The organism is Neorhizobium sp. DAR64872/K0K18 (assembly GCF_050500175.1).
GTDB lineage: Bacteria > Pseudomonadota > Alphaproteobacteria > Rhizobiales > Rhizobiaceae > Neorhizobium > Neorhizobium soli.
Genome location: NZ_CP191446.1, coordinates 508,437 through 564,709 on the forward strand (window position 1 = coordinate 508,437; position 56,273 = coordinate 564,709).

Consider the following 56,273-nt stretch of genomic DNA (forward strand, 5'->3'; position numbering starts at 1 on the left):
CGGTCGCCGGCTTCTCCACGGACGCACTCGCCGGTCTCGACAGCACCCACATGGCTGCATTGTCGTCATCGCAGCTTCAGGCACTGAACACTGCACAGGTTGAGGCCGTTATTGCAGCGTACAAAACCTACTGATTGCGACTAACGGGGAGACCACAGACTCTCTGGTCTTCCCGGCACTCTCTAAACGAAGTTGGGGCGCGGTTTATAACCGCGCCCCAACTGTTAGACACATGGTTGTCTCTGACGATCTCTCTACGGATTAACGAAAAACGCTCCGAGCGCGCCTTTCCCCTGCAGGGCGTTGATATAGGCGTCCCCCGTGTCCAGGGCCTCGCGGATCGTCACGTCCATGTCGAGGTAACGATAGGTGCCGAGCCTGCCGACGAATGTCACGTTCTGCTGCGTCCGGGCCAGCTCGACATAGCGCTCGAGCAGGGCCTTTTCGTCGGCCATGCGGATCGGATAGTAGGGGATGTCGCTTGGTCCGCAGGCGCGCGAATATTCCCGGTAGCAGATGCTCTTCTCATGAGTTTCCCAAGGCGAGAAATGCTTGTGCTCTGTAATCCGGGTATAGGGAATGTCGAGATCGCCGTAGTTCATCACGGCGCAGCCCTGGTAGTCGCCGTTGTAGCTGAAGCGATCGAAATCCAGCGTCCGATAGCCTAGCCGACCCAGTTCGAAGTCGAAGTAACCGTCAAGCGGTCCCGAATAGAAGACATGGTCGAATGAAGCGGCATCTGGCCGGGTGAAACGGGTCCCGAGCCTGACCTCGATGCGCTCGTGATTGAGGATGCGTTCGACCATTTCCGTATAGCCGTTCTCAGGCATGCCCTGAAAACGATGGAAAAAGTAGTTGTCGTCATAGTTGAAACGGACGGGCAGACGCTTCAAAATGCTGGCCGGCAGCTGGCTCGGCTCGCAGCCCCATTGCTTGACTGTGTAGCCCTTCAGGAACGCTTCGTAGAGATCACGGCCGACGAATTTCAAAGCCTGTTCCTCGAACGTCTTCGGCTCACCGATGGACGTATCGGCCAGCGACGCGATGAACTCTCTTGCCTCGTCGGGTCGCAGCGTCTTGCCGAAGAACTGGTTGATCGTGTGCAGGTTGATCGGCAGCAGGAACACGCGCCCGCCACTGGTCGTCTTCACGCGGTTGACATAGGGCATGAAGGTCTGGAACCGGTTGACATAATCCCAGACCGGCTCATCGTCGGTATGAAAGATGTGCGGTCCGTAGACATGCACCATCACGCCCGTATCGCTGTCACGCTCGGTAAAACAGTTGCCGGCGATGTGGGCGCGCTCGTCGAGAACGACAGCGGAATGACCGGCCTCCGCAAGTTTCCTGGCGATGACGGCGCCCGACAATCCGGCTCCGACCAGCAATATGCGCTTATTCGACATCGATCTCTCCCAGTGGCATTCAGCATGTCGGCCCACGAAAGCGCGACATCTCCCCATACTCGTCCAGCTCGGCGAGCGCGAAAGCCTTAACCGATTCGCGGCGCTGCGAGCATAGTTTCCATCGTGTCCCGGCTATGCTTGACCGCATCCGAGATGGCGAAGGATAACAAAATGCCCGCACGAGGCGGGCATTTCGGTGTTGGATGCGTCCGGCAGCGGAGGCAATCAGGCCGCTTCGCTTGCCGGTGCTTCTTTTTCCTTGAGTTCGATCTGGCCGGAATTGGCAAGCCGGATCGCTTCCTGCGAGATCGCGCGGCGGGCAAGCGCCACTTCGCGCGGGTTGATCGTACCGCCGGCGGCAAGATCCGATTCGACCATGCGGCGCTGGCGTGGGCTGAGGCAGACGAGCACGGATTCGCGCATCGGTGCCGACGAACCTTTCAGCGCCATCGTCAGGATGTCGCCCGCGATATCGTTGAGCAGGATGACACGGCTGCGCTGCGGCATGACCATGAGATCTTCGAACAGGAAGATCTTCGGCCGAACCTTCTGGGCTGCTTCCTGGCTGACCTGTTCCAGTGATTCGAGCAGGGAATCGACCTGCGGCTTTTCGAGCTGGTTCATCAGGTCTGCGACCTTGACCGGGCCGGTCGAGTTCCGCTCGGCATCGATTTCGTTGACGAGATCGGCGATCCGCTTTTCGATGATCTGCACCGCCTGCGGATTGACGTTCTTCAGGTTCACCGCACGCTTCATGATGTCGGCACGCAGGCTTTCCGGCAGTTCGACCAGGATCTTCGCACCAAAGGCGGAAGGCAGCATCGAAAGGATGTAGGCGATCGTCTGCGGATGTTCGCGGCCGAGATACTTGCAGATGAAAACCGGATCGGCGTCCTGAAGACGGTCCCAGAGACTGTCCTCGTAGGTCTGGAACGCGGTGCGTCTTCCCAGCAGTCCGTCGACCTCTTCCGGCGTTAGGCCTTCGTCGAGAATCTTTTCCATCGCCATGGCGTTGTCCATCAAACCTGTTCCCTCGGTGAACAGGTCTTCGAACTCGTTGACGAGAGTGGTCAGTTCGTCTGGCGGAATGGCGCGCAGGCTCTGCGCGGAGGCAATGATTGTCTGCAGTTCGGCTTGGGTAAAATACTTCAGCAGCTTACCTGCAACGCCCGTTCCCATTGCGAGCAGAACCGCAGCCGCTTTCTCTGCCTGAGAAAGCGGCTGGCCGGGCAGGTTGTCACTAAAGGTATCGAAGTCCATCATGGGCTTGTCCTAAAACGCTAAATTCATTTTAGCTCTTGGGAGCTCCTGACAATTCAGTGAGCTTTACGCCGAAGCGTGTATCGTCGTCTTCGAGAAGCGTGATTTCGCCGCGGGCGATCAGGCGACCGTTCACGGTGATATCGACCGGCTCGCCGATTTTCTTGTCGAGCGTGATCGTCGTGCCTTCCTTGAGGCTCATCAGACCCTTGACCGGCATGCGGCTTGAACCGAGCACGATCTGGACATCGATCGGAATGTCCAAGATGAGGTCATGATTGGCCTCGAGGCTTTCACCATGCGTGTCGGATCCGAAGCTCGGCATCGCACTTGCGCCACCACCAAAGCTGCTGGCTCCGAAGTCGGACTTGCCAAGGTCGCCACCACCAAAATCGCTGCCGCCGAAATCGGTCGAGCCAAAGTCACTCGTTCCGAAATCCGTCGAACCGAAGCTGTCGCTGCCGAAATCTGAAGCCGGTGACGCGAACGGATCAGCCGACAGCAGCGTGCCGTCCTCGTCCGCCTTCAATGCGCCACGTAGGTCGTCGATCGCGTGTTCCAGATCCAGGCTGCTCGAAGCGATCGGATCTTCAGTCAGTTCGTTTTTGACGGTCGTTTTTCTAGCCATGATCTATTATCCACATCGAAACTTGTCTGAAGCTGCCGGGCGCGGAAGCGCCGCGTCAATTATCGAGAATTTTTTTGAGTATATTGCCGTCTGGAGAGACGTTGGATTTTATCTTTACGGAATAGCTGTCGCCGGACCGGCCGAACTCGCAGCGGTAGATCAGTTTCCCGTTCGCATCCATATCGACCCCAATGTCGCCGATGTCTTCGAACGGTATGGTATCACCAGGCTTCAATCTGGCAATTGAGCCAAGCTTGAGCGGCGTGAGCTTGATGCGCGCGCAAAGATCGATCTGCGAGCGCAGCACGTGATCGGCAACGGCGTCGGCCGGCGCCGGAAGACTGTTTGCCAGTTGTCCGGAAGGACGGGTGATCGTCGTCTTCAGCAACACGCTTTGCGGAATGACGATCACGACCTCCCCCGTCAGCGATCCAAGCTTGACCTGAAGCCGGACCGCGGCTGCGAAACAGTCGGGGATCTCCAGCGATTGCCGGGCGTAGTCGGTGATCGGATAGCATGGCGACAGCACCGGCTCGAACTCCCCCTTGGGGCCGAGGCCGAGGCGAAGCACGCCCGCGATCCGCGAAACGAGCAGCGATGCGATATCGCCCTCGATAGACGTCAACGTGCGCGTGTCGTCAGAAGGCTGGTCGGTATCGCCGAGCAGCTGCGCGATCATGGCGATCGGCAGGCTGTTCCGGGTGGCGATCACGAAATGGGTACACCAGTTGCGCTGACTGGCGCTGACAAGCGTGTAACCCGAGCCAAGCCCCGCGATGACCTGAGAGCGCAGACCGGAGACGTGGCCGGCATATTCGACGCCGATGTCGAGCTGCATTTCCTCTTGGACGACATCGCCGAGAAGCTGGCATTGCAGGGCCGCAACATCGCTGCAGCAATGGGCAATCGTCTTCACGTCACCCAGGCTGCCTGTCAGCCGCGCAAGGACGATCTGGTCAATCGGCTTAGTGACTTCGCTCGACGGATTGTTCATCGTTAGGCCGCCTTGCTCTCACCACCGGGGTTCATCATCTCCTGCTCGACGGCGTCGATCGAAGGACGATCGCCGTTGCCGATGGTCTTGCGACCGTATTCGAGAGCGACCTGCGGTACGGAGCCGTTCATGTAGGCGATGAGCGTCTGCTTGACGATCGTGTAGAGGCGATGCTGCTTTGTGCGGACGACCTTGATCTGCGAGGTCAGCGGATTGCAAACGCAGTAGGAGAGAATGATACCGAGCATGGTGCCGACCAGTGCGGCGCCGATCAGTCCGCCGAGGACCTCAGGCGACTCGTTGATCTTGCCCATGGCCTTGATGACACCGAGAACGGCGGCGACGATACCGATGGCCGGGAAGGAGTCTCCCATTGCGGTAATCGCATGATAGGGCTTGAGCTTGTCCGACAGCATCGTCTCCAGCTCTTCGTCCATCAGCGCCTCGATCTCGTGGCTGCGGGCGTTGCCGATGATGATCAGGCGAACATAGTCGCAGATGAACACGGTCAGCTGCTTGTTTTTCAGAACCGTCGGAGCCGTCTGGAAGATCGACGATTCCTGCGGATTGTCGATATGCGCTTCGATCTCGTTGCGCGGCTTGGTTCTGAGGTCGCGCATCAGTGCGTAGAGAACGCCGAGGATGTCGAGATATTCGCGCTCCTTGGGAACCGCGAACTTGAAGGCTTCACCCAGTGCCTTGCCGCTGTCTTTCACGACCTTGATCGGGTTGGCCATGATAAAGCCGCCCAGGCCTGCGCCGCCGATGATCACCAGCTCGAAAGGCTGGAACAGAACATTGAGATGGCCGCCCATGGCCATGAAGCCACCAAGCACGCAGCCAATAGTGATTATGAAACCCACAATGATCATCATTTTGATGTGTATCCGCCGTCATTAATGCAGCGGAACATCTAGGCGGGTAGCCTTGCGTGAAGCTGGCTATCGCGGCCTCGCCGCCGTTTCGCATTTTCGATCAGCTTCACACAAGCAACCCCTGTTTGAATGCGCACGAAGGCCGGTTCAGGCCGCTCGGCGATTCCTCGATGGTAGGAGCCGCTTCATCTCAGGAGATCCATCGATGCAATCTGGTATTTATGTTGGCCTGTCGGCCCAAATGGCGCTTGAGCGGCGGTTGACGACCGTCGCGGACAACATGGCCAACATGAACACCGTCGGCTTCCGGGCGACCGAAGTAAAGTTCGACCAGATGCTCGCCAAAATCGACAACAACATCTCCGCGTCGGTCTCCTTCGTGTCGCAGGGCAACGACTACCTCTCCACGAGATCGGGAGAACTGCAGCAGACCGGCAACCCTCTCGACTTTGCGGTCAAGGGTGACGCATGGATGGCGATCGATACGCCGGCGGGCCAGGTCCTGACCCGTGACGGACGCTTCACCATGGCAGACACGGGCGAACTCCAGTCAATCCGGGGCTATCCGGTTCTCGATGCCGGCGGTGGCGCCATCCAGCTCGACCGCAACGGCGGCCCGCCCTCGGTCGGCACCGATGGCCGCATCATGCAGGACGGCAGGATTGTCGCTTCGCTGGGTCTCTTCCAGGCCGATCTTTCCAAGGGCTATCTGCGCTATGAAAACAGCGGCGTCCTGCCGTCGTCACCGGCACAGCCGGTCGTCGACAACAGCGACGTCGGCGTCATGCAGGGCTTTATCGAGCAGTCGAACGTCAACGGCATCGGCCAGATGACCGAGCTGATCTCGATCAGCCGCAATTTTGAAAGCATTTCCTCGCTTCTCAGCTCCACAGACAGCAGCTTCACCGAGGCCATCAAGACCTTGGGCGGTAGCCAGTAAGCCGGAAAACGATCCCCCATGACCGCAAGTCAGACAGTTCACGGCCCGGCAAACAAGCTCGATCTCTTGGCAGCCCTTGTTGGGCGCCACACCGGGCCGGCCTTTGCGTTTGCACCGGGCGGCGTGGTCACCGCAATTTCCGCGACCTATTACACCGTCAGCGGCCTTTCGAAACATGTCAGGCTGGGCGACTTCGTCGAGCATTGCAGCAGTGTTGGTACGCATCTCGGCCAGGTGATCAAGGTCGAGTCCGACCAGGTTCTCATCTGCCCGATCGAACCGGGCGAGCCGATCGGCATCCGTGACAGTGTTCTGCGCATCGGTGAGTTCAAGGTATCCCCGCATGACAGCTGGTGTGGTCGCGCCATCGATGCGCTGTGCCGGCCGATCGACGACCGCGGCCCGCTCGTGCAGGGCGACGTGGCGCGGTCGATCATGAGTACCGCGCCGCCATCCATGTCCCGCCGCCGTGTCGAGGAAGGTTTCCGTACCGGCGTCAAGGCGATCGATATCTTCACGCCGCTCTGCTTCGGCCAGCGTCTCGGCATTTTCGCAGGCTCGGGCGTCGGCAAGTCGACGCTCCTGTCGATGATGGCCGGCGCCGATGCGTTCGACCGCGTCGTGATTGCGCTGGTCGGTGAACGCGGCCGCGAGGTGCGCGAATTCATCGAAGACACGATGGGCGAGAACATGAAGAAATCCATCGCCGTGGTGGCCACCAGCGATGAAAGCCCGATGCTGCGCAAGATGGCGCCGCTGATCGCCATGACCATTGCCGAGCACTTTCGCGACAAGGGCGAAAACGTGCTGTTCATCGCAGACAGCGTGACGCGCTTTGCGCATGCGGTGCGTGAAGTCGCGATCGCCGGCGGCGAGTTGCCGATTTCGCGCGGCTATCCGGCTTCGGTGTTTACCGAACTGCCCAAACTGCTGGAACGGGCAGGGCCGGGCCTCGAAGACAGCGGCACGATCACCGCCATCATTTCCGTCCTCGTCGACGGCGATAACCACAACGATCCGGTCTCCGACTCCGCCCGCGGCATTCTCGACGGCCACATCGTGCTGGAGCGCGGTCTCGCCGACGAAGGTCGCTACCCGCCGATCAATCCCCTGTCGTCGATCTCGCGTCTCGCCCGAAAAGCCTGGACGCCCGACCAGGAGAAACTGGTCATGCGGTTGAAAACACTGATGCATCGCTTCGAGGAAACCCGCGATCTGCGCCTGATCGGTGGCTACCGGCAAGGGACCGATGCCGATCTCGACATGGCGGTGAGGCAGGTGCCCGCGATCTATGAAGTGCTGAAGCAGACGCCCGGCGACAAGCGCGTTGCCGACGCCTACGCGGAGCTGGCCATCGCGCTGCGCAATGTCGCGGCCCAAGGCCAGATGCCGGCTCTCAAGAGGGGTTGATGAGGATTGGGGATGAAATTCACGCAACGGCAGAAACTGGCAAAACGCTTCAAGAAGAAGTCGGACGAAAAGACCACGGCGGCAGACATCACGCTGAAGGGCGGCACGTTGTTGCTCGCCGTCGCCGCCGCCATGTTCCCGTGGTACGTCTTCCTCAACGAAGATAAGTTCGGCGTCAACGTTTCGGGTTGGGAGCAACTGCGCGACCTGCGCAGCTTCCGTCAGCGCGACGTGGTCGAAGTACCGCCGATGTCGGTGGCCCGCAGACCGCCCGAGGACCCGACCGACCTGCTTGTAACGGCAACAGTTCCCAAGGCGGGCTCGGCCGATGCGAAGGGCGAGGACACGGGCACTCAGCAGCCGTTCCCTGGACGCTCCAGCTTCCGTCTTCTTCACGTCGCCAACGGACGCGCGATGATCGAGGACGATCGGGGAATGTACATTGTTCAGACCGGTTCGGTCCTGCCGGACAACAGCCGCCTGGCCGCGCTTACCCAGAAGAACGGCAAATGGGTGATCGTCACCTCCACCGGAGAAATGTACGAAAGCGCCCAGTAAGAAACTGGCAGCACAACAAAAAGCTTCGGCACGTCCGTACGCTGCCCATCAAAGCTGTATCCAGCTTTGATGGGGTCAGTTCACCGGCGTCCGAGGCTTTTTATTGCGATAATTTCAGAGCCGTGGCGCTGAAGAGGGCCGCCCTACCTAAAGAGGGTCGCGAGGCTCTGCAGATGGGTATTGGCCATGCCGAGGATTTGGGACGAAAGCTCCTGCTGGGCCTGATAGGCGCTGACCTTGGTCGACTCCGCCTCCATGTCCGCATCGATGAGGTGCGAGATGCTCTTGTCAAACACGTCCGCCAGGCTCGAAACGAAGCTCGACTGGGTATCGATCCGGTTCGACATCGTCCCAAGCGTTGAACCGAGCGTCGTCAGCTTCTGCTGAATGTAGTTCATGACGTTGATCATGTCGTCGATGTCTTCGGACGTCGTCTCGTCGGTCAGTTCGATCGGGGAACCATCCGTGGCGATCTCCGACCCTGCGTCCAGCAGATAATACTGTTTGCCCGAGCCGGTTCCGTTCGAGGCAAGAGTACTCGGATCGATCGAGCTCGTAAGAAGCCCGCGGTTTGCATCGCCGGTATCGATCAGCGTGGAATTTGTTGCATCGAATGTCGCGTAGGACAGCGATACTGAACCCGACACACTGCGCTGGAAATAGGCCGGAACGGTCTTCGCGCCAGCGTCGGCCTCCGACGAGTTGTAAAGCCAGTTGTCACTCCCGAACGATGCGGATTTGATCAGTGACGAGAGGCTGGCCTTGAGATCGCTGATTGTGGCGTTGACGGCGCTCTGGTCGACACCGTCTTCCTTGGCGGTGGTCAGGTTGGCCACGATCTGGTCGGCAATATCGATCGACGATTCGACAGCGGAATAGGCGGCATCGACCTTTGCGGCGCCAAGACCGAGCGCATCGTTCACGCTGCTCAGAATTTTCGTGTCCGACGTCATCGAATTTGCGACCGACCAGTAGCTCGCATTATCCGCCGGGGAATTGATCTTGTAGCCGCTGGAGGTACGCTTCTGTGCCTCTTCCAGCGAATCACTGGTGAACAGCAGAGTCTGCAACGCACTCTGGATATAGCTGACGGAGATAGCGTCGGACATCAGGCATGATCCTTGAAAACTAAGGGATTTTGCCAAAACATCTGGCTGCGATCGAATGGCTTCATGCCCGCCTGGTCGAAGACGCAGGCCCATCGCTTTTGCAGCAATTTGTAAGCTTATGTTTAACAGAAAGTTAATTAGGCCTCAACGGTCGACCGGCAAAACCTCGTGCAACGGGTCCGCACCCACGCAGGATTCATCTTGGATGCCGTGCTCGCCGCGGGTCTGCGGGCATCAGCACAAGTCCCACGCAAGTTTCTAATCTTACTCCTTTGTCGAGAAGACGGAGAAGACGTGATGCAACAGATCCAATTGTTTGAGCTTGCCTCCAGGCAGGCGGAGTGGCTGTCGATCCGGCAACAAGTCGTCAGCACCAACATCGCCAACGCGAATACACCGCAATACCGGGCACAGGACGTGACGCCGTTCCAATCGGTACTCGACGCCTCGAACATCCCGATGGCGCGCACCAATTCGGCCCATTTCGCCAGCGTCGGCCTCGGCTCGGACAATGTCGACGTCAGGGACGAAGATCTCAACAACGAGATCGGCAATCAGGAGTCGGGCAACACGGTTGCTGTTGCCAGCGAACTCTCCAAGAGCGGGGAGATCAAGCGCCAGTACGAGCTGAATACGCAGCTGGTGAAGGCGTTCCACAACATGATGTTGACCGCAGTCGGCAAGTGAGCCCAATGGATCCTTTATCAGCAGCCCTCAAGATTTCTGGCAGCGGCATGGAAGCGGAAGCGACCAGGCTCCGCATCGTGTCGGAAAACATCGCCAACGCCCGCACCACCGGCGATACGCCGGGTGCCGATCCCTATCGCCGCAAGACGGTGACGTTCGGCGCCGAACTCGACCGGGCAACAGGGGTCAGGACCGTCGGCGTCCAGAAGATCGGTGTCGACAAGGGTGACTTCGTTGAAGAACTCGACCCCAGCAATCCGGCAGCGGACGCAAACGGCGTCGTCAAGATGCCGAACGTCAACATGCTGATCGAAATGGCAGACCTGCGTGAAGCAAACCGCAGCTACGAGGCAAATCTCCAGAGCATTCGCCAGTCCCGCGATCTGATCTCGGCGACCATCGATCTCTTGAAAGGTTAAAGATGATCAATCCTATTGAGGGCCTCGGCCTGTTCACAAAGCAGACCGACGGCGTCTCCGGCGACAATACGGCAGCAAATGTTCTCGGCACCGCGGTCAACGCGGCAACGACGGCCGTTGCAGGACCGGGCTTCGGTGATGTCCTGGGCAGCATGGCAACAGACGCGATCAACGCCGTCAAGGGCGGTGAAACTGCATCGTTTGCCGGCATCCAGGGCAAGGCGAACACGCGTGAAGTGGTCGATGCCGTTCTCCAGGCCGAACAGGCGCTGAAGACTGCGACGGCGTTCCGCGACAAGATCGTGTCCGCCTACCTCGACATCACCAAGATGCAGATCTAGAGACTGGAGCAGAGACCATGAGAGCACTAGCAATTGCCGCCACCGGCATGGATGCGCAGCAGACCAATCTCGAAGTCATCGCAAACAACATCGCCAACATCAACACGACCGGCTTCAAGCGGTCGCGTGCCGAGTTTACCGACCTTCTCTATCAGACCGAGCGCGCTTCGGGCGTCGCCAACCGCGCCGATCAGTCCGCTGTGCCGGAAGGTGCCAATATCGGTCTCGGTGTTCAGACGCAGTCCGTCCGCAAGCTCCACATCCAGGGCGAAATCACCCAGACGAGCAACGATCTCGACATGGCGATCGTCGGGCGTGGTTGGTTCATGGTCGAAGGCACCAACGGTGAGACCCTCTACACCCGCGCCGGGTCCTTCAACAAGGATGCCAACGGAAGACTGGTGACTGCCGACGGTTACGGTGTCATCCCGCAAATCACCATTCCGACTGACGCGACGTCGGTCAGCGTCAGCGAAGACGGGATCGTCAATGCGACGATCGGGACATCGACGACCCCGACGGAACTCGGCCAGATCACTCTGACCAACTTCGTCAACGATGCTGGTCTGAAGCCTTTGGGCGACAACCTGTTTTCTGAAACGGCGGCATCCGGGCAGCCGGTCGTCGCCAACCCGCAGGAGACTGGCTTCGGCTACCTCAAGCAGGGCTATCTCGAGAACTCCAACGTCGATTCAGTCAAGGAGATCACCGATCTGATCTCCGCTCAGCGTGCGTATGAAATGAACTCGAAGGTGATCACCACCGCCGACGAGATGGCGCAGATCGTCAGCCAGAACCTCAAGTAGCGGAAGATAGAAGGCGGACCGAGCATGATGCTTTGGCAAGAGAACGTCCGGAAAACCGGTCGGGCAAGCAGCTGGAAAACCGGAATGAAGACCTGGCTGGCCGGGGCGCTTTTGAGCGCGCTCATCCTGCCGGGGGCGGCATTCGCGGAGCCGCGCAATGCCGTCGTGCCCAGCACCACGATCTATCCGGGCGATACGATCGGCGAGGCGTTCGTCAGCGAGGTGGCCGTCACCAATCCGAATATCGCGCCGGGCTATGCCAGTTCGCTGGATCAGGTGGTCGGCAAGGTCACGCGCAAGACGCTGCTTGCCGGCCGCACCATTCCTTTGAACGTTCTCCGCGATCCTTTCACGGTCAAGCGCGGCACAAGTGTCAGGCTTACCTTCTCGTCGCAGCGCATGGTCATCGCTGCCCGCGGCGCGCCCATGGACGATGCGATGACAGGCGAGGTCATCAAGGTCAGGAACCTCGATACGGGCGTCATGGTCAACGGCACGGTGATGGCGGACGGCAGCGTCGAGGTGGTTCAGAAATGAGTATGGTCCGGAAACTGATGATTGCGGCGATCGCGGTCATCACGATGCTGCCCGTCACCGATGCCACGGCCACGTCGTCCCGCATCAAGGATATCGCTTCGCTGCAGTCCGGTCGCGAGAACCAGTTGATCGGCTATGGCCTGGTCGTGGGTCTGCAGGGAACCGGCGACAGCCTGCGTTCGTCTCCGTTCACCGATCAGTCGCTGCGCGCCATGCTGCAGAACCTCGGCATCTCGACGCAGGGCGGTCAGTCCAGCGCCAAGAACATTGCTGCGGTCATGGTCACCGCCAATCTTCCCTCGTTTGCAAGCCCCGGCAGCCGCATCGACGTCAATGTCAGCTCGCTCGGCGACGCCACCTCGTTGCGGGGCGGCACGCTGATCATGACATCGCTCACCGGTGCCGACGGACAGATCTATGCCGTCGCGCAAGGATCGGTGATCGTCTCCGGCTTCAACGCACAGGGTGCTGCTGCGACACTGACCGAAGGCGTCACCACAGCCGGTCGTGTGCCGTCGGGAGCGATCATCGAGCGCGAGCTTCCGTCCAAGTTCAAGGATTCGGTCAATCTGGTGCTGCAGCTTCGCAACCCGGATTTCTCGACATCGGTTCGGATCGCCGATGTCGTCAACGCCTATGCCCGCCGCACCTTCGGCGATCCGATCGCCGAAGCGCGCGACAGCCAGGAAGTGGTTGTCCAGAAACCGCGCTCAGCCGACCTGACCCGCCTGATGGGCGACATCGAAAATCTCGTGGTCCAGACCGACGCCCCCGCACGCGTGGTGATCAACGAGCGCACCGGTACGATCGTCATCGGCGCCGATGTCCGGGTCGCCCGAGTTGCGGTCAGCTACGGAACGTTGACTGTTCAGGTCACCGAGACGCCGCAGGTCATCCAGCCCGAACCGTTCTCAAGGGGCGAAACGGCGGTGCAGCCGCAGACCGATATCATGGCCGAAAAGACCGGCGGACCGATTGCCGTCATCGACGGACCTGATCTGAAGACGCTGGTCGCCGGCCTGAACAATATCGGCGTCAAGCCGGACGGCATCATCTCGATCCTCCAGGCGATAAAGTCTGCCGGAGCCCTGCAAGCGGAGCTCGTTCTGCAATGACCAACACAGTTTCAAGCAGGTTCCCGGTTCTCGCCACTCGCAGCTCGGTCTATCTGATCGCCGCCGCTCTCTCGCTCTGCCTCCTACCGGGCGCCCGCGCGCAGCAGCAGCCGCAGCTTCTCGGCGCCGCACAGGAAGCCGGTGGCAGCCAGCAGGAAGTCCAGCAGTTCTGCGGCAACATCGTCGATTCGGCCCGCGACCAGCGTTATCTCCTGCAGAAGCAGGAACTGGAAAAGCTGCAGGGCGACATCAACACGCGCATCACCGAGCTCGAAAATCGGCGCGCCGAATATCAGGACTGGCTGAAGAAACGCAACGCGTTCCTGGCCAGCGCCAAGGCCAGTCTGGTCGAAATCTACAAGACGGCAAAGGCTGACGAAGTCGCGCCGCAGTTCGACCAGATGAACATCAACATTGCGGCCGCCATCATCATGCAGCTGCCACCGCGGCAATCGGGCCTGATCCTTGCCGAAATGGACGCCCAGAAGGCTGCCATGGTCGCAATGATCATGGCGAGCGCCGCAGACCCCAATACTTCCAAGGACCCGTCATGAAAAAGCAACTCACGGCTCTTCTTGCGATGACATCGCTGATCGCCGGATGTCAGAACGGGCAGATGACGACCATCAAGGAAATCGGCAATGCGCCGGCCATGAGCCCGATCGGCAGCGGCCTGCAATATGGCCAGACGCAGCAGATGTCGATGTATCCGAAGCAGCCGCGCCACATGGCGAGCGGCTTCTCGCTGTGGAGCGACAGCCAGGGCGCCCTGTTCAAGGATGCCCGTGCGCTGAACGTTGGCGACATCCTGACGGTCAATATCTCGATGAACGACAAGGCGAGCTTTGACAACGAGACGGATCGCAGCCGCAAGAATTCCAAGACCACCAACTGGCAGGCCGCCGCGGAAATTCTTGGCTGGAAGCCGGAGGCAGATTCGACGGCGGGCTTTGATTCCGATAGCCAGTCGAACGGCAAGGGCTCCATCAGCCGCGCCGAGAAGCTCACACTTCTCGTGGCCGCGGTCGTCACCGGCGTTCTCGAAAACGGAAATCTCATCATCAGCGGCTCGCAGGAAGTGCGCGTCAACCATGAGATCCGCATCCTCAACGTTGCCGGCATCGTGCGCCCTCAGGACGTGAATGCCGAGAACACGATATCCTATGAGAAGATTGCCGAAGCACGCATCTCCTACGGCGGCCGCGGTCGCCTGATGGAAGTCCAGCAGCCGCCGGTCGGCCAGCAGATCAGCGACATCTTCTCGCCGATCTGACCGGGCGCGATTCGATGTCCCTCACTACTAGCGGAGTTTAGCCACCATGACCGACGCCAGCCTCACGGCGGATCAACCAGCGAAGAAAAAGTCTTCCCTGGTGATGACTGCGGCGGCCGTACTGGGACTGACGGTCGTCGGCGTGGGCGGAGGCTGGGTTGTCGGCAAGATGATCGTCCCGTCGCCGGTCGTGGAGGAGGCACCTGCCGCCGGTCATGGCGCAGCCGCGGCCCCTGCCGGGGGAGGGGAACACGGCGCCGCTGCCGGTGCGAGCCACGTCCGGCCGCTGGAACCGATCATTGCCAACCTCGCCTATCCTTCGGACAGCATGGTCCGCCTCGAGGTTTCGTTAATATTCGGTGAAAACATCGATGAAGCGGTGGCGGCTTCCATTCAGGAAGATATACTCGCCTATATGCGGACCTTGTCGCTGCAGCAAATTCAGGGGCCACGCGGCTTCGGTTATCTCCGAGATGACCTGAAGGAACGCGCCAAGCTGAGGTCTCAGGGCAAGGTTGCTGATCTGGTGTTCAGGACTTTCATCATCGAATGATTCGTTTTTTAGCCGTTCTTGCTCTCTTCGCTGCGTTACCCGACGCGGCGAATGCGCAACAGTCTGCCCTGGACATGCTGAACCTGCCGGTCGACGGCTCGGTTTCCGCCTGGATCATCCGCACCTTCGGCCTGCTGACGGTTCTATCCATCGCGCCCGGCATCCTGATCATGGTGACGAGCTTCCCGCGCTTCATTATCGCGTTCTCGATCCTGCGGTCCGGCATGGGCCTTTCGACCACACCGTCCAACATGATCCTCACCAGCATGGCGTTGTTCATGACCTTCTACGTCATGGCGCCGACAATGGACCGTGCATGGCAGGATGGCGCACAGCCGCTTTTGCAGAACCAGATCAACGAGGCCGAAGCGATACAGCGCATCGCGCAGCCGTTCCGCGAATTCATGATTGCCAACGTCCGCGACAAGGATGTGGCGCTGTTCGTCGACATCGCCCGGGAACGCGGCCAGACGGTCACGCTCGGCGCGCAGACGGACTACCGCGTGCTGATCCCGGCATTCATGCTGTCGGAAATCCGCCGCGGCTTCGAAATCGGCTTTCTCATCGTCCTGCCGTTCCTTGTCATCGACATGATCGTTGCCAGCATCACCATGGCGATGGGCATGATGATGCTGCCGCCAACCTCGATCTCGCTGCCGTTCAAGATCCTTTTCTTCGTCCTTATCGACGGCTGGAACCTTCTCGTCGGCTCGCTGGTGAGATCGTTCTCGTAAGGCACGGCGCCTTCTCCAAGGCGAAGTTTTATTCCCGGACAACGTGACGAAAGAAAGGCCGCGCATTGAGCGCGGCCTTTCTTTCGTATGTTGGACCAAACGCGTCTTACTGGAAGAGCGTGAGGATGTTTTCCGAGCTGGAATTCGCGATCGACAGCGACTGGACAGCGAGCTGCTGCTGCGTCTGCAGGGCAGACAGCTTGGCAGACTCTTCTTCCATGTCAGCGTCTACGAGACGGCTGATGCCCTCATCGATGGCGTCCGAAAGCTGGTTGGAATAGTCCGTCTGGAGATCGATACGGGTAGTCAGTGCACCGAGAGCGGCGCCGCCGATGGTCATGCTCGCAAGAGCAGTTTCCACAGTGTCGAGCATCGCTGCGATGTCGGTTTCGTCAGTGATCGTGGCGAGATCGATGTCCATGGTGTCGTTGAGGACGCCGCCGGTGCCGACGCCGCCGGACACGTCATCGAACAGAGCATAGGTCGGGATGTCGTAGGAGGCGGACGTGACCTTGACTGTACCGTCATCGCTGCGGATGAAGCCGTCTACGACCGTACCGCCGTCTGTCTGGTCGCCAGTGACCATCCAGTTCTCGCCGCTGAAGGAAGCGCCCTGCGCGATCGACGAGAGCTGTTCCTGAAGCTTGTCGATTTCGAGCTGGATCTGTTCCTTGTCGGTCGAGGTTTCCGTTGCCGTAACCAGCTTGGCCTTGATCTCGTTAACGACGTCGATGGCGCTTTCCATCGCGGCATAGGCCGTGTCGACCTTCGCAGCGCCAACGCCAAGCGCGTCGGTAGCGGAGTTGAGGGCCTTCTGGTCGGAATTCATTGTGGTGGAGATCGACCAGTAAGCAACGTTGTCCGATGCTTTGCTGACCTTGTAGCCGGAAGAAACGCGGTCCTGAGTGTCTTCCAGGCCCTTGTTGATGTTGCTGAGCGTCTGAAGTGCAGAATTCGCTGCAGTGTTGGTAAGGATACTCGTCATGTTACTAAACCCCTAGGCAAAACAAAAAGGAGGGGACATTCCGGAAGCACCGGAAAGCGGCCTGAGTGCATCATGCCAGTCGGAAAATACTCACTCATTCCGGCCCGCCGCTTAGATGAGCTTAGATAACAGCATTAACGTTAATGAAGTCCGAAGGCTGACGATCTTTGACGAGAAAAAATATCTTTCTTTACCATGATCCGATCGAAGGTACGGAAAAAGCCCCGGGGATGACCCGGGGCTTTCCTTGAACAAACCAGAAGGTAACGGCTGGTCTTCTTACTGGAACAGCGAGAGCACGTTCTGCGAAGAGGAGTTCGCAATCGACAGCGACTGGATGGCGAGCTGCTGCTGGGTCTGCAGGGCAGACAGCTTGGCAGATTCTTCTTCCATGTCGGCGTCGACCAAGCGGCTTACGCCTTCTTCGATCGCGTCAGACAGCTGGCCGGAATAGTCCGACTGCAGGTCGATACGGGTGGTCAGAGCACCAAGTGCGCCGCCAGCGATCGTCATGCTGGAAAGAGCCGTTTCAACAGTTGAGAGGTAGGTTGCGATGTCCGTGTCGCTCGTCGAGTCCGTGAGATCGGCAGTCGCCATCAGATCGCCGAGGATACCGCCGCTGCCGACGCCGGCTGTGACCGAGTCAAACAGTGCGTTGGTTTCGATGTCGTAGGTTGCCGTCGTGACCTTGACAGCGCCGTCTGCGTCGCGAACGAAGCCGTCGACAACGCTGGCAGAGTCCTGGTCGCCCTTGACGATCCAGTTTTCACCGCTGAACGAAGCGCCTTCGGCGATCGAGGACAGCTGTTCTTTCAGCTTGCCGACTTCGAGCTGGATCTGAGCCTTGTCGGTCGAGCTTTCCGAAGCGGTAACAAGCTTCGCCTTGATTTCGTTGACGACGTCGATGGCGCTTTCCATGGCGGCATAGGCGGTATCAACCTTGGCAGCGCCAACGCCCAGAGCGTCGGAAGCAGCGTTGAGGGCGCCCTTGTCGGAATTCATCGTGGTCGAGATCGACCAGTAGGCAACGTTGTCCGAAGCCTTGCTCACCTTGTAGCCGGTCGAAACGCTGTTCTGCGTCTGCTCCAGGCTCTTGTTGATGGTGCTCAGTGTCTGAAGAGCGGACGAAGCAGAAGAATTGAAGTTGATGCTAGTCATGGATTGTCCCCTTGGACTCTATACAAAAAAGGAGGACATACCGGGTTCGGTAGTGTCACCGGCAAATGACGGTCCGGCTTCATGCCTCTTGTTCCTTACCGGATCCAAGCCCGTCATCTAGGCTGCAATTTCGCAGCCATTCCTTGCCAAGGTCTTAAATCTGGCGGCATTGCTAAAACAGCTTCCAGCGTGGTTAATGACTTCAAAACAACAGCAAAATCACGCCGTTGCAGGTATGTTCGCCAGGCTGTCCGAAGGTGGAACGCGCAGCGGCGTTGGAGCCGCGATTCAGCTCCGGTGAAACGATGGGATCCTTTCCAACTCTATCCTGCGAACAGACCGTGGAGGCATTCGTTCACGCTCCCGCAAAACCTACCGCCCATTAATCTTCGTTCGCGAAAGCTGAAAATGTTCCAGCACGCGTTAACTTTTGTTCCCGCTTTAACCCTCCATTAACCATAAGATGATTTTCTGTATCCATCGCAACGGCGAGCCGAATGCAAGGGCGCGGCAGGCATGAAGCTGATCGTCGTTACCGGAACACCCGGGATGCCCTCCCATCCAATGCCATAAGGGGCAGTTTTAATGACCAGCATCTTGACCAACAACGCCGCAAACTCTGCACTTCAGACGTTGAGGGGTATCAACGATAGCCTGGAGCAGGCGCAGAGCCGTGTATCCTCGGGCTATCGCGTATCCGAGGCCTCCGACAACGTTGCCTACTGGTCGATCTCGACCACGATGGGTTCCGACAAGGACGCTTTGGTGGCTGCGACCGACGCTCTGGGAGTTGGTGCTGCAAAGGTCGATACGGCCTACGCCGCCATGGAAAGCGCTATCGACGTCGTCAACGAAATCAAGTCGAAGATCGTCACCGCGAACGAAAACTCGACCGACAAGGCACAGATCCAGCTTGAAATCACCAAGCTGCAGGAACAGCTGTCCTCGATCGCCCAGGGCGCTTCGTTCAGCGGTGAAAACTGGATGGTCGCCGCTACCGGCGCCGACCCGGAATCGGTCGTCGACGGCTTCATCCGCAACGACGACGGTACAGTCGAAGTCACGACGGCATCCTATGACGTTGCAACCAACGCCATGTTCGGCTCCATCGATGCCGACGGCGTCGGTTCGGGCGGTCTTCTTGGCGATGTCATGGACATCACCCTGACGGCCGCCACCACGGACACAGAACTCGCAGAATATCTCGACAATGTCGAACTGGCTCTCTCCAGCCTTACGGATGCAGGTGCTGCCCTCGGCGCGCTGACCACCCGTATCGACCTTCAGACCAGCTATGCCGGAACTCTGACGGATGCGATCGAGGAAGGCATCAGCCGCCTCGTCGACGCCGACATGGAAGAAGAGTCTGCCAGACTGTCTGCTCTGCAGACGCAGCAGCAGCTGGCCGTCCAGTCGCTGTCGATTGCAAACTCCAGCTCCGAGAACATTCTTACGCTCTTCCAGCAGTAAGATTGAACATACCAGCGAAATTATGCCGGCCGCGCTTTCGAGCGCGGCCGATTGCATTTGCGGTACGGCTCTTGCGGCGTAGGTGTCAGGTATCTGGTGTCGTCGCACCTTGTCGTTCAGGTTCACGAGGACTGCATCATCCTCGCACAAGTTTAACTTCCTAATTTCTGATCTATTCCCATGGCGAACTCCGCCGCCCCGGCGATCGGGCGCGGGCCGGAGGCCGGTGTGGAGCATCACAGAACGGGCGATGCGTGAGACGTTGCGGCCTTATTCCGCAAACGACGTTGATGGAGTGCGTTGATGAATTCCCCACTTGCGCGGTATCTCAGAGATTTCGGCGCCGAGGCTGCGCTGCTTGCGGCCCCGATAGAAACGCCCTCTCACTTTGCGTCGCCCGCCGAGATGCCGGCGCTGGAAAGCTTTGCGCAGACGGTAGAAGTCGATCTCGAGGCCGAGCGTCGCGAAGCCTATGATGAAGGTCATCTTGCGGCGACCCAATCCTTGACGGCGCAGCATGCCGAAGAGCTCGAGGCGCTGAAGGAACAGCATGCGCAGGAGATCGAACAGCAGCGCCTCCAGTTCGAGGACGGGTTGGCCGATTATCTCTCGAAGGCTCTTCCGGATCTCGCGTCACGGGTCTCTGCCGAACTGTCCGAGGCGACGGCCCGCGTTCTGTCTCCCTTGCTCAAAGAACAGGTGATGCGCGGCGCTATCAACGAGCTTGTCGAGGAGCTGAAACCGACGCTCGCCAAGGAAATTCTGGAGCAGATTACGGTCTTCGGACCGGTGCATCTCTGCGATCTTCTCAAAGCCCAGCTAGAGGAGAAAGGCGATGCGGTGTCTTTCGTCCACACAGACGACACCGACATCCGCGTCGAGATCGGTGATTCGCTTCTCGTGACGCGCCTTTCTGCCTTTGCCGCCGACCTTGAGAGGGTGCTGGCATGAGCGAAGCTGAGAACCATCATCACGGCAAAAACGAAATCATCATCATCAAGCGTCACCGCGGCGATCACGACAGCCATCACGGCGGTGCGTGGAAGATTGCGTTCGCCGACTTCATGACCGCCATGATGGCCTTCTTTCTCGTCATGTGGCTGGTCAACGCCGCCAATGAGGAAACGAAGGCATCGCTCGCGAGCTATTTCAATCCCGTGCCGCTGTCTGACGACACGCCCGCATCCAAGGGCATTAAGAAGCCGTCGGATCAGGCCAAGGGCGAAGATTCCGACAAGAAGTCCACCGTTGAGAACGACAAGACGGGCGGCGGCAAGGCGGGCATGGATGGCGAGTCCATTTCCGCCTCTGGCGACGACATGACCTTTTCCGAAGCAGCTCTGTTCCAGAATCCCTATTCCGTGCTTGCCAGCATCGCTCAGGAAGTAGGCCAACAGGCCAATGTCAGCACGAAGGGCGAGGGTGGCGCGAGCGATTCCGGTCCGTCCACCGGTGCGGATGGCGGAGAAGCCTATCGCGATCCTTTCGATCCGGATTTCTGGAGCAAGCAGCTCGACACACCGGCGCAAGCCAAGCTTGCTTCGGACACGAGTCTGCCGGGCGAGCAGGCGAGCGCCTTTTCCCAGCCGCCCGCGGTGGAAACTGTCCCAGTATCGGTAAAGCCGGATGCCGTCTCAGCGCCCGATGCTTCCGATGCATCGGACAAGAAGGCAAAAGCTGAACTCGACGCCGCCGGGCAGGACAAGGCCGAAGAGCTTCAGAAGGAAATTCAGGCGCAGGTCGCCGGGATTGCCGGCAAGCTGGCCGAGGGCATCGTGGTGCAGCCGGCCGAAGGCGGCACGCTGATCACGATCTCGGACGAAGCAAATACCGCGATGTTCAATGTCGGATCCGCATTGCCCGGCAAGGAGCTCGTGCTCGCCATGGAAAAGATCGGCAAACTCCTGGCCGCGCGTCCAGGGTCGGTGATCATTCGTGGCCACACGGACGGACGGCCTTTCAAGGGACGCACCGGAGACAATTGGAGCCTGTCTATGTCCCGCGCGCATGCGGCCTATTACATGCTCGTGCGGGGCGGCTTGAACGAGGAGAGGGTAAAGCAGGTCTCTGGATTTGCCGACCGGCGACTTCAAAACGTCGAAGATCCGATGAGCGGCGCCAACCGCCGTATCGAAATCCTGCTGGGCAACGGATAAATCGAGATGATGCGTTCGCGCGATTGCCATAGCTTGCTGCGCTCACTGGTCGCCGGGGTTTTTCTCGCCGCTGCGGGCAACGCCGTGGCCAGTGAGGATCTTGAGCCATACAAGATGATCCGCTCCCTGCAATATCTGCAGGACGCGATCGTCGCGGGCGATCATTCCGCCAACGAAATGCAGCGCTTCCTTCTCAAGACACTCGACCAGCGGCTACGCACGGCATCACCTGATGTGTTCAAGGATCCCCGCAACGTCGATGCGGTTTTCGTATTCGCCATGAGTGGCGGCAATCCGCAGACGCTGGATTTTCTTGCCGCACGGGATGTCGACGGTGAATTCGATGGCCGGTTGGCGCGCGTTCTCCGTCGCTATTTCCAGGGGCAGGGCCTGACGGCGGTCGCTGCATTCGAGGGGTTGGTCAAGGAGTATGGCACAAGCCCGGTTGGCCCCTATCTGGCGCTCGTCGCCGGCAACATCACGGCGAATGCCGACCCCGCCAAGGCGATCGGCTATTTCGATCAGGTTCGGCTGCTCGCACCCGGGACCAATCTGGAAGAGGCAGCGCTCAGACGGTCGCTCGCCGTGATCCTACCGACGGACCCGGGCAGGGGCTTCGATCTGGCGGCGAAATACGTCCGTCGTTTTCTCTATTCTCCCTATGCCAGCCAGTTTATCGACATGTTCGTGCAACTTGCCACTGACGATGACGGCAAGGGTGACCGGAGCCGCTGGACCGACGTCGTCTCAATGATGGACGATCCGCGCGCGCACGAATTCTACCTCCGGGTATCCAGGCGCGCCTTGCTCGCGGGCAACAAGGATCTGGCTCGCTTTGCGGCATTGAACGCGGAACGTCTCTCCCCCAGTCCCGGTTCGGAGAACAATGCGATCGGGCAGCTGTATGGCGATCTTGCCAGCATTTCGTCCAGTAACGTTGTGGAAGCGGCAAAGAGTCTGTCGCAGATCCCCGATGGCGCGCTTTCCGAACGCGACAGGAACCTGCGTGCAGCGGCGCAAAAGGTCGTCGAACAGATCCTGATGGCACCCGAAACCTCGAGCGTATCGGCAGAGCCGGTGGTGATGCCCGCGGGCGAAGCGGGTCAGGCTGCGACGGCGTCCGCCACCATTCCTTCGGCGCCGGCACCGACCACCTCTGTGGCCAAGCCCGCAGCAAAGACCGAGAATCCGGAAATGGAGGCAAGCCTCCAGACCTATGTAGAGCAGAACAGAATGAAGCTGAAGCAGATCGACGACCTGCTCAGCGATGAGGCATATGAATGACGAACGTAGCAGGCGCTTCGGTTAAGGCAGTATCAGACGGGCAGGTCGGGACTCTTTTCGGAAAGGCATCGCCGCAGAACGGCGAAGCCGGCGAATTTGCCCAGGTGCTGACAGACGCGGACGCCGATGCCGGGAAATCGACAGAGAACGGCACGGCGGTTGCCGAGGACGGATCCGGGACGGGAAAGATTTCGCTCGGCAGTTCCCGCTTCAAGACGCTTACCGACCTGACGTCGCTTGCCGCAAACTTCAAGCCGACGGAACCTGCGGATACCGCTGCTCCATCCGCTGCAACGCTTGTCCAGGCTGCAGCCGAGCTTCCGGTCGCAGCCCCGCAGGTGGACGTGCCGCACCCGGTCGCCCAGCCGGTTCCGGCGCCGTCTGTAGACGAGGCGGTCAAAGAAGAGCTCGTCGGACAAGCCTTGCCGGAAGAGATTCCGGGTCAGGACCAGAGTGACAGCCTCAACCAAACAGGCAACATCAAACAGACCGGTAGCCCGGACAAGGCCGGCGGCCAGATCGACGTTACCCAGATGGTTGCTACTGCAACCAAGCGCGTCACGACTGTTGCTGGCGACGATGGAAAGGCGAAGATCGCCGATGTGCTTTCGAAGGACGTGCCGGACGATGAAAGCCAAGGAGCGGCCCTCGCGACCGCTGTGCCAGATTCAACGGCTGCACTCTCAACAGCGGCACTGCTCAATCTGACGGCCAGCGTCGAGACCGGTAACCCGGCCCAGTCCGCGGATATAGCCGCACTGTCGGCCATGATCTCCGTGACCGAGACGCGGATGTCGAACGATAAGACGGACGCCAGCATGCCGTCCGACGACACGGATGCTGCCACGTCGTTCGATTTCCTCGATACGGGCGAGGCAGAACCCCAGACAGACGTTAAATCCTACCGCTTCCAGAAAGCCGGAGATGCGATTGCGGCTGTCAGCCTGTCGATCGTCACAGGCGCGGACGGCGGATCCGACCTGCAGGACAGCCTTCCAGGCACAGCCAACACCGAAACCGTCACGGTTCTCGACTCGCGGCGCTATCTCGGCTTTGGCGTCGGCGAAAATGCCAGCAATCTTTTGAGTGCCGCCTCCAGCAACAGGGAATGGACCGCGGCCATGCAGCCGTCTTCCGCGCTGACCGATCCGACCCGCACATCCGGCACCGGCAGCGTGGTCAATACGCTCAAGCTCCAGCTGACGCCCGACAATCTCGGTACCGTGACCGCGCATATGCGGCTGGTGGGAGATCAGCTGAGCATCCATCTTACCGTCCACAGCAGCATGGCCTATCGCGAGCTCAGCGACGACAGCAAGCCGATGCTCGATGCCTTGCGGGCCCAGGGCTTCAACGTCGACCAGGTGACCGTCAGCATGGCGCCGTCGACCGACAGCTCGAACTCGTCTGCAGACCAGCAGCAGGGCGGCAGCGGCGCCCAGACACAGCAGCAGCTCGCCCGTGACGGCGAGGCGGCCCGCCAGCAGGGACAGGCTCAGGGTGGCCGCTCCAACGACAGCAATCGCAACGACATGGAGAAGCGCAATGAGACTGTCGTTGAAACTGACATCGGCAGCACTGGCACTGGCGACATTTACCTGTAGCGCGCTCGAAACCCGCGCCTGGCAGCTCTACGCCACCCAGCAGCCTCTTCAGCAGGCAGACGTGCCCAACGCCGCGCAGCCGGGGACGCAGAAGCGCGCCGGCGCGCCGCAGCGGCGCGATCAGGCCCGAACCGCCCAGCCAGGGACTGGCCAGGCTGGAAACGGCAAGATCACCTCGGAACAGGTCAGCATCTGCGAGGCCCAGATCCAGGCCGCAGCGCGCAAATACGGCGTCCCTGAAGGCATCCTCTACTCGGTGGGACTGACAGAGACCGGACGCAAGGGATCGCTCAGTCCCTATGCGCTGAATATCGAAGGCAAGGCCTATTTCGCGTCGTCTGTGCAGGAGGCGATGCAGCTCTTTACCCAGGCGAAGAGCACGGGCGCCAAGCTGATCGATCTCGGCTGCATGCAGATCAATCACCACTTCCATGGCGAGGAGTTTGCCTCGGTTCCGGACATGCTCGACCCGAGAAAGAACGTCGAATATGCGGCGCTATTTCTGAAACGGCTGCACGACAAGCACGAGACATGGACGATGGCAGTCGCCAGATATCATGCCGGTCCCAACAACAATCCGGCGCAGCAGCGCTATGTGTGCCGGGTGATCGCCAATCTTGTTGCCACCGACTTCGGAAAATGGACGCGGAACGCGACGAATTTTTGCGGTCCGAGCGCAACCTGAAATAGCAATTAGTGAAATCTAATATCTGTTTACGGCTGCCGGTGAGAGAATGCGTTCAAACTGCGTTTTCAAGTGAGCATTTTCTCAAAAATTAATTTTCCACCGCGCATTATGCGGAGGCCACCCTTTTTCCACTAGATCTAGTACCAAATCGGCGCAACATGGTTAATCAATTATTAGCAAGCCCCTGTTACTTCCTCTAGTTGCCCAGATTCCTGACGATTCGTATCACTCTCTCACTGAGATGCGATATTGATTCGGAGGCGGACGAATGATCGTAGTGGTTGATGAACGAGAAATAGTGAAAGACGGTTACACGTCTTTGTTTGGGCGCGAAGGCGTTCCTTCTACCGGGTTTGATCCGGAAGAATTTACAGATTGGGTGAATTCGGCAGCGGAAGCCGATATTGCTGCAATCGAGGCGTTTTTGATTGGTCAGGGCGACCTGATCCATGATTTGCCACGGGCAATCCGTGGACGCAGCAGTGCACCGGTAATCGCTGTCAGCGATCAGCCATCACTCGAATCCACGCTTGCGCTTTTCGACTGCGGTGTCGATGACGTTGTGCGCAAGCCGGTTCATCCAAGGGAAATTCTGGCACGGGCAGCGGCTATCCGCCGCCGCCTGAACGCGGTTGCCAATCACACCGACATCGGCGCGATCCGGGTTTTCTCCGATGGCCGCGATCCCGAAGTCGAAGGCGAAGCGTTTGCACTTCCACGGCGCGAACGCCGCATCCTGGAATACTTGATTGCCAATCGCGGCCGTCGGGTTTCCAAGTCGCAGATCTTCAACGCCATCTACGGCGTGTTCGACGAGGACGTCGAAGAGAACGTGGTCGAAAGCCACATCAGCAAGCTTCGCAAGAAGCTTCGCAAGAAACTGGGCTTCGATCCCATCGATTCGAAGCGGTTCCTAGGATACTGCATCGACTGGAAATAACACTGAAAATGGCACCCAAATATGAGGTGCCATTTTTTTTGCGTGCTCGATTTGTCATTTTTGTCAGACAGATAGGGCCCTCGACTTCGACGCAGATCAGCGCTCGATGCAAGCACGCAGACAGCTTCACGCAAGGCCCATCCCCTAAAGTCATAAGCCTAAGTGCAACGAGGATTGCTATGAGCCTTTTCGGAACTATGAAAACCGCCGTATCGGGCATGAATGCGCAGGCAAACCGCTTGGGCACCGTTGGCGATAACATTGCTAACTCGTCAACGACTGCCTACAAAAAGTCGTCCACGCAGTTTTCGTCGCTAGTGCTGCCATCGACGGCCGGCTCATACAATTCCGGTGGTGTCGAAACCAGCGTGAAGTATTCGATTTCTGAGCAGGGTGCTCTCGAATACACCACGTCAGGATCCGACCTTGCCATCCAGGGCGACGGATTTTTCGTCGTACAGAATTCAGCGGGCGAGACCTTTCTGACCCGTTCCGGCGATTTTACGCCGAACGAGCAGGGCAACCTGGTCAACTCTGCCGGCTATACGCTCCTCGGTTACTCCTACGATTCCGGAACCCCGACGACCGTCGTCAACAGCTATGACGGCCTGGTCCCGATCAATGTCGGCGGCTCGGAACTGAGTGCGGTCGCGTCGACCTCCGGGTCGCTCTCCGGCAACCTCAACAGTGCATCCGATGTCGTCGCCGCCGACCTGCCGTCCGACAACACCGAAGATGTCGACGTCGACATGGACAGCACGTTGAAGACGTCGCTGACCAGCTACGACAGCCTCGGCAACCCGATTGTCTACGACTTCTATTTCTCGAAGACGGCTGCAGGCGAATGGCAGCTCAGCGTCTATAACGCAGCTGACGCAAGCACGACCGGCACCGGCAGCTTCCCTTATGGCGGTGATGGCGAACTCGCCAACCTGTCGCTCGCGTTTAATTCGTCCGGCAAGCTTGAAACGGTTGACGGTGCCGAGGAGCTTTCTGTCACGGTCAACGGGATCAAGTTCGATCTCGCCGGCATGACGCAGCTGTCGGCCAAGTCGAACATCTCGAGCGGCAGCGTCAACGGCAGCGCGCCGAGCTCCATCTCCAGCGTCAAGATCGAATCAGACGGCACGATCAACGCGGTCTATGCGGACGGTTCGTCGAAGTCGCTGTACCAGATCGCCATGGCGACGGTCGAAAGCCCCGACAACCTCGAAGTCTCCTCCGGCAACGTCTACCGCACGACGAGCAGCTCCGGCGTGGTCACCCTCGGCTTTGCCGGCTCCAGCGGATTTGGCGAGATCGTTTCGGGCGCGCTCGAAACCTCCAACGTCGATCTGGCCAACGAACTGACCGAGATGATCGAAGCGCAGCGCAGCTATAGCGCCAATTCCAAAGTGTTCCAGACCGGTTCCGATCTGATGGACGTACTGATTAATCTGGTCCGGTAGTTTCAGGAGTTAAGCGATGTCACTCGCATCGGCACTGAGTACGACAAAGAATATCTTGAACAACACCGCCACGCAGACGGGGGTGTTGTCGACAAACGTTCAAAACGTCGGGAACAGCGATTACAACCGCCGTTCCGCAGCGACTGTCACGAACGCCTATACCGGTGCCACGACCGTTCAGACAGCGCGGACGGAAGACGCCGCGCTGCTGAAGCAGACACTCTCGTCTACGGCCGACGATGCGGGACAGCAGACATTGCTGGCCGGACTGGAATCCGTCTACACAATCATGGGCGGGGACGGGTATTCGCTTGCTCCGTCCACGGCACTGTCCGAACTGCGGGACGCGCTGCAGACCTACGCGGCGACCCCCGGAGACGTGACGCTCGCTTCGGCTGCGGTCAACTCGGCGGTCGATGTTGCGACGGCTCTCAATACCAGCACCACCGAAGTGCAGCAGCTTCGGGCTGGCACCGACGCCCAGATTTCCGGCCAGGTTGACAAGCTCAATAAGCTGCTTGCGCAGTTCGAGCAGGCCAACAAGGCGGTTGTGACGGCGGCTGCGGCCGGCACCGACGGCAACAATGCTCTCGATACCCGCGAAAGCCTGCTCAAGCAGATTTCCGGCATCGTCGGCATCAGCACCGCGACGCGCGACAACAACGACATGTCGATCTATACGAATGGCGGCATCACGCTGTTCGAAAGCACGGCACGGCCTGTAACGTTCGATTCGACTGCCGGTTACGATGCAACGACGGTCGGCGGCGCAGTCTATATCGACGGCGTGGAGCTGAAAGCCGGCCAGAGCAGCGACACGACGGCGCAAGGGTCGCTTCAGGCACTCGTCCAGCTGCGTGACGAGGTCTATCCAACGTACCAGGACCAGCTCGACGAAATTGCCCGCGGCCTGATTTCCCTGTTTTCTGAAACAGATGGCGCAAGCCAGATCGCCGGTCTTTTCACGACGACCACAGGCGACGAAGTCGATTTTGAAACGGCTGAGATCATCACCGGCCTGGCTGGGATCATCACGGTCAATGCCGAGGCGGTCGCCGACCCCACCAAGCTCAGGGACGGCTCGATTTCGGGTGCCAGTGTCAACACCGAAAGCGCGAGCGGCTTTTCCACGTTGCTCAGCGAATATGTCTCGGGCTTCGAGACTTCCATGGAATTTGATCCTGCCGCCAAGATCGGCGACAAGGCCACATTGCTGGATTACTCAACGGATTCAGTCGGCTGGGTCGAGGAATACCGGAGCGGAGCCACAAATGCTGCGGAAACCACGACGGCCATGCTGTCGCGTTCAACCGAGGCCTATTCCAACGCAACGGGCGTCAATCTCGATGAGGAACTGATCCTCCTCCTCGATGTCGAACAATCCTACAAGGCGGCCTCAAAGCTCTTGTCGACCATTGACGAGATGCTGGCGGCGCTGATGGAGGCTGCGAACTAAGTCATGAAGACGACATCCATCTCAACCCTTTCCGTCAGCCAGACAATGCAGCTGACCGTACAGAACTCGCAGACCGAGATCGCCAAACTGCAGAAGGAATCGGTCAACGGTACCTATGCGGATACGGGTCTGGAACTCGGTACGCGGACGTCTGCAAGCCTCGATTACGGCCGCGAGTCATCACGGCTGCAGGCAATCATCGATTCCAATTCGCTGACCAATCAGCGAATGGATTCCTCGCAGCTTGCGATGGAGCAGATGTCCGACTCCGGCCAGACGCTGCTGGATTCGCTGGTCGCGCTCTCCGGCAGCAGCGACAAGACGAGCTTGCAGGTTTCTGCCGATACGGCGACGTCCGTGCTCGAGAATTTCGTCAGCTACGCAAACGTCTCGGTCAATGGCGAGTATCTGTTTTCCGGCATCAACACCGATGCCGCCCCTCTGGACGACAGCTTCATCACCGACCTGACGGACGACTTCAACACGCAGTTTTCGAGCTTCATGTCGGCCAACGGTATCTCCAGCGCATCGGATATATCGTCCAGCCAGATGGCGACCTTCCTAGACGACTATACGTCGTCCTTCGACTGGTCCGGCTGGACAAACGCGTCCGACACCAAGATGACCGGTCGTGTCAGCACGTCTGAGACCGTCACCACTTCGACGAGCTTGAATGCCGATGGCTTCAAGAACCTCGTTCTCGGCAGCCTGATCACGTCCCAGTTGGCGACGGCCGGCCTGTCCGCCGATGCACTGAACAAGGTCAACGCGACCGTTACCAATCTTGCCGGCCTATCGGTGTCCGGCATCGATGCTGAGCGCTCTTCCATGGGTCTTTCCCAGGAGCGCGTCGAAAAGGCCAATACCGCCATGTCGGCGCAAATGGATATCATCAACACCCAACTGACAGATCTCGTCGGCGTGGATACTTATGATGCTTCGGTGCGTCTCAACACGTTGTTGACGCAAGTAGAGACCTCATACACCATCACCTCCAAGATCCAGGGACTGAGCCTCGTCAACTATCTATAATGGGTAGTTGCCCCGCGGCATTTGGTTTGCAACATGAAGGAAGCAAGCATGTTCCAGTTTGCGTATGCCGAGGTAATCAAGGATGACCTCGCAAGCGCTAGAGAGAGAGAACGCCAGGTTCTGGCCCGCTCCATTGAGCTCCTCTCTGCAGTCCCGAACAAATCGCATTATGGACGCGAGGCCGTCGAGGCCATCCATTATACGCGCAGGGTCTGGACCCGGTTTATCGAAGACCTCAACCAGCCCGACAACGAGCTCGGCATCGAGCTGCGCGCAAAGCTGATCTCCATCGCCCTTTGGATACTGAAGGAATGCGAACGCATTCGTAAAAAGCAGTCCGACAATTACCAGGGCATTATCGACGTGACTACCATCATCAGGGATGGCCTAAGATGAAAAGCACACTGCGTATCTCGCTGAAGTCCGGCGAAAAGATCTTCATCAACGGCGCAGTCCTGCGTGTTGATCGCAAGGTTTCTCTCGAATTCCTCAACAACGTTACGTTTCTGCTGGAAAATCATGTTCTCCAGCCCGAGGATACGACGACCCCGCTTCGTCAGCTGTACTTCATCGCACAGATGATGCTGATCAATCCGGAAGGCAAGGACCAGGCCGTGACCATGTTCCGCCGGTCGGTCATGATGCTGCTCGCATGCTTCCGCAATCCGGAAATCATCGACGAGCTCAAGCAGATCGATGCGCTTGTTGCCTCCGATCGCGCTTTTGAAGCACTGAAGGCAATCCGCGCGCTCTATCCTGTCGAAGAGCGCATCCTGAACAGCAAGGAAGTCGCGCCGGCTGCTATCGCCGGTCTGCGCAAGGAGATGGGGCTATGGCAGTAGATACGGTATCGTCCGCAACCTCGACGACTGCAACCAGTTCGTCGAAGGCTTCATCCGCTGCGGCAAGCGCTTCACTCGATTACGACGCTTTCCTGCAGCTTCTGATCGCCCAGATGCAGAACCAGGATCCGACCGATCCGCTGGATGCCAGCGAACAGATCTCGCAGCTGGCAACCTTCTCGCAGGTCGAACAGTCGATCCAGACGAACACCAACCTGGAAAGCCTGATCGCACAGTCGTCGCTATCGAACGCCTCGTCCTATATCGGCAAGACGATCACCAGCAGTGATGGCAAGACCAGCGGTGTGGTCGAGTCGATCGAAGTCACGTCCGACGGTCTGGTTGCAACGACCGAGGCTGGCAAGGAGATCACGATCGGCGACGGCATCACGATATCTGCGACGAAGTCCTCGGAGTCCTGATCCGACTGAATTCCTGAAATTGCAGGCGAGCCTGCGGTTTTGCCGGGGGCAGTACCGGTCGCTCAATTGCATTGGCGGTCGGTGGCTGTCATCATCCGCATGCGATTCGCGCCAGATGATGATGGCCACGACACCAATGCCCCGGATGATCCTGCAATGAATGAAGCCGATGCTCTCGACATGATGCACTCGGCGATATGGACGATTCTCATCGCCTCAAGCCCGGCAGTGCTGACCGCGATGATTGTCGGCATGGTCGTGGCGCTCATTCAGGCGCTGACTCAGATCCAGGAAATGACACTGACATTCGTGCCCAAGATCGTCGCCGTCATGCTGGCGCTCGGGATTGCCGCTCCCTTCATCGGCGGCCAGATCTCGCTTTTCACCGATCTCGTCTTTTCGCGCGTCCAGTCCGGTTTCTAGCGCACGGCTGCCAAGGCTGCGAGGCTTGCTCGCACGCTTCGCCTGCGATGATGGCGGACACCCTCACACAAGCTTCGCTGCCTAGAAGGGATCTGTCGCAACAGGTCCGGGCATTATCATGTCTTGCTTTTTGCGCGATCCATGGGCGCAGCATGCGCCTTTCTAATCTCATGAAGAGATACCGCATATGGCAATGACGAAGACGTCCATTACCCCCGTGAAGGCCGCGCCGAATGGCCGCGATATCGGCTTTGCCGTCGGTATCATGGCCATCCTGTGCATCCTGTTCCTGCCGGTGCCGGTCTTCATGATCGATATCGGGTTGGCGTTTTCGATCGCCTTTTCCGTCCTGATCCTGATGGTGGCGCTGTGGATTCAGCGGCCGCTGGACTTCTCGTCCTTCCCGACGATCCTGCTGATCGCGACGATGATCCGGCTGGCGCTCAATATTGCCACCACCCGCGTCATTCTTTCGCACGGCCACGAGGGCCATACCGCCGCCGGCGGCGTGATCGCCGGTTTTGCGAACCTCGTCATGTCCGGCGATTTCGTGATCGGTCTGATCGTCTTTCTGATCCTGATCGTCGTCAACTTCATCGTCATCACCAAGGGCGCGACGCGTATCGCCGAAGTCGGCGCGCGCTTCACCCTCGACGCGATCCCCGGCAAGCAGATGTCGATCGATGCCGATCTGTCAGCCGGCATCATCGACGAGAAGGAGGCGCAGCTGCGCCGCCGCGAGCTGGAAGAGGAAAGCTCGTTCTTCGGCGCCATGGACGGTGCCTCCAAATTCGTTCGCGGTGACGCGGTCGCCGGCCTGCTGATCACCACGATCAACGTGTTCGGCGGCATCATCATCGGTTACTTCCGTCACGGCATGGAAATCGGCGAAGCCGCCGACGTCTTCGTCAAGCTGTCGGTCGGCGATGGTATCGTGTCACAGGTTCCGGCGCTGATCGTTTCGCTCGCAGCCGGCCTGATCGTCACCCGCGGCGGTACCCAGGGTTCCACCGACGTAGCTGTTATCGGCCAGCTGAGCGGCTATCCTCGCGCGCTGTGGGTCGCAGCCGGCATGATGGCGACCTTGGCACTGGTGCCCGGCCTGCCGTTCATGCCGTTCATGACGCTTGCATTCCTTCTCGCCGGTGCCGGCTGGATCATTCCGAGGCAGATCGAAGCCGAGAACCAGAGGGTGCGCGAAAGCGAGGAAAAGAAGGTCGTCGAGAACCGCGAATCGGAAAAGGATTCGGTCAAGAACGTCCTCAAGACGGCAGAAATCGAACTGGCGCTCGGCAAGCAGGTCTCGCCGCGTCTTCTCGGCGCACACCAGGAACTCGGGTTCCGCGTCGGCAAGATGCGCAAGCGGTTTGCCACGCAATACGGGTTCGTCGTGCCGGAAATCAAGGTCGTCGACGATATCCAGATCCCGGAAAAGTCCTACCAGATCCGCATCCACGGAACGACGGTCGCCAGCAGCACGCTGCGACTGGGCGAAGTCCTCGTCATCGTCGGCAAGGATCGCAAGCCGTCGGTTCCCGGCGACGAGGTTCGCGAACCCACGTTCGGCATGCCGGCCGTCTCGGTGCTGGAGCATTTCGTCGAGGATCTAAAGCGCGAGGGTTTCCACCCGATCGACAACGTCTCGGTGCTTCTGACCCATGTCAGCGAAGTCATCCGCAACAACCTGCCGCAGCTTCTGTCCTACAAGGACGTCAAGATCCTCATCGAACGTCTCGATCCGGAGTACAAGAAGCTCGCGGACGAGATGTGCTCGTCGCACATGTCCTATTCCGGCCTTCAGGCGGTTCTCAAGCTTCTGCTTGCCGAACGCGTCTCGATCCGGAACCTGCACCTCATTCTCGAAGCCCTGGCCGAACTCGCGCCGCATGTCCGCAAGACCGAGCAGCTCGTCGAGCACGTGCGCGTCCGCATGGCCCAGCAGATCTGCGGCGATCTTGCCGACAACGGCATCCTGCGCGTCCTGCGTCTCGGCTCGAAATGGGATCTGCTGTTTCACCAGGCAATCAAGCGCGATCCGAAGGGCGACATCATCGATTTCGACATCGATCCGCGCTCGCTCGAGGAATTCAGCGAACAGGCGGGCAAAGTCATCCGTGAATACATGGACAAGGGCATGCCCTTCGTACTTGTCACGTCGCCGGAGACACGCTCTTATGTGCGCATGATCATCGAGCGGCTGTTCGCAACCCTTCCCGTCCTGTCGCATGTCGAGCTGGCAAAGGGCACCGAGATCAAGGTACTTGGATCGATCTCATGATAACGGACCCGCAGGGCACGGTCATCGCTCTCTTTCTTGCATTCTGTCGAATCGGCGGCTGCATCATGATCATGCCCGGGTTCTCGTCTGCCAGATTGCCCATGGAAGTCCGGCTGTTTCTATCGGTGGCGCTGTCCATGGCGGTGCTGCCGATGGTCTGGGATACGATCTACCCCAGGGTGTCCGGTGACGCTGCGGGTCTCGGCCTGCTGATTGCGTCTGAAACTCTCGTCGGGGCCGTGTTCGGCCTGATCGCTCGCCTTTATGCCTCGGGCCTGCAGTTTGCAGGCGCCGCCATCGCCATGTCGATCTCGTTCAGTGGTCCGCCCGGATCCGACGTGCTGGAAGATTCGTCGGAAAGCCAGCTGACCAGCCTTCTGACCCTATCGGGCCTGCTCGTCCTGTTCATGCTGAACTTCCATCACATCGTCATCAGATCACTGGTCGATTCCTACACGACCATTCCGCTCGCCGAAGGTCTCAATCCGCGGCGCATCCTGATCACCCTGACGGATACGTTGTCGGCGACGTTCATGATCGTCTTGAGGCTGATGAGCCCTTTCCTCGTCTACGGCATCATGTTCAACGTCGCTGTCGGAATGATCAACAAGATGGCGCCGCAGATCCCGGTCTACTTCATCTCGACGCCGTATGCGCTGATGGGCGGTATCTTCCTGCTCTATCTCGGCATCGCCTCCATGATCGAGGAATTCGTGCGCGGGTTTCCGCTTGTTTTCACCGGGCTGTAGGCAAGGCTTCCAAGGAGGACGCGCGTGGCAGGCAACAAGAAATCCGACAAGTTGCGGCGTCTGGTCGATGTCCAGCGCCAGCTTGAAAAGCTCGCCGAGTTCGAGCTCAGCACCACGGTGCAGCGCAAGGCGGAAATCGATCAGTCGATCGACACGACTGTTGATGCGCTGTCCTCGACCGATCCCGTACACCAGCAGTTCTCCAAGAATTACGCCGACCGGCTGACGCGCCTGTTTTCGCGAAGCCAGCAGATCGTTGCCCAGCAGAAGGCGCAGGAACAGCGGGTCCTGCGCGAAAAGACCAAGGGCGACCGGCTGGAGGAGCGCATGGGCGACGCAAAGGAGCTGGAAGGCCGGCTTGCCGAGGACGAGCGCATGTACGATCTCGTCGATCTCGGCCTGATGGTCTCCACACCAGCTTCCAGCAAGCTTGATAAGGGATGATCCAGTTCGCTAAATAATGAGGAACTGGAATTGGCTATTTCCCCCCCGAGCGATCTTGTCCTGGATGTTGTCCAGGCCGCAGATCCGGGCCTGCTTCAGGCCGCACGTGAAAAGCTGAAGGCAAACGAAGCAACGGCGCAATCGGTCATGCTGGCCTCCAACGGTGTGGGTTTCGCCCAGGCCGTAAGCCAGACTGCCAAGTCCGCAGAGTCCGCCGGGTCCGAAGCCACGGTCGAAAACGTCCGTGTTTCGCGCCACAAGGATATTCCGGAGACCTACCGGAAGTTCGAGGCAAGCGTTGCCTCCACGTTTATCCAGAACATGCTTCCATCCGAGAGCGAAGAAGTCTTCGGCAAGGGTTCCGCCGGCGATTTCTGGAAAGGCATGATGGCGGAACAGATTGCTGATGCCGTCTCCAAGCAGGGCGGTTTCGGTATTGCCGAAAAACTATTCTCGCAGTCGGTTCAGCATGCACGTGGCACGGCACCGAATGCCAAGACCGATGAAGGCGATCGCCAGATGGCGGTGGGCATGATCACTGATTTCCAGCGGCAGATCCTGTCTCCGTCGGAAAACGCCGGCGCAGCCAAGAAATCAAATTAATTAACATTAGAAGGTTGATATGGACGTCGTTTCCACTGACTACCGCATCAAGACCGTGCTCTCCCGTCTTGAGATGATCATCGATAACGAGAATGATCGGATCGGCCGCGACTCCGGCTTCGACCTCAAAGTGTCGAACGCCCACAAGAGCCGCTGCCTCTATGAACTGACGACCCTGTTCCGCGGGCCGGACGTCAAGGAAACGTCGGCACCTTATCTTGGTCAGTTGCAGGGCCTGAAGAAGAAGCTGAAGCTCAACGCCCAGCGCGTCGAAGCGCATCTCGAGGCCGTCCGCGCCGTTGCCGACATCCTCAAGAACGCCGTCAAGGACATGGACGCCGACGGCACCTATTCGGAACATCAGTTCCGGTTCGGCACGTCCTGATGATCAAGGTTCTGCTGATCGGGCTCTGGGTCTGCATCGCCACGATCGGTGGCGTGTATGTCTCTGCGCAGATGTCGAAGGCGCCCGTGGCGACCGAGGCGGAAGCCGCGGTCGTGACCACGATCGTGCGAGGCAACCCGGTCAGCCTGCCGGTCATCAACAATGGTACGGTTCAGGGCTATTTCCTCGGCCGCATCTCGCTTTCGGTCGACAGCATGAAGTCCAAGCACGTTCAGCTTCCGATGGAAGTCGTTCTGACGGACCAACTGTTCTCGCTTCTGATGGGCGAAAAGATGATCGACCTGAAAAGCGTCGGCACCTTTGATCCGGAAAGCTTCCGCACGAAGATCAAGGACGGCATCAACGCCAAGCTCGGCGATACGGTCGTCGCCAACGTGTTGATCGAACAGCTCGACTACATGTCGAAGGAGACGATCGACACGAACACGGCGAGACGCGGCAGCAACCCCATTCCGGCCCAAAAAATCGTCGAGGGCGTCAAGGTCGAGGCACCGGCGGCAGCTCCGTCGCACTAGGCAGCCGTCGCTCCGGATCAGGCATGCCGCTTCAACGGCCATGTCTTTTCGACACATCGCTCGCATTTTAACGGTTGGCTTCAAGGCCGGTTCAGCGCTTTCCGCTAGGCTCCAGGACGACTGGATTTTCGAGCGGAGAGCACACGTGAACGCCTCGGTATACATCAACGCCTTCAAGGCAGTCCCGCACGGTCTGGGCAACGGCATCGAAGAGCTGAGCTGGACTGCCGCATTCGAGCGTGCGGAGGCTATGCTCAACGATCCACATCCATCGTCGACCATAACGTTTTCACGCGGTCTCGTCGAATATCGGACCCTTTCAGAAACGGGTGAGAACGTTGCGCGCGCGCGGCTTCCGGTTCGTGGCAGCGTACGTCTGGCCGGCATATCGGCACGCCTGTTCGGCCCCGGCCTGCGTGACCGCTTCACCGCCTCGGCCTTCGTCCCGGCGTTCCTGACATTTTCCGAGAAGAACCGCCGCATCGGCCTGGTTGGCAACGACGTGGCGATTCTCAAGCCACTGCGCACCGCGTTCTCCCGCCATGCGCCCTGGCACCGTTTCGAGACTGTCGATCCGTCGTCGGTTCTGGAAGGCGGCTTTGATCTCGTGATCGCCGATCTTCGCCGTCCACAGGATCTCGATCGCCTCGTCCATCTGCCGGCCATTGCCTCCGCAGCTCTGACGATTGCCGCAAACGATGATCTCTTCCGTCTGCCGGGTCAGGTTTCGCGTCGTTAACGCTTTCTTTGCCATGGAAATTTAGACTGTCTTAAGAAAATCGGAGCGCTTCGGTGCTGCCCGCGAAACAAGACGGTCTTTCCATGGATAATTCTGAGATCGAAAAGCCCGACAGCCTGCTCGAGGATAGCGCCCGGGACAACCTTCCGGCGCGGCGTGCACTCCCGTCCGCGCTGCTCGGGATCGGTCTGATGACGGCCCTCGGAGGCGTGGCGCCGCTCGTCCTCCTTGGCAGCGGCGAGGCGACGTTTACCGCCCAGACGCAGCTGAAGGTCGGGGCAGTCAGTGAGCAGACCGTATCTGCTGCGACGGGGCAGCTTCTCGCCAGAACCACGATCGACAATCTCATCCATGCCCTGAACCTTGGCAAGGACAGCAGTTTTGCGACCGAACCCCAGAGCGTGACCGGCCTTCTCTACGAAATCCTGTCCGGCACCGGGACGACGACCCTGCAGGACGAAGCGGGTCTGCGCGACCGCCTGACCCGCGCAATCACCATTTCATACGACCAAAGCAGCACGGATCTGCGCATTGCGGCGACGGCCGGAAAGCCTGAAGAGGCTCGCCAGATCGTCGGCATGCTGGGCAATGCCGTGCCGACAGCGTTGTCTGTCGGCGCGTTCGATGGCCGCGACCCGGCCGTCGAAGCCCTTCGCGACACGCTTGGCCGCGCAGAAGCGGCGCTTTCAGGGTTTGTCAGCCGAACCGGCAAGGACAAGGTTGCCGAACTGAAAAGCCGGGCCTCCGAAATGCGCGACCTGAGCCGCGATGTCGAGCAGGCCGAGAGCGATCTCGTCGCTCTGAAAGACAGGCTGAGCCAGGCCTCCGCCATGAAGGTCGCCGACGTTCTGAACAAGCCTTTGCCGGACAGTCTGGACTATACCGGCCTCGAATATCAGCGCCAGCGGCATGTGGAAGCACAGCTTGCCGTCGATCAGCTCTCGAGCGATCTCGGCCCGCTTCATCCGCGTTTCCAGGCTGCCGAAGCAGTGCTTGCACAGGCGCGCCTCTCGGTCCAGGACGCGTTGAAGCAACTGGTGAAGTCGCTGAACAGCCAGCAGGTGCATGCCGCCGCGCAGCTTGCGGAACTTCGCGCCAAGCTGGAACAGCTTTCCGCAGACAAGACGGTGTCTGACGAGATCGCAGCGCTCTCGAGGCTGGAAACGGCCGTTGCGAAAGCGCGCGACAATTACTCAAGCGGTCGGTTCAACAGCCCAGGTTCTTCCAAGCTGGTCGCCGCCCCACGGGTGCAGATATCAAAGCCTCTGACCGTCACCCCCAACGAAGCACCAGCGACCGTCTGGCTCGGCTTGCCCTGGTACGCGCTGAGCGGTCTTGGCGCCATGGCTGGCCTGCTTCTCGGCGCTGCCGGCGCAATGCTGATGGGACGCCGTTCGTCGCCGGAGCCCGCGATCGACCATCTCGAGGCAGAGCATGCGCCGATTGAGATGGACGGTGTCGAGGACATCGCCGAGCTGCCGATGGATGCGCGTTGGGCCGCCGATCTGGATCTTACCGATGAGTCCGAAGAGATCGCAGCCGCCTACGAATATGACCACGGTGCGGGCTCCGACGCCTGGGCGCAGGATGTCGAGACCGATGCCGTGTCCGAGGATTACAGACACGAAATGGAGGAGCGCGAGGCCGCCAATGGTCTACCGCTGTCCGCTCAGCTTCGCGAACTGCTGATGGCAAACAGACAGCCTTACGATCAGGCCGCCGTTCCACCGCTTCTCGCGGTTGCAATTTCGGATCCGCACCGGCATGCGATGCGGGAGGAAGAGCTTGCCTATTCCGAACTCTCGCATGAGGATCGCCGGGCGATCGAGGAATTGCAGCTCCTGCGACAGGAAATGATAGAACTGCGCGACCGGGTGCAGACCTACTCCGAACTGCGCACCGCGTCGGGACGATAGGGCAGGCACGGGTCACCCGGATCAAGATTTGACCTTGCTTTTGTTTGCTCCCGACAGCATTAGGCGCAGGTGAGCCAGTTCGGGCAGTAGCCTCCGGCTTAGATCTGTTCGGTCAACGGGAGATGGCACGTGGTCACGGTAATCGACGGCAAGCAGGCGGCAGCATCGGTCATTTCGGCAGTCACGGAGGCAGCGGAAAGTCTCGAACGGGCCGGCGGCGCAAAGCCCGGCCTCGCAGTCGTCATCGTCGGCAACGATCCGGCCAGCCACGCCTATGTCAGCTCCAAGAGCCGGATGGCGAAGCAGTGCGGCTTCAACTCGATCCAGCACACGTTGCCGGAAGAGACGACGCAGGAGGCGCTTCAGTCTCTCGTCGATACGCTCAATGCCGATCCGGCGATCCACGGCATTCTCGTCCAGCTGCCGCTTCCGAGACATCTCGATCAGGAGCCGGTGATCCAGTCCATCCTGCCGGAAAAGGATGTCGACGGCCTCAACATCGCCAATGCCGGCAAGATCGCCACCGGTGATCTGACGACAGGCATGATCTCCTGCACGCCGGCCGGATCGATGCTGCTGGTCAAGCGCATCCACGGCGAAGACTTGTCCGGCCTCAACGCCGTGGTCATCGGCCGTTCCAACCTGTTCGGCAAGCCGATGGGCCTGTTGCTTCTGGCCGCAAACGCCACCGTCACCATGGCGCATTCGAAGACGAAGGATCTCGCCGCCGTCTGCCGCAACGCCGATATCCTGGTTGCCGCCGTCGGTCGGCCCGAAATGGTCAAGGCAGATTGGGTCAAGCCCGGCGCGACCGTGATCGATGTCGGCATCAACCGGGTGCCGGCACCGGAGAAGGGCGAGGGCAAGACCCGTCTCGTCGGCGACGTTGCTTTTGACGAGGCCTCAGAGGTCGCCGCAGCCATCACGCCGGTTCCAGGCGGCGTCGGTCCGATGACCATCGCCATGCTGATGGCCAACACCGTAATCGCCGCCCATCGCGCCGCCGGGCTGCCTGCGCCAAAGTTCTGATTTCGGACCATTCATCACATTCAAGGCGCTTTGCTTGCACTGGCGCCCTTGAAACCTCTGGCTCTGCCTTAAATCCCCCTGTAGATTACGCTTCAAAGGGGAGGATATTTTGATGAAGAAATCGTTTTGGATCGGCACGGCTTTCGTCGCACTGCTGGCTGGTGCCGCAGGTGCGCAGGAACTGAAGTTCGCGCCCGGCGAAGATGCCAAGTTCAACTGGAAAAGCTACGAGGATTTCAAATCCGCGCATGGTGACCTGAAGGGCCAGAGCCTGACCCTGTTCGGTCCCTGGCGTGGCGAGGACGAGGTGCTGTTCAACAGCGTGCTCGCCTATTTCAATGCCGCGACGGGTGCGAACGGTAAATACTCGTCGTCCGAGAACTACGAGCAGCAGATCGTCATCGATACCCAGGCCGGCTCGCCGCCCAATATTGCCATCATCCCGCAGCCGGGTCTTCTGGCCGATCTCGCGACCAAGGGCTTTCTGACGCCGCTCGGCCAGGAAAATGCCGACTGGATCAAGACCAATTACGGCTCCGGCGAGGACTGGATCCGCTACGGCACCTACAAGGGCAAGGACGGCAAAGAGGCCTATTTCGGTTTCCCGTTCAAGGCCGACCTGAAATCGCTCGTGTGGTTCGTGCCGGAGAATTTCGAGGAAGCCGGTTACGAAGTCCCAAAGACGATGGAAGACCTGATCAAGCTCTCCGACCAGATCGTCGAGGATGGCGGCGTGCCGTGGTGCATCGGTCTCGGATCGGGCGGCGCGACTGGCTGGCCTGCGACTGACTGGGTCGAGGACATGATGCTGCGGACGTCGTCGGCTGAAACCTACGACAAGTGGGTGTCGAACGAGATCAAGTTCGACGATCCGGCAGTGGTTGGCGCCATCGAGGAATTCGGCAAGTTCGCCCGCAATGACAAATACGTCGCGGGCGGTGTTGCAGCGGTCGCCTCGACCGACTTCCGCGACAGCCCGAAGGGCCTCTTCGACATCCCGCCGAAGTGCTACATGCATCACCAGGCCTCGTTCGTGCCGTCCTTCTTCCCTGCTGACAAGGAACTGGGCCTCGATGCGGACTTCTTCTACCTGCCGACCTATGCCTCCAAGCCTGAACTCGGCACCCCGGTCCTCGGTGCCGGCACGATGTTTGCCATCACCAAGGATTCTCCTGCGGCTAAGGCCTTCATCGAATTCCTGAAGACGCCGATCGCCCATGAAGTCTGGATGGCCCAGGCCTCCTTCCTCACGCCGTTCAAGGGCGCCAAGACGGAAGCCTATGCCAACGACACACTGCGCAAGCAGGGCGAACTGCTGACCACCGCCACCACCTTCCGCTTCGATGCATCCGACATGATGCCCGGCAAGATCGGCGCCGGCGCCTTCTGGACCGGCATGATCGATTATGTCGGCGGCAAGGATGCAAAGGCTGTGGGCGGCGATATCCAGAAGGCCTGGGACGGTCTGAAGTAGTCATTCGCGTCGAAGGCTGCGCTCGCGACTGCCCTTCTCCCTCGACCACGGGGAGAAGGGTGGATGCGGGGGCGAGGGGCATTTCCAGGGTTGGCATTTCCCGGATATGACGACGGAAGACCTGCTTAGCACTGCAGAAAAGGGGGAGGGCCTATGTTAGCTCAGATTGCATCTGCCATGGGTGTCGTCGTTGCCGGCGTTTTTGCCTGCGCGCTCTACTACTGGCTTTCCGACAAGCTGCTATCAGCGGCACTTCCGGTGCCGGAAGGCGATGCCCGCAAGGCCTCGGCCAATCTCAACCGTAGAGCCACGATCCGCCCCTGGCTGTTTCTCGGACCCGCACTCCTGCTGCTCGCGGTCTATCTCGTCTATCCCGTCATCGCGACCTTCATCCTGTCCTTCTACGATCGTTCCGGCGGCAATTTCGTCGGCTTGGCCAATTACCGCTGGGCCTTCTTCGACGCGCAGTTCCGCCAGTCGATCTTCAACAACATCCTCTGGCTCGCCGTCGTGCCGGCAGCCTGCACCTTCCTCGGCCTGGTCATCGCGGTGCTCACCGACCGTATTTGGTGGGGAAATCTCGCCAAGAGCCTGATCTTCATGCCGATGGCGATCTCGTTCGTCGGCGCTTCGGTGATCTGGAAATTCATCTACGAATTTCGTGGCGGCAACGAAACGCAGATCGGCCTCCTGAACGCCATCGTCCGGGCAATCGGCGGCGATCCGCAGGTGTGGATCTCGCTGCCCTTCTGGAACAACTTCTTCCTGATGGCGATCCTGATCTGGATCCAGACCGGTTTTGCGATGGTCATCCTGTCGGCAGCGCTACGCGGGATTCCTGAGGAAACCGTCGAGGCAGCCGTCATCGATGGCGCCAATGGCTGGCAGATCTTCTGGAAAATCATGGTGCCGCAGATCTGGGGCACGATCGCTGTGGTCTGGACCACGATCACTATTCTCGTTCTCAAGGTGTTCGACATCGTTCTGACCATGACCAATGGCCAGTGGAACACGATGGTGCTTGCCAACCTGATGTTCGACTGGATGTTCCGCGGCGGCGGCGACAGCGGTCGAAGTGCCGTCATCGCGCTGGTCATCATGGCGGCGGTGACGCCGATCATGATCTGGAACATCCGTCAGGCGAACCGCGACATGGGAGACCATTGAGATGAGCGCTGTCGCAAGCCTTCGCCGCATCGGCGTTCCAAGACTGATCCTGCATGCCTCGGTTCTGGTGATCTGTATCATCTGGCTGATCCCGACGCTCGGCATTCTCGTCACCTCGTTCCGCGATGCCGGCCAGATCACCTCCTCGGGCTGGTGGACGGCGCTGACCGGTGCCGCCGAAACCAGCGCAGCACGCCTCGGCGATCCCGCAAGCGCCCGGCAGGACGGACCCAACTACATCATTTCAGGCTCCGTCTTCGATGGCGGCGACGTCAAGAGCGGCAGTGTCGTCGCCTTCGGCACCAGGGTCGCTGCACCGACAGAATTCGAGGCCGGCAAGGAAGCGGATCTGGGAGACGGCGAGAAGCTCACCGTAAACACGGATGGCAGCTATTCCTACGTGAAGAGCGGCCCATTCGACGACAAGCGCGGCAAGCGCATCTATCTCTCGATCACCCAGCCGCCGAACTTCACCCTCAACAATTACCGCACGGTACTGACGTCCGCCGGCATCGGCCAGTCCTTTATCAATTCGTCGACGGTCGCAATACCCGCCACCATCATCCCGATCCTGATCGCAGCCTTCGCAGCCTATGCCCTGTCTTGGATGCAGTTTCCCGGCCGGTCGCTGATCATCGCGCTCGTGGTCGGGCTGATCGTCGTGCCGCTGCAGATGACGTTGATCCCGTTGCTGACGCTCTATAACGACATCGGCAACCTGTTCGGCGTGTCGTCGCGCTCCTATGTCGGGATATGGCTTGCGCATGCGGCCTTCGGCATGCCGCTCGCGATCTATCTCCTGCGAAACTACATTGCAGGTCTGCCCAAAGAGATCATCGAATCCGCCCGTGTCGATGGCGCCAGCGATTTCGAGATATTCGTCAAGATCGTCCTTCCGCTGTCGTTTCCGGCACTCGCCTCCTTCTCGATCTTCCAGTTCCTGTGGACGTGGAACGACCTTCTCGTCGCCATGGTATTTCTCGGTACCGGCAAGGATCAGCTGGTCCTGACCGGCTCTCTCAACGCGCTGTTGGGGTCGATGGGCGGCAAATGGGAAATTCTCACCGCTTCGGCCTTCATAACCATCATCGTCCCGATTATCGTCTTTTTTGCACTGCAGCGATACCTCGTCCGCGGCCTGCTCGCCGGGTCGGTCAAGGGCGGATGATGTCTGTGAACCAACAGGGATAGTGGATGACAAGTTCGGCGGAAGTCTCCGGAGCAACGGACGCAGCAAAGGATCGGGACTGGTGGCGTGGCGCCGTCATTTACCAGATCTATCCCCGCTCGTTCCAGGATAGCAACGGCGACGGTATCGGTGACCTGAAGGGCATTTCCGCGCGCCTGCCGCATATCGCAGCGCTTGGCGCCGACGCCATCTGGATCTCGCCGTTCTTTCCGTCGCCGATGAAGGACTTCGGCTATGACGTCTCCAATTATTCCGATGTCGATCCGATGTTCGGCACGCTTTCGGATTTCGATGGCCTGATCGCGGAAGCCCATCGCCTTGGCCTCAAGGTGATGATCGATCTCGTCATGTCGCATTCGTCGGATCAGCATTCGTGGTTCATCGAAAGCCGTTCCTCGCGCTACAATCCCAAGGCCGACTGGTATGTCTGGGCAGACGCGAAGCCTGACGGCACGCCGCCCTGCAACTGGCTGTCGATCTTTGGCGGTTCGGCCTGGCACTGGGATCCGACCCGCATGCAATATTACATGCACAACTTCCTCACCTCGCAGCCGGACCTCAACCTGCACAATGCCGAGGTTCAGGATGCGTTGCTGGACATGACGCGCTTCTGGCTGAACCGCGGCGTCGATGGTTTCCGCCTCGATACGATCAACTTCTACTTCCACGACAAGCAATTGCGCGACAATCCGGCGCTCGATCCCTCGCGCCGCAACGCGTCGACGGCGCCCGCCGTGAACCCCTACAATTTCCAGGAACACATCTACGACAAGAACCGGCCGGAAAATATCGCGTTCCTGAAGCGCTTCCGCGCCGTTCTCGACGAATTCCCGGCAATCGCTGCCGTCGGCGAAGTGGGTGACAGTCAGCGCGGATTGGAAATCGTCGGCGAATATACTTCCGGCGATGACAAGATGCAGATGTGCTACGCCTTCGAATTCCTGGCGCCCGACGCTCTGACACCCGCCCGCGTGGCCGAAGTGCAGACCGCCTTTTCCGAGGCCGCGCCTGAGGGCTGGGCATGCTGGGCCTTTTCCAACCACGACGTCGTGCGCCATGTCAGCCGCTGGGGCATGGACGTGCTCGACCGTGAAGCCTACGCAAAAATGCTCTCGGCCATTCTTTTGACCCAGCGCGGCTCCGTCTGCATCTATCAGGGGGAAGAACTGGGCCTGACCGAGGCCGATATCGCCTATGCCGACCTGCGCGATCCCTACGGCATTCAGTTCTGGCCGGAATTCAAGGGCCGCGACGGCTGCCGCACGCCGATGGTCTGGGATGCCCAGGCGCTTCAGGCCGGCTTTTCGACGGCCGAAAAGACATGGTTGCCGATCCCGGTCGAACACCAGCTGAAAGCCGTCGGCGCCCAGTATGGCGATCCGGCTTCGGTGCTGGAGCAGTATCGCCGCTTTCTCGCCTTCCGCAAACTGCATCCGGCCCTGAGCAAGGGGCAGTTCATGTCTCTTCCGGTCGATGACACGGTGCTGGGCTACAAACGCCAATCCGGCAACGAGACCCTGCTCTGCCTGTTCAACATGAGTGCGGGCGAGGTCGCGACCGACCTGCCGATCGGTCAGTGGGACATGCTCGTCGGCCACGGTTTTGACAGCCGTGTCGAAGGCAATCGTGTCGAGCTGCCACCTTGGGGGGCGTATTTCGCTCGCCACACGTAAGAGACAACAAAGGGTAACGGGGAGGATCACGTCATGACCGGTGTCGTACTGAAGGATATCCGCAAGTCCTATGGCCAGGTGAAGGTGCTGCACGGCATCGACCTGGACATTGCGCAGGGCGAGTTCGTGGTGTTTGTCGGCCCGTCCGGCTGCGGCAAGTCCACGCTGCTGCGGATGATCTCCGGGCTCGAGACGATCACCGGCGGCGAGATGCTCATCGATGGTCAGGTGGTGAATGACGTTCCGCCATCGCGCCGTGGCATCGCCATGGTGTTCCAGTCCTATGCGCTCTATCCGCATATGACCGTCTACGACAACATGGCCTTCGGCATGCGGATCGCCAAGGAAAGCAAGGAGGAGATCGACCGCCGTGTCCGCGCGGCCGCCGATATCCTTCAACTGACGCCCTATCTCGACCGCCTGCCGAAAGCGCTCTCGGGCGGCCAGCGCCAGCGCGTGGCGATTGGCCGGGCGATCTGCCGTGACCCGAAAGTCTTTCTGTTCGATGAGCCTTTGTCGAACCTCGACGCAGCTCTCCGCGTCGCGACCCGCATCGAGATTGCCCGGCTCAAGGAGCAGATGCCGGACACGACGATGATCTACGTCACCCACGATCAGGTGGAGGCGATGACGCTCGCTGACCGGATCGTCGTGCTGTCGGCCGGCCGCATCGAACAGGTGGGGCCACCGCTCGAACTCTATGAGCGCCCCAAAAACCTCTTTGTCGCGCGCTTCATCGGCTCGCCGGCGATGAACATCATGCCCGTCACCGTCAAGGAAACCGGCGCCGTGACCACCGTTTCGCTTGTCGACGGAAAGTCGGTCATCGTACCGATCTCGACCGAAACCGGGGCGAACGGCAAGAGCGCAAGCTTCGGCGTCCGGCCGGAAGATCTGACCATCGCGACCGGCGAGGATTATCTCTTCGAAGGCAAGGTCTCCATCGTCGAGGCGCTCGGGGAGGTCACGCTCCTCTACATCGAAGGCTTGTTGGCCAAGGAGCCGATCATCGCCAAACTGCCTGGGATCATCGACGTGAAAAGAGGCGACACCATGCGTTTTTCAGCCGATCCGCAGAAGCTGCATCTCTTTGACGCAGACGGGCAAACCTATCGCCGCTGACGGGTCGGTATAACTTTACATTTACCGGAATTTTGTGACTAATGCTCCGATTCGGGCCGGATATGAAATTCCAACGCTCTGTTAAACTTCAGGCCCTACTCTTTTGACATTGGAATAGGAGACACTGTCGTGACCGCGGCCCCCATTGGAAAAAGCCATTTTCTGAATAAGGAAGAGTCGTTCATGTACGACCGCGAAGCGCGGTTCAAGATGCATGACACGATGAACGCAGCCCGCATCGAGTATACCGAAAACGGCGTGATGAACATGGCGCAGCGCCGCTGCGACGTTCTGCAGATATCCGAAACCGAAGCGGTTCTCGGGATCATCACCCAGTACCACCTGCCCAAGCAATTTTATCTCGACATCCCGGACGCCCGCATCTCCAAGGTCGGCTGCATCCTGATGCGGGTCAACACCAACAACACCATTCAGGTTCGCTTTCTAAAGATGCTGACGAAGAAGGAAATGAACCGCATCTTCGTCTTCTCGACGCATCCGAACCACCGCGACATGACGATCGATCTCCGGGCCTGGTAAGCCACCTGTCCAAGGACCGTGGGCACTGTCGGAGTTATTGAAGGGGCGGCCCAAGGCCGCCCTTTGTTATTTCAGGAAAACACGCTGGCGCCGTGCTCGGCGCGGCCGACGTTGCGGCGGAAGGCGGCGAAGAGTTCGCGGCCCATGCCGAATTCGTTTTCGGACAGGTCCGCCTTGGCAGGCAGGCGCGCCTCGAATTCGGCGGCGTCCACCAGAACCTCCAGCGTTCCGGCAACAGCGTCGAGACGGATCATGTCGCCGTTCTGGATCTTGGCGATTGCCCCGCCATCGCAGGCTTCAGGCGTCATGTGGATGGCGGCCGGTACCTTGCCCGATGCGCCGGACATGCGCCCGTCGGTGAGAAGCGCCACCTTGAAGCCGCGGTCCTGCAGCACGCCGAGCGGCGGCGTCAGACGGTGCAACTCCGGCATGCCGTTCGCCTGCGGTCCCTGGAAGCGCACGACAGCGATGAAGTCACGGTTCAGGTCGCCGCGCTTGAACGCGTCCTGCAGTTCCTGCTGGTCGTGGAACACGATGGCTGGCGCCTCGATGATATGGCGCTCCGGCTTCACGGCGGAAATCTTGATGACGCCCTTGCCGATATTGCCGGTCAGCATCTTCAGGCCACCGGTCGGCTGGAACGGGGTTTCGATCTGCGCCAGAACCTTCGGGTCGCCACTTGTCTGCGGCACCGTATGGCGCGCCACAAGGCCCTTCTCGTCGAGCTTGGCTTCCACCGTATAGGCCTCGAGCCCGTGGCCGAACACGGTGCGCACGTCGTCATGCACCATGCCGGTCTTCAAAAGCTCGCGGATGAGGAAACCCATGCCGCCGGCTGCGTGAAAATGGTTCACGTCGGCCAGTCCGTTCGGATAGACGCGGGCCAGCAGCGGAACGATGTCGGAAAGCTCCGAAATATCTTCCCAGGTCAGGTGGATGCCGGCGGCACGCGCCATCGCCACGATATGCATCGTGTGGTTCGTGGAGCCGCCGGTCGCATGCAGGCCGACGACGCCGTTGACGATTGAGCGTTCGTCGATCATCTCGCCCGCCGGCGTGAACTCGTTGCCGAGTGCGGTGATGGCGAGCGCCCGCTTGACGGCCTCGCGTGTCAGCGCTTCGCGAAGCGGCGTGCCCGGATTGACGAAGGAGGCGCCGGGCATATGGAAGCCCATGATTTCCATCAGCATTTGGTTGGAATTGGCCGTGCCATAGAACGTGCAGGTGCCCGGGCCGTGATAGGATTTGGACTCCGCTTCCAGCAGTTCGGCGCGGCCGACCTTGCCTTCCGCATAGAGCTGGCGAATGCGCGACTTCTCGTCGTTGGGCAGGCCCGTCGTCATCGGTCCGGCCGGAATGAACACCGCCGGTAGATGCCCGAAGGACAGCGCCGCGATCACCAGACCCGGCACGATCTTGTCGCAGATGCCGAGATAGACGGCGGCGTCGAACATGTTGTGCGACAGGCCGATACCGGCCGACATGGCAATCGCATCGCGCGAAAACAGCGAAAGCTCCATGCCCGGCTGCCCCTGCGTGACGCCGTCGCACATAGCCGGAACGCCACCGGCAACCTGGGCGATGCCGCCCGCCGCACGCGCCGCCTCGCGGATGATCGCGGGAAAGGTCTCGTAAGGCTGGTGAGCCGAGAGCATGTCGTTATAGGAGGTGATGATGCCGAGGTTCGGAACGACGTCGCCTGCGAGCGCGTCCTTCTCGGCGGGGGAACAGACCGCAAAGCCGTGTGCAAGGTTGCCGCAGGACAGGGTGGTGCGATGCGGCCCGCGCGATGCGGCGCGGCGCACCCGGTCGATATAGGCCTCACGATGCGGTTTCGATCGTTCAACGATACGGGCGGTGATCGCCTCGATGCCGGAATGGGCGCCCATGGTTCATCCTCCTTGGGTCGATCCCGGTCTGGGAGAGTGCCGGGATCGCTGGTGTTACTGCTTCGGCCCCTCAAGAAGCGGCCGCCAGGTGAGGCGCGTGTTACGGCGCCCAGTAAATGTCGAGTGGCGATGCGGCACGGTTCAGAACCGCACGGACTGGCATTTCGGTCTCGTCGGATCCGGCGATCGCCTTTTCCAGCACGTCCTTCTTGCCCTGTCCCTCTATATGCAGCGCCAGAAAGCGGGCATCCGAAAGGCTGGAGAAGGAGAAGGTCAACCGCTCTTCGCCGGCCCCTTCCGCTTTCATCGTCATGACGCGGCAAAGACCGGTAAGGTCGAGCGCCTGTTCCAGATTGTTGCCATGCGGGAAGAACGAGGCGGTGTGCCCGTCTCCACCCATGCCAAGGATCACGACGTCGAACGGCTTGTCGAGCGCAGCCGTTGCCTTTGTCGCAATCACGGCCGCATCCTCGATCGAGGGCGCTTCGTAATAGAGCGGCACGAAGGTTGCCGCCGCCGCATTGTTCGCCAAAAGATGCTTGGCAACCAGGAGATGGTTGGAGCGCTCGTTGTCGGCGGGCACGAAGCGCTCGTCGACCAGCGTCACCTTCACCTTGTCCCAGGCAAGCTCACGGGTGGAAAGCTCCTCGAAGAACTTCTTCGGCGTGGAGCCGCCCGAAACCGCAATGCAGGCGGAATCGCGTGCGTAGATGGCAGCGGCGAGGCGGCTTGCCACCTCGTCGGCAAGCGCGGCTGCAAGCGCCGCACCGTCAGAATATTCGTGTTTCGTGTAGGACATGGCTACCTCAGGTCTCGTGCCAGGTGCGGCCGTCGCGCTCGATCAGGGCAATCGCCTGGCTCGGTCCCCAGGTTCCGGCCGTATAGCCCTGAACCTGCTGGCCGGCGGCTTCCCAACCCTTGAGGATCGGGTCGACCCAGCGCCATGCGGCTTCCACTTCGTCGCGACGCATGAACAGCGTCTGGTTGGAACGGATCGTGTCCATCAGCAGACGCTCGTAAGCATCCGGATTGCGCACGTTGAAGGCGGCGGCAAAGCTCATGTCCAGCGACACTTCGCGCAGGCGCATGCCGCCCGGACCCGGATCCTTGATCATCAAAGACTGCTTGACGCCTTCGTCCGGCTGCAGGCGGATGATCAGCTGGTTGGCTGCAATCCGGCCAGCACTCGCATCGAAGATATTGTGCGGGATCGGCTTGAAGGTGATGACGATTTCCGACATGCGGCTGGCAAGGCGCTTGCCGGTGCGGATGTAGAAGGGAACGCCGGCCCAGCGCCAGTTGCCGATTTCGGCCTTGATGGCAACGAAGGTCTCGGTGTTGGAAACGCCGCCTTCCAGCTCTTCCAGATAGCCCTTGACGGCGCCGCCTGCAGAAGCGCCGGCGCGGTACTGGCCCCGCACCGTCATCTGCTGAACGTTGGATTCGTTGATCGGCTTCAGCGCACGCAGCACTTTCAGCTTTTCGTCGCGAACGGCTTCCTGGTCCATCGACGATGGGACTTCCATCGCCACAAGGCACACGAGCTGCATGATGTGGTTCTGCACCATGTCGCGCAGAGCACCCGCCGTATCGTAGTAACCGGCGCGGCCTTCGAGGCCCACCGCTTCGGCAACGGTGATCTGCACATGGTCGATATGGTTGGCATTCCACAGCGGCTCATAGAGCGCGTTGGCAAACCGCAGCGCCATCAGGTTCTGCACGGTTTCCTTGCCGAGATAGTGGTCGATGCGGAAGATCTGCTCTTCCGGGAAGACCTTGCCGATCTGGTCGTTGAGCGCCAGCGCTGACGCAAGGTCGCGGCCGATCGGCTTTTCGACGACGATACGGGTCTGCTTGGTGATCATCTTGTGATCGCGGATTTTTTCGGAAATGGCACCGAAAATTCCAGGCGCGACGGCGAGATAGAACACGCGGACGCGGTCCTTGCCCTCGTCGAGCAGCTTCTTCAGCTCGGCCCATCCGCCTTCCGATTTCGCATCGACGGACACGTAATAGAGACGCTTGCAGAACTTCTCGACTTCCGCCTCGTCGTATTCACCCTTCTTGAGGTGCTCCTTGAGGGCGTCCTGGGCGAACTTGCGGTAGTCGTCGTGCGAAAGCGCGCTGCGCGATGCGCCGATGATTCGGGTTGGTTCGGTGAAATGGCCTTCGATCTGACGATGGTAGAGGGCCGGCAGAAGCTTGCGCTCCGCAAGGTCGCCGGTGCCGCCGAAAACGACGCAATCAAACGGCTCGACTGGGATGATCTGGCTGCTCATCGCTATTCTTTCATCTCGCATAGTTGGTGGAACACATATTCTAATCGATTTAAAAACGCTAGCCCGAAATCGCAACTGGGCGGTAGGGGAGGCGTCTCACATCCTGTCTCTGAGCGCAAACCAAGTCAGCGCGAGGAACAGAAGAGGGCTTCGCATGCGCCGCCCGCCGGGGAAGGACGGTATGTCGAGGTCCCGCAGACAATCGAGCTCGGTGCGATTTCCCAGGACCATATCGGCGTAGAGTTTGCCGCAATAATTCGACAGCATCACGCCATGACCGGAATAGCCACCGATCGATGTGACGCCCGGCATCACCTCGCGAACGAACGGATGCCGCGGCAGGGTAATCCCGACATTGCCGCCCCAGGCATGGGTGATCTGGACATCCTTCAGCGCCGGATAGGTATCGACGATCTGGCGGCGGATGGCCTCGGCCGTGTCCTTCGGATTGCTCGACGTGTAGACCTCGCGGCCACCGAACAACAGCCGGTTGTCCAGCGACTTGCGGAAGTAGCGCACCACGAAACGGCTGTCGCAGACGGCCTCGCCACCGGGAATGACCTGCGGAAACTCGTCGAGCGGTTCGGTTGCCGCGATAAAGGATCCGATCGGCATGATATGCGCGCCGGTCACCGGTTCGAGATTGCCGATATAGGCGTTGGTGGCAAGCAGCACCCGAGCGGCCGAAATCGTGCCGCGCGGCGTCTCGATGAGCGTCTTGCCGCCGGACTGCGTGATCCTGGTTGCCGGCGTTTCCTCGTGGATCGCAGCGCCTGCGTCATGCGCCACCCGTGCCAGTCCGATCAGGAGCTTCAGCGGATGGATATGGCCGGTTCCCATGTCGCGCACGCCGCAATGGTAGTCGGTCGTGCCGACCCGCTCGGCGGTTTCCTCCGCGCCCATGAACGTCACATGCGGATAGCCGTAGCGCTCGGCCGCGATTGCGGCATTGGCCTGGTAATATCGCTCGTATCCCCGCTTGTGGGCAACGTTCAGCTGTCCCGGCACGTATTCCATGTCGATGCCGTGGGCGGACGCGAAATCCATCAGATAGCGCTTGGCGCCCTCGGCCATGTCGAACAGCGCTTTCGAGCGCTCGAAACCCAGCTTTTCCTCGATCTCTTCCGGCCATGAGCGCTGGCCGGTGCCCAACTGTCCGCCATTGCGTCCCGATGCGCCATCGCCAAAATGCGCGGCCTCGATCAGCACCACCGACGTGCCGGCTTTCGCCAGCGTGTAGGCGGCCTGGAGCCCGGTATAGCCGCCGCCGATGATGGCAACGTCAACGCTCTTCGAGCCGTCGAGGGGAGGGTAGGTCGCCCGGTCGCCAACGCTTGCCTGATACCAAGAAATGCCCGAGGCGATGGGGCTCTGCCAATTGTCCAAGATACCTTTTCCCTCACACGTTGAGGAGCAGGAATTCCCGTTCCCAAGGGCTGATCACCTGCATGAACGTCTCGAACTCCCCACGCTTCACGCCGGCATAAAGGCCGATGAATTCCTTGCTGAACACTTCCGCAAGCGCCGGCTCGTCCTCGAGCAGCGAGACGGCCTTCAGAAGGTCGCGCGGCAGGTCGATCTCGCCTTCATTGGCGGAATCTTCCGTGGGCGGTGTCGGATCGAGCCTATTTTTGATGCCGAGCAGGCCGCAGCCGAGAGAGGCAGCAAGCGCAAGATACGGATTTGCATCGGAGCTCGGCAACCGGTTCTCGACACGCCGCGAGTTCGCGTCCGAAACCGGTACGCGAAAGGCCGTGGTGCGGTTGTCGTAACCCCAGGCGGAGTTGACGGGTGCCGCCATATCCGGCGTCAGGCGCCGGTAGGAATTCACGTAAGGCGCCATCATCACCAGCGCCTTCGGGATGAAGGCCTGCATACCGCCGATGAAGTGGAAGAATTCCTCCGATGCCGAACCGTCGGCGTTGGAAAAGACGTTCTTGCCGGTCTCGATTTCCACCACCGACTGGTGGATATGCATCGCAGATCCCGCTTGGCCCTGCATCGGCTTTGCCATGAAGGTTGCATAGATGCCGTGTTTCAGCGCCGCCTCGCGAATGGTGCGCTTGAACATGAAGACCTGGTCGGCTAGTTCCACCGGATCGCCATGGCGAAGATTGATTTCCAGCTGCGCCGGGCCTTCCTCGTGGATCAGCGTATCGATCTCGAGGCCCTGCTTTTCGGAGAAATGGTAGATGTCGTCGATCAGTTCGTCGAACTCGTTGATGCCGGCAATCGAATAGCTCTGTCCACCGAGGATCGACCGACCGGAGCGGCCCTTCGGCGGATGCAGTGGATAATCCGGGTCGTCGTTTTTGGCGACCAGATAGAACTCGATCTCCGGCGCCACGACGGGCTTCCACCCGCGGTCGTTATAGAGCTTGACGATATTCTTCAAAACGTTGCGCGGCGTATAGGACACCGCCTGACCATCGGTGTCGACGATGTCGCAGATCACCTGCGCCGTCGGGTCGCTCTCCCAGGGCACGACGGCAAGCGTCGAGAGATCAGGCATCAGCTTGAGATCGCTGTCGCGCGGCTCATAGCGGAAGTTTGCCGTCTCGTCGGGATACTCACCGGAGATGGTATGGCGATAGAGCGCGGAAGGCAGCGCCAGCGAGGTGTTGGAGGTAAACTTCGACGAGGGCATCATCTTGCCGCGCGGCACGCCGGCTAGATCGGGCGTGATGCATTCGATGTCTTCGATCCCGCGTGCCCGAAGCCAAGCGGCTGCCTCGCGCCAGTCTGCAACGCCGCGAAGCGAAGTCAGTGTCGGCTGGGCTGTCGCGGCTTTCGCCACGGTTCCGGTTGCCAGGACAGGGGATGATTTCTTGCGCGGCATAACACACCGGGGTCATGTTGATCGGAGCCCCATCATAGCCATGGAATGATGTTTGGGAACACTCTTTGGCTGAGAGCGCGCTGACTTCTTGGCGAGGAGCAGGCTGAATTCGCTATTGTGCCCCCGCCATCTTGACTTGGAGGCTCCAATCGAAAACAGCAAGTCGATGACGAGAGGATGACCATTGGCACAGAAATTCGATGTGATCGTGTTGGGCGCCGGTGCCGCCGGCATGATGTGCGCCATCCGCGCCGGCCAGCGTGGTCGCTCGGTGCTGGTGCTTGATCACGCCAAGGCGCCCGGCGAAAAGATCCGCATCTCGGGCGGCGGCCGCTGCAACTTTACCAATATCGGTGCGGCCCCCCAGCATTACCTCTCCGGCAACGCGCATTTCGTCAAATCGGCACTTGCCCGCTACACGGCCCGCGATTTCCTCGACTTGGTGGAACGGCATCGGATTCCCTGGCATGAAAAGACGCTCGGCCAACTGTTCTGCGACAACAGCGCCAAGGACATCATCGCGATGCTGCTGGCGGAAATGTCGGCCGCGAAAGTGTCCCTGAAGCTTCAGACGGCGATCGACGGCATCGAAAAATCGCCCGACGGATATCGGCTGGCCACCTCTGCCGGCCAGTTCGAAGCCGGGTCGCTGGTGGTGGCGACGGGCGGCAAGTCCATCCCGAAAATGGGCGCCACGGGCTTCGCCTACGAGATTGCTGCGCAGTTCGGGCTCAAGCTGGTCGAGACGCGCCCCGGCCTCGTGCCGCTGACCTTCGACCAGAACACACTCGAAAAACTGTCGCCGCTGTCCGGGATCGCGGTTCCTGCCGAAGTGCGCCACGGCCGGACGGGATTTCGCGAGGCGATGCTGTTTACCCATCGCGGCCTCAGTGGCCCGTCGATCCTGCAGATTTCCTCCTATTGGCGGGAGGGTGACGACATCACGCTGTCGATCGAACCGGACGCCTCAATCAGCGATGCACTGAAGTCGGCCCGCAAGACGAACGGCAGACAGGCGGCGCAGACGGCGCTTGGCGAAATACTGCCCAAGCGTCTCGCCCAATACTTCGTCGAAAACCGGGGCGTCACCGGCAATCTCGCCGATCTCTCCGACAAGATGCTGACAGGGCTTGCAGCATCGATCCAGGACTGGAAGATCCGCCCCGCCGGTTCGGAAGGGTATCGCACGGCCGAGGTCACGCTGGGTGGTATCGATACTTCCGCACTGGATTCCAAAACGATGCAGGCCAAGGCCGTGCCAGGCTTGTATTTCATCGGCGAGTGCGTCGACGTTACAGGCTGGCTTGGCGGCTATAACTTCCAGTGGGCCTGGTCTTCCGGCTATGCTTGCGGAGACAGCCTCTAGGTAGAAATGCCAGTTGTGCTCGATTCAGGTGTTGTTAATATGCCTGGAGGATGCTGCCTTAATGCCAGCCCATTTGTTTGGTCTATAGGCTGCGTACCCGCCGGCTTCCGGCGGCCATCACCAAGATCGTGGAGTCGGATACCTATGCAGAAGACCCGCAGCGCCCGTGCAATTGCTATTGCCAAGACCCAGGATAACGCAAAGTTGATCCGCGTAAGATTTCTGGCGATGGCGATTGGAGCAACTGTTGCTCTTCTTTCGGTTCCTTTCTACTTCTGACGTAGTCTCCCCGCAGCCTTGCTGCGGCAAGGAATGTGTGAACGAGTAACGGCGTCGGTGTAGCTCTGGATCTACGTCGGTAGCTTGAGTTACGTCAATTTCCTATTTATCTAATCTTCAGATATCTCCGTCAAAAACAACAGTGTCTCTCACATTTTGGAAAGAGCCCTGTTTTGACCAAGAAGCTTCTCCCCTCATCCGTTGTATCCCGGATTGTTCTCCTC

The 56,273-nt window shown here is 59.8% G+C and carries 58 protein-coding genes (1 of these 58 only partly in view); 45 read left to right on the forward strand and 13 right to left on the reverse strand.

Going from position 1 to position 56,273, the window contains the following annotated elements; translation table 11 throughout:
- Window positions 1-134 carry the 3' portion of a beta strand repeat-containing protein gene (locus tag ACQY1P_RS07830; protein ID WP_430255964.1) on the forward strand. 2,596 nt of this gene lie to the left of the window's left edge, so 134 of the gene's 2,730 nt are visible here — the last part of the coding sequence; its start codon lies off the left edge, out of view; its stop codon occupies window positions 132-134.
- Between the two features lie 120 nt (window positions 135-254).
- Here the strand turns inward: ACQY1P_RS07830 and glf are convergent, their stop codons facing one another.
- The 5 genes from glf to motA form a co-directional block, all read right to left on the reverse strand.
- A complete protein-coding gene (gene glf / locus ACQY1P_RS07835) occupies window positions 255-1,406 on the reverse strand; it encodes a UDP-galactopyranose mutase (RefSeq protein WP_430255966.1) in 1,152 nt (383 codons plus the stop codon).
- A gap of 225 nt (window positions 1,407-1,631) precedes the next feature.
- Entirely contained in the window at window positions 1,632-2,669 is a 1,038-nt protein-coding gene (gene fliG / locus ACQY1P_RS07840; RefSeq protein WP_062453820.1) for a flagellar motor switch protein FliG, read from the reverse strand.
- A 28-nt stretch (window positions 2,670-2,697) separates the two neighbouring features.
- The gene (gene fliN / locus ACQY1P_RS07845) at window positions 2,698-3,294 is read right to left on the reverse strand and encodes a flagellar motor switch protein FliN (protein ID WP_062453819.1); all 597 of its coding nucleotides are present in this window, start codon (window positions 3,292-3,294) and stop codon (window positions 2,698-2,700) included.
- Window positions 3,295-3,349: 55 nt separating this feature from the next.
- Entirely contained in the window at window positions 3,350-4,288 is a 939-nt protein-coding gene (locus tag ACQY1P_RS07850) for a FliM/FliN family flagellar motor switch protein (protein ID WP_430255968.1), read from the reverse strand.
- Window positions 4,289-4,290: 2 nt separating this feature from the next.
- The gene (gene motA, locus ACQY1P_RS07855; protein WP_062453817.1) at window positions 4,291-5,163 is read right to left on the reverse strand and encodes a flagellar motor stator protein MotA; all 873 of its coding nucleotides are present in this window, start codon (window positions 5,161-5,163) and stop codon (window positions 4,291-4,293) included.
- Between the two features lie 205 nt (window positions 5,164-5,368).
- Here motA and flgF point away from each other — a divergent pair, with 205 nt between their 5' ends.
- From flgF to ACQY1P_RS07870, 3 genes are read left to right on the forward strand one after another with little or no spacing between them, the layout of a single operon-like run.
- Entirely contained in the window at window positions 5,369-6,103 is a 735-nt protein-coding gene (gene flgF / locus ACQY1P_RS07860; protein ID WP_062453816.1) for a flagellar basal-body rod protein FlgF, read from the forward strand.
- A gap of 18 nt (window positions 6,104-6,121) precedes the next feature.
- The gene (fliI, locus tag ACQY1P_RS07865; RefSeq protein ID WP_430255970.1) at window positions 6,122-7,513 is read left to right on the forward strand and encodes a flagellar protein export ATPase FliI; all 1,392 of its coding nucleotides are present in this window, start codon (window positions 6,122-6,124) and stop codon (window positions 7,511-7,513) included.
- A gap of 12 nt (window positions 7,514-7,525) precedes the next feature.
- Window positions 7,526-8,071 carry a hypothetical protein gene (locus tag ACQY1P_RS07870; protein WP_062579093.1) on the forward strand — a complete coding sequence of 182 codons (546 nt, stop codon included), beginning with the start codon at window positions 7,526-7,528 and terminating at the stop codon, window positions 8,069-8,071.
- Window positions 8,072-8,214: 143 nt separating this feature from the next.
- Here the strand turns inward: ACQY1P_RS07870 and ACQY1P_RS07875 are convergent, their stop codons facing one another.
- Entirely contained in the window at window positions 8,215-9,180 is a 966-nt protein-coding gene (locus ACQY1P_RS07875; RefSeq protein ID WP_062579095.1) for a flagellin, read from the reverse strand.
- 297 nt (window positions 9,181-9,477) lie between these two features.
- On the opposite strand from ACQY1P_RS07875, the gene flgB reads away from it, so the two are divergent.
- The 10 genes from flgB (at window position 9,478) to fliP (ending at window position 15,645) form a co-directional block, all read left to right on the forward strand.
- Window positions 9,478-9,867, forward strand: coding sequence for a flagellar basal body rod protein FlgB (gene flgB / locus ACQY1P_RS07880; RefSeq protein WP_062453812.1), 390 nt, complete (start codon window positions 9,478-9,480; stop codon window positions 9,865-9,867).
- A gap of 5 nt (window positions 9,868-9,872) precedes the next feature.
- Window positions 9,873-10,286: a flagellar basal body rod protein FlgC gene (flgC, locus tag ACQY1P_RS07885; protein ID WP_062453811.1), complete on the forward strand. Its 414-nt coding sequence runs from the start codon at window positions 9,873-9,875 to the stop codon at window positions 10,284-10,286.
- Between the two features lie 2 nt (window positions 10,287-10,288).
- Window positions 10,289-10,627 carry a flagellar hook-basal body complex protein FliE gene (locus ACQY1P_RS07890; RefSeq protein WP_062453810.1) on the forward strand — a complete coding sequence of 113 codons (339 nt, stop codon included), beginning with the start codon at window positions 10,289-10,291 and terminating at the stop codon, window positions 10,625-10,627.
- A 17-nt stretch (window positions 10,628-10,644) separates the two neighbouring features.
- Window positions 10,645-11,433, forward strand: coding sequence for a flagellar basal-body rod protein FlgG (flgG, locus tag ACQY1P_RS07895; protein ID WP_062453809.1), 789 nt, complete (start codon window positions 10,645-10,647; stop codon window positions 11,431-11,433).
- Between the two features lie 84 nt (window positions 11,434-11,517).
- Complete coding sequence (gene flgA / locus ACQY1P_RS07900; RefSeq protein ID WP_244473995.1) at window positions 11,518-11,970, forward strand: flagellar basal body P-ring formation chaperone FlgA; 453 nt, start codon at window positions 11,518-11,520, stop codon at window positions 11,968-11,970.
- Window positions 11,971-11,987: 17 nt separating this feature from the next.
- On the forward strand, window positions 11,988-13,085 hold the full coding sequence (locus ACQY1P_RS07905) for a flagellar basal body P-ring protein FlgI (protein ID WP_371816134.1): 1,098 nt from the start codon (window positions 11,988-11,990) through the stop codon (window positions 13,083-13,085).
- Complete coding sequence (locus ACQY1P_RS07910) at window positions 13,082-13,639, forward strand: MotE family protein (protein ID WP_062453807.1); 558 nt, start codon at window positions 13,082-13,084, stop codon at window positions 13,637-13,639. Before ACQY1P_RS07905 ends, ACQY1P_RS07910 begins: the two co-directional genes overlap by 4 nt.
- Window positions 13,636-14,358, forward strand: a complete 723-nt coding sequence (gene flgH, locus ACQY1P_RS07915) for a flagellar basal body L-ring protein FlgH (protein WP_062453806.1) — start codon at window positions 13,636-13,638, stop codon at window positions 14,356-14,358. Before ACQY1P_RS07910 ends, flgH begins: the two co-directional genes overlap by 4 nt.
- Before the next feature lie 46 nt (window positions 14,359-14,404).
- Window positions 14,405-14,911 (forward strand): flagellar basal body-associated FliL family protein, encoded by a 507-nt coding sequence (locus tag ACQY1P_RS07920; protein ID WP_092661182.1) that lies wholly within the window; start codon window positions 14,405-14,407, stop codon window positions 14,909-14,911.
- Window positions 14,908-15,645, forward strand: coding sequence for a flagellar type III secretion system pore protein FliP (gene fliP / locus ACQY1P_RS07925; RefSeq protein ID WP_062453804.1), 738 nt, complete (start codon window positions 14,908-14,910; stop codon window positions 15,643-15,645). The genes ACQY1P_RS07920 and fliP overlap by 4 nt, the downstream gene beginning before the upstream one ends.
- A 106-nt stretch (window positions 15,646-15,751) precedes the next feature.
- On the opposite strand, the gene ACQY1P_RS07930 is transcribed toward fliP, so the two are convergent.
- A complete protein-coding gene (locus tag ACQY1P_RS07930; protein ID WP_092661184.1) occupies window positions 15,752-16,630 on the reverse strand; it encodes a flagellin in 879 nt (292 codons plus the stop codon).
- A 279-nt stretch (window positions 16,631-16,909) separates the two neighbouring features.
- Entirely contained in the window at window positions 16,910-17,788 is an 879-nt protein-coding gene (locus ACQY1P_RS07935; protein ID WP_113109495.1) for a flagellin, read from the reverse strand.
- Between the two features lie 585 nt (window positions 17,789-18,373).
- On the opposite strand from ACQY1P_RS07935, the gene ACQY1P_RS07940 reads away from it, so the two are divergent.
- The 29 genes from ACQY1P_RS07940 (at window position 18,374) to ACQY1P_RS08080 (ending at window position 47,397) form a co-directional block, all read left to right on the forward strand.
- The gene (locus ACQY1P_RS07940) at window positions 18,374-19,258 is read left to right on the forward strand and encodes a flagellin (RefSeq protein WP_092661188.1); all 885 of its coding nucleotides are present in this window, start codon (window positions 18,374-18,376) and stop codon (window positions 19,256-19,258) included.
- A gap of 303 nt (window positions 19,259-19,561) precedes the next feature.
- Window positions 19,562-20,209 carry a hypothetical protein gene (locus ACQY1P_RS07945; RefSeq protein WP_062453800.1) on the forward strand — a complete coding sequence of 216 codons (648 nt, stop codon included), beginning with the start codon at window positions 19,562-19,564 and terminating at the stop codon, window positions 20,207-20,209.
- Window positions 20,206-21,414, forward strand: a complete 1,209-nt coding sequence (locus ACQY1P_RS07950) for a MotB family protein (RefSeq protein ID WP_430255972.1) — start codon at window positions 20,206-20,208, stop codon at window positions 21,412-21,414. The genes ACQY1P_RS07945 and ACQY1P_RS07950 overlap by 4 nt, the downstream gene beginning before the upstream one ends.
- 6 nt (window positions 21,415-21,420) lie before the next feature.
- Window positions 21,421-22,698, forward strand: a complete 1,278-nt coding sequence (locus ACQY1P_RS07955; protein WP_430255974.1) for a chemotaxis protein — start codon at window positions 21,421-21,423, stop codon at window positions 22,696-22,698.
- Complete coding sequence (locus tag ACQY1P_RS07960) at window positions 22,695-24,302, forward strand: flagellar hook-length control protein FliK (RefSeq protein ID WP_430255976.1); 1,608 nt, start codon at window positions 22,695-22,697, stop codon at window positions 24,300-24,302. The genes ACQY1P_RS07955 and ACQY1P_RS07960 overlap by 4 nt, the downstream gene beginning before the upstream one ends.
- Window positions 24,303-24,471: 169 nt before the next feature.
- A complete protein-coding gene (locus ACQY1P_RS07965) occupies window positions 24,472-24,987 on the forward strand; it encodes a transglycosylase SLT domain-containing protein (RefSeq protein ID WP_062454870.1) in 516 nt (171 codons plus the stop codon).
- Window positions 24,988-25,258: 271 nt separating this feature from the next.
- A complete protein-coding gene (locus ACQY1P_RS07970; RefSeq protein WP_062453796.1) occupies window positions 25,259-25,930 on the forward strand; it encodes a response regulator transcription factor in 672 nt (223 codons plus the stop codon).
- Window positions 25,931-26,109: 179 nt separating this feature from the next.
- Complete coding sequence (locus tag ACQY1P_RS07975; RefSeq protein ID WP_113109501.1) at window positions 26,110-27,378, forward strand: flagellar hook protein FlgE; 1,269 nt, start codon at window positions 26,110-26,112, stop codon at window positions 27,376-27,378.
- Window positions 27,379-27,394: 16 nt separating this feature from the next.
- Entirely contained in the window at window positions 27,395-28,834 is a 1,440-nt protein-coding gene (gene flgK, locus ACQY1P_RS07980; protein ID WP_062453794.1) for a flagellar hook-associated protein FlgK, read from the forward strand.
- A gap of 3 nt (window positions 28,835-28,837) precedes the next feature.
- Window positions 28,838-29,866, forward strand: a complete 1,029-nt coding sequence (locus ACQY1P_RS07985) for a flagellar hook-associated family protein (protein WP_092661200.1) — start codon at window positions 28,838-28,840, stop codon at window positions 29,864-29,866.
- Between the two features lie 48 nt (window positions 29,867-29,914).
- Window positions 29,915-30,262: a flagellar biosynthesis regulator FlaF gene (gene flaF / locus ACQY1P_RS07990; protein ID WP_062453792.1), complete on the forward strand. Its 348-nt coding sequence runs from the start codon at window positions 29,915-29,917 to the stop codon at window positions 30,260-30,262.
- Complete coding sequence (gene flbT, locus ACQY1P_RS07995) at window positions 30,259-30,708, forward strand: flagellar biosynthesis repressor FlbT (RefSeq protein ID WP_062453791.1); 450 nt, start codon at window positions 30,259-30,261, stop codon at window positions 30,706-30,708. Before flaF ends, flbT begins: the two co-directional genes overlap by 4 nt.
- The gene (gene flgD, locus ACQY1P_RS08000) at window positions 30,699-31,130 is read left to right on the forward strand and encodes a flagellar hook assembly protein FlgD (protein WP_092661202.1); all 432 of its coding nucleotides are present in this window, start codon (window positions 30,699-30,701) and stop codon (window positions 31,128-31,130) included. Before flbT ends, flgD begins: the two co-directional genes overlap by 10 nt.
- Window positions 31,131-31,286: 156 nt before the next feature.
- Complete coding sequence (fliQ, locus tag ACQY1P_RS08005) at window positions 31,287-31,553, forward strand: flagellar biosynthesis protein FliQ (protein ID WP_062454868.1); 267 nt, start codon at window positions 31,287-31,289, stop codon at window positions 31,551-31,553.
- Window positions 31,554-31,746: 193 nt separating this feature from the next.
- Entirely contained in the window at window positions 31,747-33,831 is a 2,085-nt protein-coding gene (gene flhA / locus ACQY1P_RS08010; RefSeq protein ID WP_430256676.1) for a flagellar biosynthesis protein FlhA, read from the forward strand.
- Complete coding sequence (fliR, locus tag ACQY1P_RS08015; protein ID WP_062453789.1) at window positions 33,828-34,580, forward strand: flagellar biosynthetic protein FliR; 753 nt, start codon at window positions 33,828-33,830, stop codon at window positions 34,578-34,580. Before flhA ends, fliR begins: the two co-directional genes overlap by 4 nt.
- Window positions 34,581-34,604: 24 nt before the next feature.
- The gene (locus ACQY1P_RS08020) at window positions 34,605-35,024 is read left to right on the forward strand and encodes a hypothetical protein (protein ID WP_062453788.1); all 420 of its coding nucleotides are present in this window, start codon (window positions 34,605-34,607) and stop codon (window positions 35,022-35,024) included.
- A gap of 30 nt (window positions 35,025-35,054) precedes the next feature.
- On the forward strand, window positions 35,055-35,627 hold the full coding sequence (locus ACQY1P_RS08025) for a rod-binding protein (protein ID WP_062453787.1): 573 nt from the start codon (window positions 35,055-35,057) through the stop codon (window positions 35,625-35,627).
- 19 nt (window positions 35,628-35,646) lie between these two features.
- The gene (locus tag ACQY1P_RS08030) at window positions 35,647-36,012 is read left to right on the forward strand and encodes a hypothetical protein (protein ID WP_062453786.1); all 366 of its coding nucleotides are present in this window, start codon (window positions 35,647-35,649) and stop codon (window positions 36,010-36,012) included.
- On the forward strand, window positions 36,012-36,548 hold the full coding sequence (locus ACQY1P_RS08035; protein WP_325261853.1) for a hypothetical protein: 537 nt from the start codon (window positions 36,012-36,014) through the stop codon (window positions 36,546-36,548). The genes ACQY1P_RS08030 and ACQY1P_RS08035 overlap by 1 nt, the downstream gene beginning before the upstream one ends.
- A gap of 145 nt (window positions 36,549-36,693) precedes the next feature.
- Window positions 36,694-37,287: a hypothetical protein gene (locus ACQY1P_RS08040; RefSeq protein WP_430255979.1), complete on the forward strand. Its 594-nt coding sequence runs from the start codon at window positions 36,694-36,696 to the stop codon at window positions 37,285-37,287.
- A gap of 83 nt (window positions 37,288-37,370) precedes the next feature.
- Window positions 37,371-39,203 carry a hypothetical protein gene (locus ACQY1P_RS08045; RefSeq protein WP_430255981.1) on the forward strand — a complete coding sequence of 611 codons (1,833 nt, stop codon included), beginning with the start codon at window positions 37,371-37,373 and terminating at the stop codon, window positions 39,201-39,203.
- A gap of 129 nt (window positions 39,204-39,332) precedes the next feature.
- On the forward strand, window positions 39,333-40,232 hold the full coding sequence (gene folD, locus ACQY1P_RS08050; RefSeq protein WP_325261849.1) for a bifunctional methylenetetrahydrofolate dehydrogenase/methenyltetrahydrofolate cyclohydrolase FolD: 900 nt from the start codon (window positions 39,333-39,335) through the stop codon (window positions 40,230-40,232).
- A gap of 112 nt (window positions 40,233-40,344) precedes the next feature.
- Window positions 40,345-41,706 (forward strand): ABC transporter substrate-binding protein, encoded by a 1,362-nt coding sequence (locus ACQY1P_RS08055; RefSeq protein ID WP_430255983.1) that lies wholly within the window; start codon window positions 40,345-40,347, stop codon window positions 41,704-41,706.
- Window positions 41,707-41,859: 153 nt separating this feature from the next.
- Complete coding sequence (locus ACQY1P_RS08060) at window positions 41,860-42,873, forward strand: carbohydrate ABC transporter permease (RefSeq protein ID WP_192087043.1); 1,014 nt, start codon at window positions 41,860-41,862, stop codon at window positions 42,871-42,873.
- Window position 42,874: 1 nt separating this feature from the next.
- Window positions 42,875-44,041 (forward strand): carbohydrate ABC transporter permease, encoded by a 1,167-nt coding sequence (locus ACQY1P_RS08065; RefSeq protein ID WP_430255985.1) that lies wholly within the window; start codon window positions 42,875-42,877, stop codon window positions 44,039-44,041.
- Between the two features lie 26 nt (window positions 44,042-44,067).
- Window positions 44,068-45,735, forward strand: coding sequence for an alpha-glucosidase family protein (locus ACQY1P_RS08070; RefSeq protein ID WP_430255987.1), 1,668 nt, complete (start codon window positions 44,068-44,070; stop codon window positions 45,733-45,735).
- Window positions 45,736-45,768: 33 nt separating this feature from the next.
- Window positions 45,769-46,857, forward strand: coding sequence for an ABC transporter ATP-binding protein (locus tag ACQY1P_RS08075; RefSeq protein ID WP_430255989.1), 1,089 nt, complete (start codon window positions 45,769-45,771; stop codon window positions 46,855-46,857).
- A gap of 183 nt (window positions 46,858-47,040) precedes the next feature.
- The gene (locus tag ACQY1P_RS08080) at window positions 47,041-47,397 is read left to right on the forward strand and encodes a hypothetical protein (protein ID WP_113109509.1); all 357 of its coding nucleotides are present in this window, start codon (window positions 47,041-47,043) and stop codon (window positions 47,395-47,397) included.
- A 71-nt stretch (window positions 47,398-47,468) separates the two neighbouring features.
- Here the strand turns inward: ACQY1P_RS08080 and edd are convergent, their stop codons facing one another.
- The 5 genes from edd to ACQY1P_RS08105 all read right to left on the reverse strand — a co-directional run bounded on the left by edd (window position 47,469) and on the right by ACQY1P_RS08105 (window position 54,404).
- Window positions 47,469-49,286, reverse strand: a complete 1,818-nt coding sequence (gene edd / locus ACQY1P_RS08085) for a phosphogluconate dehydratase (protein ID WP_062453775.1) — start codon at window positions 49,284-49,286, stop codon at window positions 47,469-47,471.
- A gap of 100 nt (window positions 49,287-49,386) precedes the next feature.
- Window positions 49,387-50,085, reverse strand: a complete 699-nt coding sequence (pgl, locus tag ACQY1P_RS08090) for a 6-phosphogluconolactonase (protein ID WP_092661225.1) — start codon at window positions 50,083-50,085, stop codon at window positions 49,387-49,389.
- Window positions 50,086-50,092: 7 nt separating this feature from the next.
- Window positions 50,093-51,565, reverse strand: coding sequence for a glucose-6-phosphate dehydrogenase (gene zwf / locus ACQY1P_RS08095; RefSeq protein WP_062453773.1), 1,473 nt, complete (start codon window positions 51,563-51,565; stop codon window positions 50,093-50,095).
- Window positions 51,566-51,661: 96 nt separating this feature from the next.
- Complete coding sequence (locus ACQY1P_RS08100; RefSeq protein WP_113109512.1) at window positions 51,662-52,951, reverse strand: NAD(P)/FAD-dependent oxidoreductase; 1,290 nt, start codon at window positions 52,949-52,951, stop codon at window positions 51,662-51,664.
- 13 nt (window positions 52,952-52,964) lie between these two features.
- Entirely contained in the window at window positions 52,965-54,404 is a 1,440-nt protein-coding gene (locus ACQY1P_RS08105) for a glutamine synthetase family protein (protein ID WP_062453771.1), read from the reverse strand.
- A gap of 184 nt (window positions 54,405-54,588) precedes the next feature.
- Between ACQY1P_RS08105 and ACQY1P_RS08110 the strand changes: the two genes are divergently transcribed.
- Together ACQY1P_RS08110 and ACQY1P_RS08115 are read left to right on the forward strand one after the other, a co-directional pair.
- Entirely contained in the window at window positions 54,589-55,770 is a 1,182-nt protein-coding gene (locus ACQY1P_RS08110) for an NAD(P)/FAD-dependent oxidoreductase (RefSeq protein ID WP_325261834.1), read from the forward strand.
- Between the two features lie 144 nt (window positions 55,771-55,914).
- Complete coding sequence (locus ACQY1P_RS08115; RefSeq protein WP_256413687.1) at window positions 55,915-56,049, forward strand: hypothetical protein; 135 nt, start codon at window positions 55,915-55,917, stop codon at window positions 56,047-56,049.
- The last annotated feature ends 224 nt before the right edge of the window (window positions 56,050-56,273 follow it).

Excerpts from the sequence above, each read along its gene's own strand:
- glf (WP_430255966.1), bottom strand. The coding sequence starts at position 1,406 with ATGTCGAATAAGCGCATATTGCTGGTCGGAGCCGGATTGTCGGGCGCC.
- fliG (WP_062453820.1), bottom strand. The coding sequence starts at position 2,669 with ATGATGGACTTCGATACCTTTAGTGACAACCTGCCCGGCCAGCCGCTT.
- fliN (WP_062453819.1), bottom strand. The coding sequence starts at position 3,294 with ATGGCTAGAAAAACGACCGTCAAAAACGAACTGACTGAAGATCCGATC.
- ACQY1P_RS07850 (WP_430255968.1), bottom strand. The coding sequence starts at position 4,288 with ATGAACAATCCGTCGAGCGAAGTCACTAAGCCGATTGACCAGATCGTC.
- motA (WP_062453817.1), bottom strand. The coding sequence starts at position 5,163 with ATGATGATCATTGTGGGTTTCATAATCACTATTGGCTGCGTGCTTGGT.
- flgF (WP_062453816.1), top strand. The coding sequence starts at position 5,369 with ATGCAATCTGGTATTTATGTTGGCCTGTCGGCCCAAATGGCGCTTGAG.
- fliI (WP_430255970.1), top strand. The coding sequence starts at position 6,122 with ATGACCGCAAGTCAGACAGTTCACGGCCCGGCAAACAAGCTCGATCTC.
- ACQY1P_RS07870 (WP_062579093.1), top strand. The coding sequence starts at position 7,526 with ATGAAATTCACGCAACGGCAGAAACTGGCAAAACGCTTCAAGAAGAAG.
- ACQY1P_RS07875 (WP_062579095.1), bottom strand. The coding sequence starts at position 9,180 with ATGTCCGACGCTATCTCCGTCAGCTATATCCAGAGTGCGTTGCAGACT.
- flgB (WP_062453812.1), top strand. The coding sequence starts at position 9,478 with ATGCAACAGATCCAATTGTTTGAGCTTGCCTCCAGGCAGGCGGAGTGG.
- flgC (WP_062453811.1), top strand. The coding sequence starts at position 9,873 with ATGGATCCTTTATCAGCAGCCCTCAAGATTTCTGGCAGCGGCATGGAA.
- ACQY1P_RS07890 (WP_062453810.1), top strand. The coding sequence starts at position 10,289 with ATGATCAATCCTATTGAGGGCCTCGGCCTGTTCACAAAGCAGACCGAC.
- flgG (WP_062453809.1), top strand. The coding sequence starts at position 10,645 with ATGAGAGCACTAGCAATTGCCGCCACCGGCATGGATGCGCAGCAGACC.
- flgA (WP_244473995.1), top strand. The coding sequence starts at position 11,518 with ATGAAGACCTGGCTGGCCGGGGCGCTTTTGAGCGCGCTCATCCTGCCG.
- ACQY1P_RS07905 (WP_371816134.1), top strand. The coding sequence starts at position 11,988 with ATGATTGCGGCGATCGCGGTCATCACGATGCTGCCCGTCACCGATGCC.
- ACQY1P_RS07910 (WP_062453807.1), top strand. The coding sequence starts at position 13,082 with ATGACCAACACAGTTTCAAGCAGGTTCCCGGTTCTCGCCACTCGCAGC.
- flgH (WP_062453806.1), top strand. The coding sequence starts at position 13,636 with ATGAAAAAGCAACTCACGGCTCTTCTTGCGATGACATCGCTGATCGCC.
- ACQY1P_RS07920 (WP_092661182.1), top strand. The coding sequence starts at position 14,405 with ATGACCGACGCCAGCCTCACGGCGGATCAACCAGCGAAGAAAAAGTCT.
- fliP (WP_062453804.1), top strand. The coding sequence starts at position 14,908 with ATGATTCGTTTTTTAGCCGTTCTTGCTCTCTTCGCTGCGTTACCCGAC.
- ACQY1P_RS07930 (WP_092661184.1), bottom strand. The coding sequence starts at position 16,630 with ATGACGAGTATCCTTACCAACACTGCAGCGAATTCTGCACTTCAGACG.
- ACQY1P_RS07935 (WP_113109495.1), bottom strand. The coding sequence starts at position 17,788 with ATGACTAGCATCAACTTCAATTCTTCTGCTTCGTCCGCTCTTCAGACA.
- ACQY1P_RS07940 (WP_092661188.1), top strand. The coding sequence starts at position 18,374 with ATGACCAGCATCTTGACCAACAACGCCGCAAACTCTGCACTTCAGACG.
- ACQY1P_RS07945 (WP_062453800.1), top strand. The coding sequence starts at position 19,562 with ATGAATTCCCCACTTGCGCGGTATCTCAGAGATTTCGGCGCCGAGGCT.
- ACQY1P_RS07950 (WP_430255972.1), top strand. The coding sequence starts at position 20,206 with ATGAGCGAAGCTGAGAACCATCATCACGGCAAAAACGAAATCATCATC.
- ACQY1P_RS07955 (WP_430255974.1), top strand. The coding sequence starts at position 21,421 with ATGATGCGTTCGCGCGATTGCCATAGCTTGCTGCGCTCACTGGTCGCC.
- ACQY1P_RS07960 (WP_430255976.1), top strand. The coding sequence starts at position 22,695 with ATGACGAACGTAGCAGGCGCTTCGGTTAAGGCAGTATCAGACGGGCAG.
- ACQY1P_RS07970 (WP_062453796.1), top strand. The coding sequence starts at position 25,259 with ATGATCGTAGTGGTTGATGAACGAGAAATAGTGAAAGACGGTTACACG.
- ACQY1P_RS07975 (WP_113109501.1), top strand. The coding sequence starts at position 26,110 with ATGAGCCTTTTCGGAACTATGAAAACCGCCGTATCGGGCATGAATGCG.
- flgK (WP_062453794.1), top strand. The coding sequence starts at position 27,395 with ATGTCACTCGCATCGGCACTGAGTACGACAAAGAATATCTTGAACAAC.
- ACQY1P_RS07985 (WP_092661200.1), top strand. The coding sequence starts at position 28,838 with ATGAAGACGACATCCATCTCAACCCTTTCCGTCAGCCAGACAATGCAG.
- flaF (WP_062453792.1), top strand. The coding sequence starts at position 29,915 with ATGTTCCAGTTTGCGTATGCCGAGGTAATCAAGGATGACCTCGCAAGC.
- flbT (WP_062453791.1), top strand. The coding sequence starts at position 30,259 with ATGAAAAGCACACTGCGTATCTCGCTGAAGTCCGGCGAAAAGATCTTC.
- flgD (WP_092661202.1), top strand. The coding sequence starts at position 30,699 with ATGGCAGTAGATACGGTATCGTCCGCAACCTCGACGACTGCAACCAGT.
- fliQ (WP_062454868.1), top strand. The coding sequence starts at position 31,287 with ATGAATGAAGCCGATGCTCTCGACATGATGCACTCGGCGATATGGACG.
- flhA (WP_430256676.1), top strand. The coding sequence starts at position 31,747 with ATGACGAAGACGTCCATTACCCCCGTGAAGGCCGCGCCGAATGGCCGC.
- fliR (WP_062453789.1), top strand. The coding sequence starts at position 33,828 with ATGATAACGGACCCGCAGGGCACGGTCATCGCTCTCTTTCTTGCATTC.
- ACQY1P_RS08030 (WP_062453786.1), top strand. The coding sequence starts at position 35,647 with ATGGACGTCGTTTCCACTGACTACCGCATCAAGACCGTGCTCTCCCGT.
- ACQY1P_RS08035 (WP_325261853.1), top strand. The coding sequence starts at position 36,012 with ATGATCAAGGTTCTGCTGATCGGGCTCTGGGTCTGCATCGCCACGATC.
- ACQY1P_RS08045 (WP_430255981.1), top strand. The coding sequence starts at position 37,371 with ATGGATAATTCTGAGATCGAAAAGCCCGACAGCCTGCTCGAGGATAGC.
- ACQY1P_RS08055 (WP_430255983.1), top strand. The coding sequence starts at position 40,345 with ATGAAGAAATCGTTTTGGATCGGCACGGCTTTCGTCGCACTGCTGGCT.
- ACQY1P_RS08060 (WP_192087043.1), top strand. The coding sequence starts at position 41,860 with ATGTTAGCTCAGATTGCATCTGCCATGGGTGTCGTCGTTGCCGGCGTT.
- ACQY1P_RS08065 (WP_430255985.1), top strand. The coding sequence starts at position 42,875 with ATGAGCGCTGTCGCAAGCCTTCGCCGCATCGGCGTTCCAAGACTGATC.
- ACQY1P_RS08070 (WP_430255987.1), top strand. The coding sequence starts at position 44,068 with ATGACAAGTTCGGCGGAAGTCTCCGGAGCAACGGACGCAGCAAAGGAT.
- ACQY1P_RS08075 (WP_430255989.1), top strand. The coding sequence starts at position 45,769 with ATGACCGGTGTCGTACTGAAGGATATCCGCAAGTCCTATGGCCAGGTG.
- ACQY1P_RS08080 (WP_113109509.1), top strand. The coding sequence starts at position 47,041 with ATGTACGACCGCGAAGCGCGGTTCAAGATGCATGACACGATGAACGCA.
- edd (WP_062453775.1), bottom strand. The coding sequence starts at position 49,286 with ATGGGCGCCCATTCCGGCATCGAGGCGATCACCGCCCGTATCGTTGAA.
- pgl (WP_092661225.1), bottom strand. The coding sequence starts at position 50,085 with ATGTCCTACACGAAACACGAATATTCTGACGGTGCGGCGCTTGCAGCC.
- zwf (WP_062453773.1), bottom strand. The coding sequence starts at position 51,565 with ATGAGCAGCCAGATCATCCCAGTCGAGCCGTTTGATTGCGTCGTTTTC.
- ACQY1P_RS08105 (WP_062453771.1), bottom strand. The coding sequence starts at position 54,404 with ATGCCGCGCAAGAAATCATCCCCTGTCCTGGCAACCGGAACCGTGGCG.
- ACQY1P_RS08115 (WP_256413687.1), top strand. The coding sequence starts at position 55,915 with ATGCAGAAGACCCGCAGCGCCCGTGCAATTGCTATTGCCAAGACCCAG.